Source organism: Flavimobilis soli (assembly GCF_002564025.1).
Taxonomy (GTDB): Bacteria; Actinomycetota; Actinomycetes; order Actinomycetales; family Cellulomonadaceae; genus Flavimobilis; species Flavimobilis soli.
The window spans coordinates 2,567,826-2,625,496 of the sequence record NZ_PDJH01000001.1 but is presented as its reverse complement, the minus strand read 5'-3'; the positions used below and the strand labels follow the sequence as shown (position 1 = coordinate 2,625,496).

The 57,671-nt window shown below is 72.5% G+C and carries 47 protein-coding genes (1 of these 47 only partly in view); 19 read left to right on the top strand and 28 right to left on the bottom strand.

All coding sequences use genetic code 11. From position 1 onward, the window contains the following. Positions 1–6 precede the first annotated feature (6 nt). From ATL41_RS11825 to ATL41_RS13635, 6 genes are read left to right on the top strand one after another with little or no spacing between them, the layout of a single operon-like run. Positions 7–975, top strand: a complete 969-nt coding sequence (locus tag ATL41_RS11825; protein WP_098458649.1) for a DUF7847 domain-containing protein — start codon at positions 7–9, stop codon at positions 973–975. A gap of 45 nt (positions 976–1,020) precedes the next feature. Continuing rightward, on the top strand, positions 1,021–1,692 hold the full coding sequence (locus tag ATL41_RS11820; protein WP_245854813.1) for a DUF4129 domain-containing protein: 672 nt from the start codon (positions 1,021–1,023) through the stop codon (positions 1,690–1,692). Beyond that, positions 1,689–2,951 (top strand): DUF4350 domain-containing protein, encoded by a 1,263-nt coding sequence (locus ATL41_RS11815; protein ID WP_098458647.1) that lies wholly within the window; start codon positions 1,689–1,691, stop codon positions 2,949–2,951. The genes ATL41_RS11820 and ATL41_RS11815 overlap by 4 nt, the downstream gene beginning before the upstream one ends. Further along, positions 2,948–4,033 (top strand): AAA family ATPase, encoded by a 1,086-nt coding sequence (locus ATL41_RS11810; protein ID WP_425432676.1) that lies wholly within the window; start codon positions 2,948–2,950, stop codon positions 4,031–4,033. Before ATL41_RS11815 ends, ATL41_RS11810 begins: the two co-directional genes overlap by 4 nt. A gap of 40 nt (positions 4,034–4,073) precedes the next feature. After that, entirely contained in the window at positions 4,074–5,366 is a 1,293-nt protein-coding gene (locus ATL41_RS11805; RefSeq protein ID WP_098458646.1) for a DUF58 domain-containing protein, read from the top strand. Positions 5,367–5,410: 44 nt separating this feature from the next. After that, complete coding sequence (locus ATL41_RS13635) at positions 5,411–5,533, top strand: hypothetical protein (protein WP_281253879.1); 123 nt, start codon at positions 5,411–5,413, stop codon at positions 5,531–5,533. Between the two features lie 19 nt (positions 5,534–5,552). Here ATL41_RS13635 and ATL41_RS11800 read toward each other — a convergent pair whose 3' ends face one another. Then, positions 5,553–6,539 (bottom strand): stage II sporulation protein M, encoded by a 987-nt coding sequence (locus tag ATL41_RS11800; protein WP_098458645.1) that lies wholly within the window; start codon positions 6,537–6,539, stop codon positions 5,553–5,555. A 68-nt stretch (positions 6,540–6,607) separates the two neighbouring features. On the opposite strand from ATL41_RS11800, the gene ATL41_RS11795 reads away from it, so the two are divergent. Continuing rightward, positions 6,608–7,423 carry an RDD family protein gene (locus ATL41_RS11795; RefSeq protein ID WP_098458644.1) on the top strand — a complete coding sequence of 272 codons (816 nt, stop codon included), beginning with the start codon at positions 6,608–6,610 and terminating at the stop codon, positions 7,421–7,423. Positions 7,424–7,552: 129 nt separating this feature from the next. Here the strand turns inward: ATL41_RS11795 and ahcY are convergent, their stop codons facing one another. Continuing rightward, a complete protein-coding gene (gene ahcY / locus ATL41_RS11790; RefSeq protein WP_098458643.1) occupies positions 7,553–9,040 on the bottom strand; it encodes an adenosylhomocysteinase in 1,488 nt (495 codons plus the stop codon). A 253-nt stretch (positions 9,041–9,293) separates the two neighbouring features. On the opposite strand from ahcY, the gene ATL41_RS11785 reads away from it, so the two are divergent. From ATL41_RS11785 to ATL41_RS11775, 3 genes are all read left to right on the top strand, one after another. Further along, positions 9,294–11,240, top strand: coding sequence for a SpoIID/LytB domain-containing protein (locus ATL41_RS11785; protein WP_098458642.1), 1,947 nt, complete (start codon positions 9,294–9,296; stop codon positions 11,238–11,240). A gap of 96 nt (positions 11,241–11,336) precedes the next feature. Continuing rightward, the gene (locus tag ATL41_RS11780; protein ID WP_098458641.1) at positions 11,337–12,755 is read left to right on the top strand and encodes a polysaccharide pyruvyl transferase family protein; all 1,419 of its coding nucleotides are present in this window, start codon (positions 11,337–11,339) and stop codon (positions 12,753–12,755) included. Positions 12,756–12,844: 89 nt separating this feature from the next. Next, a complete protein-coding gene (locus tag ATL41_RS11775; RefSeq protein ID WP_098458640.1) occupies positions 12,845–14,485 on the top strand; it encodes an endonuclease/exonuclease/phosphatase family protein in 1,641 nt (546 codons plus the stop codon). Between the two features lie 80 nt (positions 14,486–14,565). Here ATL41_RS11775 and ATL41_RS11770 read toward each other — a convergent pair whose 3' ends face one another. Next, a complete protein-coding gene (locus ATL41_RS11770; RefSeq protein WP_098458639.1) occupies positions 14,566–15,843 on the bottom strand; it encodes a polysaccharide pyruvyl transferase family protein in 1,278 nt (425 codons plus the stop codon). 161 nt (positions 15,844–16,004) lie between these two features. Here ATL41_RS11770 and ATL41_RS11765 point away from each other — a divergent pair, with 161 nt between their 5' ends. The 3 genes from ATL41_RS11765 (at position 16,005) to ATL41_RS11755 (ending at position 21,151) form a co-directional block, all read left to right on the top strand. Beyond that, positions 16,005–17,867: a hypothetical protein gene (locus ATL41_RS11765; protein ID WP_098458638.1), complete on the top strand. Its 1,863-nt coding sequence runs from the start codon at positions 16,005–16,007 to the stop codon at positions 17,865–17,867. An 88-nt stretch (positions 17,868–17,955) separates the two neighbouring features. Further along, complete coding sequence (locus tag ATL41_RS11760) at positions 17,956–19,401, top strand: bifunctional cytidylyltransferase/SDR family oxidoreductase (protein ID WP_245854811.1); 1,446 nt, start codon at positions 17,956–17,958, stop codon at positions 19,399–19,401. 10 nt (positions 19,402–19,411) lie between these two features. Continuing rightward, a complete protein-coding gene (locus tag ATL41_RS11755; protein WP_098458636.1) occupies positions 19,412–21,151 on the top strand; it encodes a CDP-glycerol glycerophosphotransferase family protein in 1,740 nt (579 codons plus the stop codon). 93 nt (positions 21,152–21,244) lie between these two features. Here ATL41_RS11755 and ATL41_RS11750 read toward each other — a convergent pair whose 3' ends face one another. The 8 genes from ATL41_RS11750 to ATL41_RS11715 form a co-directional block, all read right to left on the bottom strand. Then, complete coding sequence (locus ATL41_RS11750) at positions 21,245–22,954, bottom strand: CDP-glycerol glycerophosphotransferase family protein (RefSeq protein ID WP_098458635.1); 1,710 nt, start codon at positions 22,952–22,954, stop codon at positions 21,245–21,247. After that, on the bottom strand, positions 22,947–23,831 hold the full coding sequence (locus ATL41_RS11745; RefSeq protein WP_425432675.1) for an ABC transporter ATP-binding protein: 885 nt from the start codon (positions 23,829–23,831) through the stop codon (positions 22,947–22,949). Before ATL41_RS11745 ends, ATL41_RS11750 begins: the two co-directional genes overlap by 8 nt. Then, entirely contained in the window at positions 23,824–24,747 is a 924-nt protein-coding gene (locus tag ATL41_RS11740) for an ABC transporter permease (RefSeq protein WP_098459085.1), read from the bottom strand. Before ATL41_RS11740 ends, ATL41_RS11745 begins: the two co-directional genes overlap by 8 nt. A gap of 92 nt (positions 24,748–24,839) precedes the next feature. Further along, positions 24,840–27,119 carry a glycosyltransferase family 2 protein gene (locus ATL41_RS11735; RefSeq protein ID WP_169924562.1) on the bottom strand — a complete coding sequence of 760 codons (2,280 nt, stop codon included), beginning with the start codon at positions 27,117–27,119 and terminating at the stop codon, positions 24,840–24,842. Between the two features lie 71 nt (positions 27,120–27,190). Beyond that, positions 27,191–28,441, bottom strand: a complete 1,251-nt coding sequence (locus ATL41_RS11730; RefSeq protein WP_098458632.1) for a CDP-glycerol glycerophosphotransferase family protein — start codon at positions 28,439–28,441, stop codon at positions 27,191–27,193. Beyond that, entirely contained in the window at positions 28,438–29,592 is a 1,155-nt protein-coding gene (gene glf / locus ATL41_RS11725) for a UDP-galactopyranose mutase (RefSeq protein ID WP_098458631.1), read from the bottom strand. Before glf ends, ATL41_RS11730 begins: the two co-directional genes overlap by 4 nt. Continuing rightward, a complete protein-coding gene (locus ATL41_RS11720) occupies positions 29,589–30,443 on the bottom strand; it encodes a glycosyltransferase (RefSeq protein ID WP_098458630.1) in 855 nt (284 codons plus the stop codon). Before ATL41_RS11720 ends, glf begins: the two co-directional genes overlap by 4 nt. Continuing rightward, positions 30,440–31,408, bottom strand: coding sequence for a glycosyltransferase (locus ATL41_RS11715; protein WP_245854809.1), 969 nt, complete (start codon positions 31,406–31,408; stop codon positions 30,440–30,442). Before ATL41_RS11715 ends, ATL41_RS11720 begins: the two co-directional genes overlap by 4 nt. 117 nt (positions 31,409–31,525) lie before the next feature. Here ATL41_RS11715 and ATL41_RS11710 point away from each other — a divergent pair, with 117 nt between their 5' ends. After that, positions 31,526–32,566 (top strand): acyltransferase family protein, encoded by a 1,041-nt coding sequence (locus ATL41_RS11710; protein ID WP_098458628.1) that lies wholly within the window; start codon positions 31,526–31,528, stop codon positions 32,564–32,566. On the opposite strand, the gene ATL41_RS11705 is transcribed toward ATL41_RS11710, so the two are convergent. From ATL41_RS11705 to ATL41_RS11675, 7 genes are all read right to left on the bottom strand, one after another. Then, positions 32,560–33,858 carry a CHAP domain-containing protein gene (locus ATL41_RS11705; RefSeq protein WP_098458627.1) on the bottom strand — a complete coding sequence of 433 codons (1,299 nt, stop codon included), beginning with the start codon at positions 33,856–33,858 and terminating at the stop codon, positions 32,560–32,562. The genes ATL41_RS11710 and ATL41_RS11705 overlap by 7 nt on opposite strands. Before the next feature lie 38 nt (positions 33,859–33,896). Beyond that, positions 33,897–35,186: a CHAP domain-containing protein gene (locus tag ATL41_RS11700; protein ID WP_143556622.1), complete on the bottom strand. Its 1,290-nt coding sequence runs from the start codon at positions 35,184–35,186 to the stop codon at positions 33,897–33,899. Between the two features lie 115 nt (positions 35,187–35,301). Then, positions 35,302–36,225 carry a cation diffusion facilitator family transporter gene (locus ATL41_RS11695; protein WP_098458625.1) on the bottom strand — a complete coding sequence of 308 codons (924 nt, stop codon included), beginning with the start codon at positions 36,223–36,225 and terminating at the stop codon, positions 35,302–35,304. Positions 36,226–36,348: 123 nt separating this feature from the next. Continuing rightward, positions 36,349–36,558 carry a Trm112 family protein gene (locus ATL41_RS11690; RefSeq protein WP_098458624.1) on the bottom strand — a complete coding sequence of 70 codons (210 nt, stop codon included), beginning with the start codon at positions 36,556–36,558 and terminating at the stop codon, positions 36,349–36,351. An 11-nt stretch (positions 36,559–36,569) separates the two neighbouring features. Further along, entirely contained in the window at positions 36,570–38,024 is a 1,455-nt protein-coding gene (locus tag ATL41_RS11685) for a phosphohexomutase domain-containing protein (protein WP_098458623.1), read from the bottom strand. Between the two features lie 49 nt (positions 38,025–38,073). After that, the gene (locus tag ATL41_RS11680) at positions 38,074–38,292 is read right to left on the bottom strand and encodes a hypothetical protein (RefSeq protein ID WP_098458622.1); all 219 of its coding nucleotides are present in this window, start codon (positions 38,290–38,292) and stop codon (positions 38,074–38,076) included. 124 nt (positions 38,293–38,416) lie between these two features. Next, entirely contained in the window at positions 38,417–38,794 is a 378-nt protein-coding gene (locus ATL41_RS11675) for a DUF3499 domain-containing protein (RefSeq protein WP_098458621.1), read from the bottom strand. An 81-nt stretch (positions 38,795–38,875) separates the two neighbouring features. On the opposite strand from ATL41_RS11675, the gene ATL41_RS11670 reads away from it, so the two are divergent. Then, positions 38,876–39,388 (top strand): metallopeptidase family protein, encoded by a 513-nt coding sequence (locus ATL41_RS11670; RefSeq protein WP_098458620.1) that lies wholly within the window; start codon positions 38,876–38,878, stop codon positions 39,386–39,388. 8 nt (positions 39,389–39,396) lie between these two features. On the opposite strand, the gene ATL41_RS13215 is transcribed toward ATL41_RS11670, so the two are convergent. The 3 genes from ATL41_RS13215 to ATL41_RS11655 are packed head-to-tail and all read right to left on the bottom strand — an operon-like array spanning position 39,397 to position 44,919. Beyond that, a complete protein-coding gene (locus ATL41_RS13215; RefSeq protein ID WP_098458619.1) occupies positions 39,397–41,199 on the bottom strand; it encodes a DUF5719 family protein in 1,803 nt (600 codons plus the stop codon). Beyond that, complete coding sequence (locus ATL41_RS11660; RefSeq protein ID WP_098458618.1) at positions 41,196–44,543, bottom strand: glycosyltransferase; 3,348 nt, start codon at positions 44,541–44,543, stop codon at positions 41,196–41,198. The genes ATL41_RS13215 and ATL41_RS11660 overlap by 4 nt, the downstream gene beginning before the upstream one ends. A 49-nt stretch (positions 44,544–44,592) precedes the next feature. Then, complete coding sequence (locus ATL41_RS11655; protein WP_281253877.1) at positions 44,593–44,919, bottom strand: WhiB family transcriptional regulator; 327 nt, start codon at positions 44,917–44,919, stop codon at positions 44,593–44,595. 108 nt (positions 44,920–45,027) lie between these two features. Between ATL41_RS11655 and ATL41_RS11650 the strand changes: the two genes are divergently transcribed. Then, positions 45,028–45,795 (top strand): TIGR03089 family protein, encoded by a 768-nt coding sequence (locus ATL41_RS11650; RefSeq protein ID WP_098458617.1) that lies wholly within the window; start codon positions 45,028–45,030, stop codon positions 45,793–45,795. 97 nt (positions 45,796–45,892) lie between these two features. Here ATL41_RS11650 and ATL41_RS11645 read toward each other — a convergent pair whose 3' ends face one another. From ATL41_RS11645 to ATL41_RS11630, 4 genes are all read right to left on the bottom strand, one after another. Continuing rightward, positions 45,893–47,971, bottom strand: coding sequence for a DUF6541 family protein (locus ATL41_RS11645; RefSeq protein ID WP_098458616.1), 2,079 nt, complete (start codon positions 47,969–47,971; stop codon positions 45,893–45,895). Then, positions 47,968–49,269, bottom strand: coding sequence for a nucleotide sugar dehydrogenase (locus ATL41_RS11640; RefSeq protein WP_098458615.1), 1,302 nt, complete (start codon positions 49,267–49,269; stop codon positions 47,968–47,970). Before ATL41_RS11640 ends, ATL41_RS11645 begins: the two co-directional genes overlap by 4 nt. Before the next feature lie 83 nt (positions 49,270–49,352). Next, the gene (locus ATL41_RS11635) at positions 49,353–50,522 is read right to left on the bottom strand and encodes a glycosyltransferase (RefSeq protein ID WP_098458614.1); all 1,170 of its coding nucleotides are present in this window, start codon (positions 50,520–50,522) and stop codon (positions 49,353–49,355) included. Further along, positions 50,519–51,676 (bottom strand): glycosyltransferase, encoded by a 1,158-nt coding sequence (locus ATL41_RS11630; RefSeq protein WP_098458613.1) that lies wholly within the window; start codon positions 51,674–51,676, stop codon positions 50,519–50,521. Before ATL41_RS11630 ends, ATL41_RS11635 begins: the two co-directional genes overlap by 4 nt. Positions 51,677–51,747: 71 nt before the next feature. Here ATL41_RS11630 and wecB point away from each other — a divergent pair, with 71 nt between their 5' ends. After that, entirely contained in the window at positions 51,748–52,839 is a 1,092-nt protein-coding gene (wecB, locus tag ATL41_RS11625; protein WP_098459083.1) for a non-hydrolyzing UDP-N-acetylglucosamine 2-epimerase, read from the top strand. Positions 52,840–52,868: 29 nt separating this feature from the next. On the opposite strand, the gene ATL41_RS11620 is transcribed toward wecB, so the two are convergent. After that, positions 52,869–54,131, bottom strand: coding sequence for a HipA domain-containing protein (locus tag ATL41_RS11620; RefSeq protein ID WP_098458612.1), 1,263 nt, complete (start codon positions 54,129–54,131; stop codon positions 52,869–52,871). Then, on the bottom strand, positions 54,128–54,367 hold the full coding sequence (locus ATL41_RS11615) for a helix-turn-helix transcriptional regulator (RefSeq protein ID WP_245854807.1): 240 nt from the start codon (positions 54,365–54,367) through the stop codon (positions 54,128–54,130). Before ATL41_RS11615 ends, ATL41_RS11620 begins: the two co-directional genes overlap by 4 nt. Positions 54,368–54,457: 90 nt before the next feature. On the opposite strand from ATL41_RS11615, the gene rocD reads away from it, so the two are divergent. Both rocD and ATL41_RS11605 read left to right on the top strand, forming a co-directional pair. Continuing rightward, positions 54,458–55,708, top strand: a complete 1,251-nt coding sequence (gene rocD / locus ATL41_RS11610) for an ornithine--oxo-acid transaminase (RefSeq protein WP_098458611.1) — start codon at positions 54,458–54,460, stop codon at positions 55,706–55,708. Positions 55,709–55,865: 157 nt separating this feature from the next. Beyond that, the gene (locus tag ATL41_RS11605; RefSeq protein WP_098458610.1) at positions 55,866–56,717 is read left to right on the top strand and encodes a hypothetical protein; all 852 of its coding nucleotides are present in this window, start codon (positions 55,866–55,868) and stop codon (positions 56,715–56,717) included. 71 nt (positions 56,718–56,788) lie between these two features. Here ATL41_RS11605 and ATL41_RS11600 read toward each other — a convergent pair whose 3' ends face one another. Beyond that, positions 56,789–57,671, bottom strand: the 3' portion of a protein-coding gene (locus tag ATL41_RS11600; protein WP_098458609.1) for a glycosyltransferase. It continues 254 nt past the right edge of the window; 883 of the gene's 1,137 nt are visible here — the last part of the coding sequence; its start codon lies beyond the right edge, outside the window — the gene reads right to left on this strand; its stop codon occupies positions 56,789–56,791.

The following is a 57,671-nucleotide window of genomic DNA, read 5'->3' as shown; positions in this document are numbered from 1 at the left end:
GCCTACGTGGGACACACGACCGCTGCGCGCCCCGGCATCGTCCCGCTGCGCCCCCTGCGCGTGGGCGAGTTCCTGGACGGCTCCTTCGGCGCCCTGCGCTCCAACCCGCGCGTCATGCTCGGCCTGACCGCGATCGTCATGACCGTCATCATGACGATCGCCGTCCTCGTCCAGCTCGGCGCGGCGAAGTACCTGCCCGGCGTCGTGGACGCCGTCTTCGGGACCACCACGGCGGCCGACCCCGAGGTCGCGCTCGTCGCGGGCGACGAAGAGGCACAGCTCCTCTTCCAGTTCTCGTCGGTGATCCTCCTGGCGCTTGCCTCGCCCATCGTCACAGGCATGCTCACGTTCTCCGTGAGCCGCTCGGTGCTGGGGCAGCGCACGACCGTCGCCGAGGTATGGAAGGCGTGCCGCGCTCGGGTCGGCTGGCTCCTCGTCCTGGCCCTCCTCGTCGGCCTCGGCGCGACGCTCATCGTCGCGGCCGGTGGCGCAGGTATCGTCGGGGCCTTCCTCGTCGGCGCGAACGTCTCCGTCGGGCTCGGCGTCCTGACCGGGATCCTCGTCGGACTCGCCGCCCTCGTCGGCCTTGCGTGGTTCACCGTCCGGACCCTGCTCGCCGCTCCCGCCCTCGTCCTCGAGAAGCTCGGGCCGATCGCCGCCCTCAAGCGCGGCTGGCTGCTGAGCCGCGGAGCGTTCTGGCGGCTGCTGGGCCTGTACATCCTGACCAACCTCATCATCCAGGTCGTCACGAGCGTGCTCGCGATCCCCCTGTCGGTCGCACTCGCCTTCGCCATGTTCTCGTCGTCGATCCTGGTCTACTCGATCGTGAGCGGCGTCATGTACACGATCGTCTACACGGTCACGATCGCCTTCCTCGCGTCAGTCATCTCGCTGCTCTACATCGACGTGCGGATGCGCCGCGAAGGCCTCGACGTCGAGCTCACCGCGGCCGCCGCCCGCCTCCAGGACGGGTGACGGATGGACCTGGGCAGCCTGCGGAGCCCCGCGGCGGACCTATTCGTGAGCGTGCCCGTCGACCCTGACCGGGAGACGGCGCGGCGGATGCTCGTCGAGGAGCTCGGCAAGCCCGCGTACCGCGACTCGAAGGGCATCCTCCAGCGCGTCATCGAGTGGATCGGCAAGCGCCTCGCGGACCTCGCGTCGCTCGGCGGCGACCTGAGCGCGACGTGGATCGCGATCACCGTCATGGCCGTCGTGCTCCTCATCGCCGCGATCGCCCTCGTCGTCGCGGGGCCCGTGCGCCGTCGGCGTGCAGCCCAGACCGTCGGCGGCGTCCTCGCCCGCGACGACGTCCGGACCGCCGCGCAGATCCGCGCAAGCTCCGACGCCGCGACAGCGAACGGTGACCTCGCCCTCGCCACCGTCGAACGCTTCCGCGCGATCGTGCGCTCCCTCGAGGAGCGCGCGCTCCTCGACGAGGTCCCGAGCCGCACGGCCGAGGAGGCCGCAGCCGACGCAGGCGCGTTCTTCCCGACCCACGCCACGGCGATCCTCGACGCGGCTCGACTGTTCGACGCCGTGCTCTACGGGCACCGGCCGGTCGACGCCCCAGGGCTCGCGCGCGTCGTCGCGCTCGACAGCGCCCTCGCGCAGACTCGCCCGCTCCGCTCGCACGACGACGCACCTGGCGCCCCGCTCGTCAGCCTCGGCCGGACGGGGGCGCAGCCGTGACCGCCCCGTTCCCCGCACCTCCCGGGGCACCCCTCGGGGCGCCCGTCGTCGACGCCGTCCCGCTCGACGCTTCCGTGGACGGCCCGCGTCCGGGCGACGGCCGCCGGGCCTGGCGCGACCGCCTCACCCGCGCGCGCTGGCCGCTCGCGGTCGCGGCGACCCTCGTCGTCGGCAGCCTCGTCTTCCTGCTCGTCACGCCGTCGACGTCGTCGACGCCGTACGCCCCCGACAACCCCAAGCCGGACGGCGCGATGGCCGTGGCCGAGGTCCTCCGGAGCGAGGGCGTGCGCGTCTCTCACGTCCGCACGACGACCGACCTGGAGCGCCGCGCCCGTCCGGGTGCGACCGTCCTCGTCCTCGACGACCACCTCATGACGACCGAGGCGCGCGACGTCCTGCTCGCCTCGGGCGCCGACCTCGTCCTCGCCGACCCGCAGAGCACGCTCGTCACGAGTGCGAGCGGCGGCGCGATCGCACGGCACCCGCAGTCGGCACCGCCCACGGTCCTCACCGCGGGGTGCACGGACCCGGACGCCGCGACGGCAGAGTCGATCCTCGCCGGGGGCCGCGGCTTCACGGGCGACGCGTCGTCGACGCTCTGCTTCCCGACGGGGAGCACGACGGACGCGGGCGAGCCGCTGTTCGCGGTCGCCTCGACCACGACCGCCGCAGGCGCGCGCGTGACTGCACTCGCCTCCCGTGACCTCGTCACGAACGCCGCGATCCTCGACGAGGGCAACGCCGCGCTCGCGCTGCGCGTGCTCGGCCGGACCGGTTCGCTCGTCTGGTACCAGCCCATCGAGGTCCTCGCCGAGGAGGAGGGCGACGGCGGCGTGTCCCTCCTCGACCTCCTGCCCGGACCTGCGGAGCAGATGCTCTGGCTCGCCGGTGGCGTCATGGTCGTCGCGATCGTCTGGCGCGGCCGCCGCCTCGGCCCCGTCGTTGCCGAGCCGCTGCCCGTCGTCGTGCGGGCGGGCGAGGCGACGCGCGGCCGCGCACGTCTCTACCGGCGCGGCCGCGCCCACGGTCACGCGGCTGCCGCGCTGCGCGCCGCCACCGCCGACCGCCTCGCCCGGCGCACAGGGCTGCCCAGGTCGGCGTCAGGACCGCAGGTCGTCGACGCCGTCTGCCGCGCCACCGGCCGCCGCGCCGCCGAGATCGGCGAGCTCCTCTACGGCCCCCCGCCCGCCGACGACGCGGCGCTCGTCCGACTGACCCAGATGCTTGACCAGCTCGAGAGTGAGGTTGACCGCACGTGACCGACCAGCCCATCCCCGCCACGCCCGACCACCCGTCCGAGGGCGCGGCGCCCGCGGCTCCCCCGGCACCCCCCGCCCCCGCGGCTCCCCCGGTGCCGGCAACCCACGCAGCCTTCGCGCCGCAGTCCGAGGACGACCGCCTGCGCGCCGCCCTCGCGTCGGTCCGCTCGGAGGTCGCCAAGGCGGTCGTCGGTCAGGACGCCGCCGTCACGAGCCTGCTCATCGCGCTGCTCTGCCGCGGCCACGTCCTGCTCGAGGGTGTTCCCGGCGTCGCGAAGACGCTGCTCGTGCGGACGCTGTCCGCCGCGCTCGACCTCGACACCGCGCGCGTCCAGTTCACGCCCGACCTCATGCCCGGAGACGTGACGGGCTCGCTCGTGTACGACGCGCGGACCGCGGAGTTCTCGTTCCGCGAGGGCCCCGTCTTCACGAACCTCATGCTCGCCGACGAGATCAACCGCACGCCCCCGAAGACCCAGGCGTCGCTCCTCGAGGCGATGGAGGAGCGTCAAGTCTCGGTCGACGGCACGCCCCGTCCGCTGCCCGAGCCGTTCCTCGTGATCGCGACGCAGAACCCCGTCGAGTACGAGGGCACCTACCCGCTGCCCGAGGCCCAGCTCGACCGCTTCCTCCTCAAGGTGGTCCTCCCGCTGCCCGAGCGCGACCAGGAGATCGAGGTGCTGCGCCGGCACGCGACGGGCTTCAGCCCGCGCGACCTCGCGGGCGCTGGCGTGACCGCGGTCGCGGACCGCGGCGTGCTCGACGCCGCTCGGGACCGTGTCGCGAGCGTCCAGGTCGCGCCCGAGGTGCTCGGCTACGCCGTCGACCTGTGCCGCGCGACGCGCATGTCGCCGTCCCTCTCGCTCGGCGTCTCCCCGCGTGGTGCGACGGCGCTGCTCGCGACGTCCCGCGCGTGGGCGTGGCTCTCGGGCCGCGACTACGTGACGCCCGACGACGTCAAGGCGCTCGCCCACCCGACGCTGCGCCACCGTGTCCAGGTCCGGCCCGAGGCCGAGCTCGAGGGCGTCACCGCCGAGACCGTGCTCTCGACGGTCCTCGCGAACGTCCCGGTGCCGCGATGACCGCGTCGCCCCTGCCTGCTCGCACCCGTCAGGAGGCTTCGTGGTCGTGACGGGCCGCGCGGTCGCGCTGGCCGCGCTCGGAGCGATCGCCGTGCTGCTGCGTCCGGAGGGCTCGACCGTCCTCACGTGGCTGCTCGCGGTCGTCGTGCTGTGCGTCCTGGACGCGTTGCTCGCCGTGCCGACGCCGCGCCTCTCGGTGCAGCGCTCGGTGCCCGACGCCGTGCGTCTCGACGAGCAGGCGACGTGCACCGTCACGGTCACGAACGGCGCGGGGCGCAAGGCGCGCGGCCGTCTGCGCGACGCCTGGCAGCCGTCTGCCGGGGCCGTCGAGCCCGTGCACTCCTTCAGCCTGCCTGCGGGCGAGTCGGCGCGGCTGCGCACGGTCCTCGTGCCGACGCGACGGGGCGACCGTCACGCCGCCGGGGTGACGGTCCGGTCGATCGGCCCGCTCGGGCTCGCGGGGCGGCAGTCCACCCGGGACGTCGAGGCGCGCCTGCGCGTCCTGCCGCCGTTCCGCTCCCGGCGCCACCTGCCGTCCCGCCTCGCACGGCTGCGCGAGATGGACGGCCGTGCGGCCGTCCAGGTGCGCGGGGAGGGCACCGAGTTCGACTCGCTGCGCGAGTACGTGATCGGCGACGACGTCCGCTCGATCGACTGGCGCGCGACGGCGCGACGCAGCGAGGTGGTCGTGCGCACGTGGCGGCCCGAGCGTGACCGTCGCGTCATGATCGTCGTCGACTCGGGCCGTACGTCGGCAGCGCGTGTCGGCGAGGAGCCGCGCCTCGACGCGAGCATCGAGGCGACCCTCCTGCTGGCCGCCCTCGCGTCCCGCGGGGGCGACCGCGTCGAGGTCATGGCGTTCGACCGCCGCGTCCGCGCTCGCGTCGCAGGCGCACAAGGGCCGCGGCTGATGCCCGCGCTCGCCGACGCCCTCGCGCCTGTCGAGCCCGAGCTGCTCGAGACCGACTGGCCGGCGCTCGTGGCCGCGATCCGGCAGCGTCTGTCGCACCGCGCGCTCGTCGTCCTGCTGACGACGACGGACCCTGCGCCGGTCGAGTCCGGCCTCCTGCCCGTCCTGGGCCGCCTCGCCCAGGACCACGTCGTCGTCGTCGCGTCAGTGCGGGACCCGGAGCTCGAGGAGCTTCGCACCGACCGCACCGACTCCGCCGCGCTGTTCGACGCCGCGGCCGTCGAGCGCACCGAGCTCGAGCGCACCGCCGCGTCCGTCGTCCTGCGGCGCCACGGTGCCGAGGTGCTCCACGAGGTGCCCGAGTCCCTCGCGCCCGCTCTTGCCGACCTCTACCTGACGCTCAAGGCTGCCGGCCGCCTCTGACGGCCCCGGCGCACGAGCCGGTCGGCCCCTGGCAGACTGTGGGCATGATGCGCAGGTACTCCAGCCCCGCTGCCCGGCAGCGCCACCAGCGCCGCGTCGCGCTGATCGTCGCGGTCTCCATGCTCGCCGCCGTCGCTCTCCCGGCGTTCGGGATGCTCTTCCTCTGACCCGCCGACGGCGCTGCCGTCAGGCGTATGGCAGGGCCGCCCCGGCGTGGTCCTCCGTGAGGTCGCCGGTCTCGCCACCAGCGACCGCCCGGCGGCCGAAGACCGTCACGTAGGTCCAGAACGCGGCGAGCGCCAGCGCGCCGATGAGGATCTTGAGCCACCAGTAGAGCCCCGACCCGGTCACGAAGCCCTCGATGACCCCGGAGACGCCGAGCACCACGACGAGCGACACCGCCACCGTGAAGAGCGCACGCCCCTCTTGGGCGAGCGCGAGGCTGCGCGGCCTGCGCCCCGGCGACACGAGCGTCCAGAACAGCCTCAGGCCAGCAGCCCCGGCGACGAAGACGGCGGTGAGCTCGAGGAGGCCGTGCGGCAGGATCAGCGAGAAGAAGATGTCGAGGCGGCCCGCCTCGGCCATCATGCCGCCCGTCGCACCGACCTGGACCGCGTTGGCGAACAGGACGTATGCGGGCCAGAGCCCGGAGATGCCGAACGCGACGCACTGCGCGGCGATCCAGGCGTTGTTGGTCCACACGCGGCCGGCGAACCCGAGCCCCGGGTCGTAGTAGGCGGCGAACTGCTCCTCGACGTAGTGAGCGCGCTCGGAGGGCGTGCCGAGGATCGCGAGCACGCTCGGGTCGTTGACCGCGGTGATCCCGGCGACGACGCCGATGATCACGCACGCCGCCGTGACCGCGTGGGTCCACCAGCGGATCCGGTAGAGGGCCGCCGGGGCGGAGACGAGCGCGAAGCGCTTGACGTCCGACCAGGCGGGCTCGTGCGCTCCGGCGATCCGGGCGCGGGCGCGCGAGACGAGCGTCGAGAGCTTCGAGATGAGTGCCGGGTCGGGTGCAGCGGAGCGCACCATCGACAGGTGCGTCGCGGTCAGCTGGTAGAGCCGGGCGAGCTCGTCCGCCTCCGCGCCGTCGAGCACGCGTCGTCGCGTGAGCTCGGCCAGGCGGTCCCACTCCGGGGCGTGCGTCTCGCTGAAGGCGTCCAGGTCCACGGGCGGTACCCTATCGAGAGCGCGTCGCTGCGGGGCGGCGACGTCCGGAGAGACCAGCGGGGGAGCACGTGCGCGAGGGCATCATCATCGGCGAGGGCGTCGTCGTCGACGCACGGCCCGCGTCGTTCGCGACGCGAGCCGTCGGCTTCGCGATCGACCTGATCGCGCTCGGGCTGCTGACGTTCGCAGGAGTCGTCGTGCTGGGGCAGGTGGACACCCTGTCGGACTACGCCCTGGCGATCATCGGGATCGTGAGCGTCGTCCTGCTGCTCGTCGTGATCCCCACGGCGGTCGAGACGCTCAGCCGGGGCGCCTCCCTCGGCAAGCTCGTCATGGGGATCCGCATCGTGCGGGACGACGGCGGCCCGGTTCGTCTGCGCCACGCCCTCGTCCGGTCGCTCGTCGGCCTCGGGGAGATCTGGCTCACGGGTGGTTCGGTCGCGCTGATCGTGTCGCTCGCCCACCCGTCCGGGAAGCGGGTCGGTGACCTGCTCGCTGGGACCCACGCGGTGCGGACGCGCGGCGGTGCCGTCGACAACGCGACGGTCGCGATGCCGCCGGAGCTCGCCGGATGGGCGGCGCAGGCCGACATCCGTCGGCTGCCGGACGGTCTCGCGCTCGCAGTGCGCCAGTTCCTCGGACGGGCACCGCGCCTCGCGGCGCAGTCCCGGGCGCGGCTCGGGATGTCACTCGCCGCGGAGGTCGAAGAGCTCGTCGCGCCGGGCCCGCCCTCGGGGACCCACCCGGAGGCGTTCCTCATGGCCGTGCTCGCCGCTCGTCGGGACCGCGAGTGGGCTGCCGCGCAGCGGGCGCGTGCGCTCGCGCGCGAGCAGGAGGAGATGATCCACCGCCTGCCGTACGGCGTGCCAGACCCCCTGAGCTGACGCCCGGCCCTGGAGCGCCTCGCCGGGCGCATCGGTGCAGCTCGACACGAGCGCGAGACGACCGAAGCCCGGACCCCTGAGGGTCCGGGCTTCGCGTGTGCAGGCTCGCGCCGGAGGCGAGCGCTCGCGTCAGTAGCGGTAGTGCTCCGGCTTGTACGGGCCCTCGACCTTGACACCGAGGTAGTCCGCCTGCGCCGGGCTCAGCTCGGTGAGCCGGACGCCGAGCGCATCGAGGTGGAGGCGCGCGACCTTCTCGTCGAGGACCTTCGGCAGGCGGAAGACGTCGGTCGCGTACGCGTCCGGGCCCCCGGCCTTCGTGTAGAGCTCGATCTGCCCGATGACCTGGTTGGTGAACGAGTTGCTCATGACGAACGACGGGTGGCCGGTCGCGTTGCCGAGGTTGAGCAGGCGGCCCTCGGACAGCACGATGATCGAGCGGCCGTCGGGGAAGGTCCACTCGTGGACCTGTGGCTTGATCTCGGTGCGGGTGATGCCGGGGATCCGCGCGAGGCCGGCCATGTCGATCTCGTTGTCGAAGTGACCGATGTTGCCGACGATCGCCTTGTCCTTCATCGCGGCCATGTGGTCGGCCGTGATGACACCGAAGTTGCCGGTCGTCGTGATGAAGAAGTCGGCCTCGTCGAGGACGTCCTCGATGCGTGCGACCTGGAAGCCGTCCATCGCGGCCTGGAGCGCGCAGATCGGGTCGACCTCGGAGACGATGACGCGCGCGCCCTGGCCACGGAACGCCTCGGCGGCGCCCTTGCCGACGTCGCCGTAGCCGGCGACGAACGCGACCTTGCCGCCGATGAGGACGTCGGTCGCGCGGTTGATGCCGTCGGGCAGCGAGTGGCGGATCCCGTACTTGTTGTCGAACTTCGACTTGGTGACGGAGTCGTTGACGTTGATCGCGGGGAAGAGCAGCTCGCCCTTCTCGGCGAGGTGGTAGAGGCGGTGCACGCCCGTCGTCGTCTCCTCGGTCACGCCGAGGATCGCGGGCGCGATGCGGGTCCAGCGCTGCGGGTCCGTCGCGAGCGAGCGGCGCAGGACGGCGCGCACGACGTTCATCTCGTGGGAGTGGTCGAGGTCGCCCTCGGCGGTGTCGGCGGGCACGGCGCCCGCTGCCTCGTACTCGACGCCCAGGTGGACGAGCATCGTCGCGTCGCCGCCGTCGTCGAGGATCATGTTGGGGCCCTGCACCCCGCCGTCCTCGGTGGGCCAGAGCATGATCTGCTCGGTGCAGTCCCAGTACTCCTCGAGGCTCTCGCCCTTCCAGGCGAACACGGGGACGCCCGCAGGGGCGTCCGGGGTGCCGTCGCGGCCTACGGCGATCGCGGCGGCGGCCTCATCCTGGGTCGAGAAGATGTTGCACGACGCCCAGCGCACCTCGGCGCCCAGGTCGACGAGGGTCTCGATGAGGACGGCCGTCTGCACCGTCATGTGGAGCGAGCCGGCGATGCGGGCACCCGCGAGCGGCTGGCTCGGGCCGTACTCGGCGCGCAGCGCCATGAGGCCGGGCATCTCGTGCTCGGCGAGGCGGATCTGGTGGCGCCCCGCCTCGGCGAGCGCGAGCGAGCGCACCTTGTAGCGGCCAGGAACCTCGTCGAACGTGGACATGCTTCTCCCAGTGGTGGACCGGACGGGTGGTCCAAGGCTATCGCGCGCCCCTGACGCGGTCGCAGCGCGTCCGGGACCCGCGTCTGCGCGCCGCGTCCGCGGGGAGGCACGACGTCGTGCCGGACCGCGGCCCACGGGCCGCGAGGGTGTTCCGTCCCGTTTGACCGCGATGCCCGCCCACGTGGCTGCTGAGGCACGAGTGAATGTGAGCCGCGCTCTTTTATCAGGGCCGTTCGTTCTGCACACTGTCTCCATGCGTCCCGCTCCCCCGTCGTCCGCCGCACGCCACCGCCCGGGCTCCCGGCTCTCGCTCGCCGTCGCGCTCGTCGCCCTGCTCGGCACCGTCGGGGTCGTCGGCGCGCCCGCCCCCACGGCCGACGCCGCCGCCAAGGTGACCCTCACCGCGAGCCAGAGCGCGACGAAGGTCGACCGGGGCGGCAAGGTCACGCTCAAGGTCGCCTACCGCCAGGGCAAGAAGCCCGTCACCTGCTGCTCCGTGCGCCTCCAGGCGAGGACGACGGGCGGCTGGAAGACGGTCCGCACGGTCAAGCCCAAGAACGGGAAGGCGAGCGTCGTCGTCACGCCCAAGGTCACGACGCGGTACCGCTTCGTCACGCTCACCGGCAACACCCGCTCGGCGACCAAGAAGGTCACCGTGCGCTCGTCGATCGCCGTGAAGGCGTCGAAGCCGACGATCGCGCCAGGCGCCGCGAGCACGATCACCGCGACCTACCGCGCCCAGGGCCGCCTCGTCGCGAAGGGCACCGTCCAGCTCCAGCACAAGACGTCGTCCGGCTGGGTCACGCTCTCGCGCACGGCCGTGGCGTCCGGCAAGGCGAAGTTCACCGTCAAGCCCGCAGCGACGACGTCGTACCGCGTCACGACGACCGGGCTCGGGGTGCGCAGCAAGACCGTCAAGGTCGCCGTCTCAGCGCCGACGACCGACGCGCCGAAGAGCAACGGCCAGCCGCCGAAGAACAACGCCCCCGACGACACGACGACGACGAGCAACCCGCCCCAGAACACGCCGAAGACCCCGCCCGCGTCGTTCACCGTCAAGGGCTCCGGCTACGGGCACGGCATCGGCATGTCGCAGTACGGCGCCTACCGGATGGCCCAGGAGGGCAAGACCGCCGCCCAGATCCTCAGCCACTACTACACGGGCGCGAAGGTCACGACGGCCACGACCCCCGAGGACGTCGCGGTCCAGGTCTTCGGCGCGTCCGACGCCGCGACCACGACCTTCTCGGTCAACGCTGGCTCCTGGCGCCTGCGAAGCGGCGAGGGCACGACCCTCGTGACCGGCGACAAGTCCTCGAAGGTCACGCTCAAGGTTGTCGGCGGCAACCCCGTCGCTGTCGTCGGCGGGACCACGTATCCGAGCGCGAGCTGGACCGGCGACCGCTCCGTCCTGCGCCTGCACTGGACCGGAACCCGGTACTACTCCTCGACCGGCACCAAGGCTGTCGCGAGCCTGTCCGGCACGCACGGCACCTACCGGCACGGCCGGATGACCGTGCGTGTCATCAACGGCCACCTCAACGTCGTCAACGAGCTCCGGCTCAACACCGAGTACCTCTACGGCCTCGGGGAGATGCCGTCCTCCTGGGACTCCGCCGCTCTCCAGGCGCAGGCCATCGCGGGCCGCAACTACGCGACCGCCGCCGCGACCGCGAAGCGCAAGGCGACGTGCGACTGCCACCTCTGGGACGACACCCGCTCGCAGAACTTCACCGGATGGAAGAAGGAGAGTGAGGGCACGAACGCCGTCTGGGGCAAGAAATGGGTCGCTGCCGTCGACGCGACCGTCACGTCATCGACGTCCGCCCAGCTCCTCCTCGCCTCCGGCAGCCTCGTCAACGCCTACTACTACTCCTCGAGCGGCGGCCGCACCGCCAACAGCGAGGACGTCTGGTCGTCGAAGGTCGGCTACCTGCGCTCCGTGGACGACCGCTACTCCCTCACCGACGACAACCCGATGCGCGCGTGGACGCGCTCCCTCACCCAGGCCAAGGCGCAGTCGATCTTCGGCGTCAAGGACATCGTGCGGGTCGACGTCACCGCGACCTACTCGAGCGGCCAGATGAAGACGCTCACCGCGACGACCACGAACGGCACGAAGGTCTCCGTCACCAAGAAGGCTGACCAGCTCCGCTCGCTCCTCGGCCTCCCCGCCTCCTGGGTCACGTCGATCGCCTGATCCTGCTGGCCCTGGGGCCTTCGTCACGTTCACCCCGGCGTGTCACCCGGGTTAAGGTGTCGGCGTCCCCCACAGCCCCGTCGCCGAGGAGCCCGCGTGCCCAGGATTCTGCTCAGAGCAGGCAAGGACCCCTTCGAGGTCCTGTCGCCCGAGGTCGCCCGCGGCGCGTTCCCCAAGGGGGTGTGGGGCAAGAACGTCGGCAACCTGGTCTTCGGCGACTCGATGCACAAGCTCCTGTCGGTGCCCGGCACCGAGGTCGTCCCGAACGCGTTCCTCAGCGAGCGCCCCGGCGTCACGCCGTGGTACGTCGACCAGATCAACGAGCAGTTCGACCACTTCGTCATCCCGCTGGCCAACGCGTTCCGCACCTCGTTCATGGGGAACCTCGAACGCCTGACCGAGGTCATCGAGGGGCTCAAGATCCCCGTCACCGTCGTCGGGGTCGGCGTCGCCGGCGGACCGCGCAGCCTCAAGAACCCGCTCCCCCGCCTGAAGGACGACGAGCGGCCCATGGTCGCCCGCTTCCTGACCGCCGTCCTCGACCGCTCCGCGTCGATCGGCGTGCGCGGCGAGCACACGCAGACGTTCCTCGCCTCCCTCGGCTTCGGCGACGAGCACGTCGACGTGATCGGCTGCCCGTCGCTCTTCCAGCTCGGCCCGGGCCACTCCGTGCACAAGCGCGCTGAGGCGATCTCGCCCGACTCGCACTTCACGATGAACATCAGCCCGTACGTCAAGCGCATGGCCGAGGCGTCGGTGCGGCACGCCGAGAAGTACCCGCACATGATCTACGTCCCCCAGGACACCGCGACGCTCGACCTGATGATGTACGGCACGCCGCACCCAGACGCGGGCGACCCGCAGATGCCCGTGCACATCGACCACCCGCTGTACGTCGAGGACCGCATGCGGTTCTTCACCGACTCGTCGACGTGGTTCGGCTTCCTCGCGACGCAGGACTTCTCGTTCGGCACCCGGATCCACGGCAACATCGCGGCGCTCGTCGCCGGAACCCCCGCGCACGTGATCGCGCACGACTCGCGCACGCTCGAGCTCGCCCAGTACCACGAGATCCCGCACACGACCGTGCCTGACCTGGCCGAGGGCTTCGACGCCGCCGAGCTGTACGAGGCGACGGACCTCACGGCGTTCAACGCGGGGCACGCCGCGCGGTTCGACAAGTTCGCGGCGTTCCTGCGCAAGAACGGCATCGCGCACGTGTTCGAGGAGGGCAAGGCGAACCCCGAGTACGAGACGCGCCTCTCGGCTCTGCCGTTCCCCGACCCCGTGCACACGCTCTCGACGACCGACCCGGTCGCACGCGCCGAGGCGTACGAGCGCATCGCGACCGTCGAGTCGTTCGCGCACCACCACGACTGGATCAAGAAGTTCTCCCCGCGCGTGGACTTCCCTGTGACCCCGCCCCGCCTCCCGGCGTCGACCCCGGCACGTCGCTCGGTGCGGCGGTTCGCGGCACGCGTCCTCAACAAGGCGGCCCGCGTGATCGGGGGCTGAGACGGAGCGAGAGTTCTCTCACAGAACCTCCCGGCAGCACCGATGGGCCACCTAGAGTTGAGCCGTCCCGAGCCGATTGGTCCTGATTCATGACGTTTCGTCCCACCCTGAACCGCGCGCTGCGTCCTGCTGTCGCAGTCGGCGCATCGCTCTCCCTCCTCGTCGGCGGCGCCCTCGTCGCCGCCCCTGCGGTATCCGCCGCACCCGTCGCACAGGCAGCCGCCAAGGTCGCCACGAAGAAGCCCGCCGCGCCGACGCTCCGCGTCGTCCCGGGCGCCAAGCAGGCGACCGCGACGTGGTCCAAGGTCGCCGGCGCGAAGAAGTACGTCGTGCAGTACTCGACGACGAAGAGCTTCAAGAAGAAGAAGACAAAGTCCGTCACCACGCGCACGACCACGGCGACGATCAAGAAGCTCAAGCTGCGCACGGACTACTGGGTCCGCGTCACGGCTACGACCTCCGCCGGCAAGGTCACCTCGAAGAAGGTCAAGGTCCGCGCGACCACCGCGCCCGTCGGGCGCACCTCCATCACGGTCAAGCCGGCCGGCCCGAACCAGGTCAAGGTCAGCTGGAAGCCCCTCAAGAAGGGCACCAAGATCACGATCGTCGGCTCGTACGACAACGACGCGCTCAAGAAGTCCGCTACCCGCTTCTCGGTGTCGGGGATCAAGGCCACCGAGACTTCGCGCGTCGTCACCGTCCCGGCCTCGTTCCGCAAGTACGTCGGCGCGACGACCGCGAACCCCGTGTACATCCAGGCGAACATGTTCAACGGCACACGCAAGAGCACCTCGCCGATCGCCTACTCCGTCGTCGGACGCCCCGCCGCCCCGGCCTCGAACGCCCCGACGCTGACGTTCGCGACCTACAACGTCGGCAGCATCGCCGCGACGAAGGAGCGCTCGGCACGCACGTGGGAGAAGCGCCGCACCGCGGTCGCCCGTGCGATCACGACGGCGGCGCCTGATGTCATCACCGTCCAGGAGACGACGACGGCCAAGAGCGCCGAGGGCGTCCGCCAGTACGACGACCTCGTGGGCCGCCTCCCCTCCCGGTACCGCCTCGTCTACACGGCGGACACGATCGGCACCGCCAAGGGCGCTGCGACCAAGGGCGACCACGTCATCGTCAACACCGACCGCGTCGCGGTCGTGAAGTCCGGCGTACAGTCGCTCTCCGCGCTGCTGCCCGCAAACCAGCGCAACGACAAGGACCGCTTCTTCGGCTGGGCCCGTCTGAAGGACCGCAAGACGGGGAAGACGTTCTCCGTCGTGTCGATCCACCTCCAGAACGGCGCGAGCTCGGCCGCTCAGAAGCATCGCCTCGACGCGATCAAGGCCATCGAGTCGTTCGCCGCGAAGAAGATCGTGGGTTCCGCGTCCGAGCCGCTCGTCTTCGCGGGAGACTTCAACTCCGACGTCGCGCGCTACCCGTCCGGTCCGCCGACGTACCTCTCCACGCGTGGCTTCGTCGACGCGGCCGCCGCGCCCACGACGCGCGGCATGGAGTGGGCGACGACGAACAACCAGAACGCGACCAAGGACGGCGGCTATCCGACAAGTCCCGCGAAGTACAAGTACTCCGCTACTCGGATCGACTACATCCTGGTGAAGAACGGCAAGGGCTCGACGACGTTCACCAACCAGGTCATCCTCACCGGCGGCAAGTTCGACGAGCGCTACCGCGGCTCGGACCACAACCTCCAGGTGGCGAAGCTGCGCCTCTCCTGAGGCCCGCTCCTACGACGAGAGCCCTCGTCCTCACGGTCAGACCGTCAGGACGAGGGCTCTCGTCGTAGGGCGTCGTACCGTCAGCGGCCCACGCGGCGCAGCACCTTGTCGATCGGGGTGATCGTCGGACGGACCGCCCGGACCTTTCGCCCCTTCTCGATCGTCTCGTCAAATGCCGCGCCGTTGTCCTGGCCCTCGTCGAAGACGGTCTCGAGCCCGTTGCGGTGCAGGAAGTCGAGGTAGGTCGCGAAGCGCTCGGGCATGAGCTCGTTGAACCGCGTGTAGTCCGTGCGGCCGTAGAGCTCCTCGGCGAGCGGGGGCTCGGAGAGGTCGCTCATGAGCGTGTACGGGATCCCGTGGTACTCGGCGAGCTCACGGGTGCGGCTGTCGTGCGCCAGCAGGTGCGCCGGCGTCCCGCCGATGATCCCCGCGATGTTGCCGTGCAGACGGTTGCCGAACACGAAGTCGTAGCGGGCGAGGTCCTCGATCCAGCCCCACGGGTTCGGGTAGAAGAACAGACGCTTCGTGCGGTAGAGCACGTGGCCCGTGTGGATCGGGGTCGCGGGGTCCCAGTGGTCGGTCGACCGCCCCTCGGAGCCGTTGATGATCATGCGGGCCGAGCGCGCGTCCTGCGACGGGCTCGTGAGCCGCTTGTACGCGGCGGCGTTGCGCTCGACGATCGGGCCGATCCCGCCAACGCGGTAGTCGACGTTCATGGAGATGCGCGAGCGTGAGGTCAGGCCGGGCATGTCCGTGCGGACGCGCAGCCCCGGGCCCCACGTGAAGATCGAGGGGCAGCCGATCACGTCGACGCGCGACGCGTCGACACCGAGCGACACGAGGTAGCGCTTCGTGAGCTCCCCGCGCACACCGATCGACTCCGACTTGTCGAGGACGGCGTCAGCAAAGGCGCGGACCGTGCGGTCGTGCTTCGCGAGCGCCGCCGCCGACGGGAGCTTGTCGCTCCCCGTACGTCCCATGCGGAAGCTCTCGTTCTCCGCCGCGTCCGCCGTCGTCTGGGCACCGACGCCGACGACCGTGACCGGCATGTCCAGCTGCTGGACGATGCGCGTCATCCGGGCGAGGCCTTCGGAGAACGGGAACCGGAAGGCGTTCGACATGGGCATGACGTAGCGGTCGAAGCGCCTGTTGATCCGCTCGACCCATTCGGTCGGGTCCTCGAGCGTGTGCGCGTCGAACCCGCCGGGGACGACACGGGTGCCCGACGTGCTCAGGGCACGGAAGACCGCGTTCGCGTAGAGGAGGTTGCCGGAGTTCCCGCCCATGCGGCGCGAGGCCTGCACGGGCGGATAGATCTTGCGCGGGTCTTGTGCAGAACGCACGAGGATGCGGGCCATGGAGCAGGTCCACCTTCTGAAGTGTCTGGGACGTCGCGCTACGGGCGGTACCGTCGTAGCGTTCGAACGCTACCACCGGCACCCTGCGACCGTCGGGCCTATCCACCCGCTCCGTCAGTGACCCGCCGCACGTCCACCTCGTCCGGAGGCTCTCCCCGCTCATGCTGTCTCGCATCGCCGCGCTCAGGTCCGCCGCGCCCGAGTCCCTCGTCGCGCTCGGCCTCATGATCGCCTCGCTCCTCGCTGCAGCCGTCGCCGCCCTCCTTGGAACCTCCCTGGCGCCCTGGCTCCTCCTGGTGTCCCTGCTCGCCGAGGTCACCATGCGCGCGACGCGGTCCGGCAAGCTCGTCAGCGCATCCCTCGCCCGCGCCGCGCTCGGCGCGACGACGCTCTACACCCTGCGGACGGCCCTCCTGCTGGTGTGGTGCGCCGTCTCGGACCACGACGTGCTCGTACCCGCCGCGCTGATCGCCGTGGCCGTCCTCGTGCTGCGCCTGGCCGGGACCCGGCTGGCCCGGGTAGTCCGCCGTCGCAACACCCCCGCGATCGCCGTGCGCAACCTCGACGTCCCCGCGGCCGCCCCTGCGCCGGTCAGGTGGCCGTCCGCAGGACGCTGGAAGGTGCTGTGCGAGGCCCTCGTGATCATCGCCGTCGTGCTGCTGCCCGCGCAGCCGTGGTGGGCGGCGCTCGTCGCCGTCGGAGCCGCGGCGTTCGCAACGCTCCGCAGCGTCCTCGCGGTCCTCGACCTCCGGGCGATCGGCGGCTCTCGCACCTCGCAGTCGCTCCTGCCGCAGGTGCGCGCCGCGATCGATGCCCGAGCCCCGCGCACCGCGCTCTACTTCTCGGGCGACGTGGCGTCGGTGTACCAGGCGAACATGTGGCTCGAGACGCTCGAGCGGACGGCCCCCGACGCCGTCGTCATCATGCGCGAGCGCAACGTGTTCGCGGCGCTCGGGCCGACGTCGCTCCCCGTCGTGTGCGTCCCGGACGCGACGACGCTCATGAACCTCGGCCTGCCCACGCTGCGGGTCGCGCTCTACCCGACCAACGTCGGCAAGAACATCCACCTCCTGCGTGAGCCGCACATCAAGTCAGTCTTCATCGGCCACGGCGACAGCGACAAGAGCGCCTCGTTCAACCCCTACTCGCGCGTGTACGACGAGATCTGGGTCGCCGGCCCCGCCGGCCGCGAGCGGTACCGCCGGGCGATGATCGGGATCGACGACGCCCGCGTCCGCGAGGTCGGCCGACCGCAGGTCGCGGACCTGGCCGCCGCCCCGCCGCGCGAGGCCGCCGTGCCCACCCTCCTGTACGCCCCGACGTGGGAGGGCTGGAACGAGGACCAGAACTACTGCTCGCTCGAGACGGTCGGCCTCCCGCTCGTACGCCGCGTCGTCGAGTCCGGCCTGCCCGTTCGCGTCATCTACCGGCCGCACCCGTTCACCGGGCGTCGCCTGGCCTCGGTCGCCGCAGCGAACCGCGAGATCGTCCGGCTCCTCGGCGACGCCGTCCCAGCTCCCCCGGCCCTCGACACGACGCCCGGTCTCTCGGCCGTCGCCGTCGCCGACGCGCTCCGTGCACGTGACGAGGCCTGGTTCGCCGGCCTGGACGCGCGCACGCACGTCGCCCTGCAGCGCTCCTGGGGCGTGAGCATGAGCGCGTGCATGGCTGAGGCGACCATGCTGCTCACCGACGTCTCGAGCGTCCTGTCCGACTTCCTCGCGACCGACCGGCCGTACGCGGTCGCCGATCCGCGCGGCGTCGGCCGGGAGCGCTTCGTCGAGGAGTTCCCGTCCGCCGCAGGCGGCGCCGTCGTCACCACCGCGGCGGACGTCGAGGCGCTCCTCGACGCGCTCGCCCGCGGCGTCGACGAGCTCGCTGGCGTTCGCGCCGCCCTGCGCGGCCAGCTCCTCGGCGACCACCCGGAGGATGCGCACGCCACCTTCCGGCAGGCGATCGCCGACCTCGCAGCGCGTGCCGACGACCGCGCCCGCGCCGTCGCCCGCGCGGCGGGGACGCTCTGACCGGCCCGCCGGTCAGCCAACCGATAGGATCGACCAGGCCTGTGGGCACACCCGCAGCCGTCGACGCAACACGACGAAGGAGCACCAGGTGCGGACCGTAGGAGTCATCCTTGCCGGTGGAGTCGGGACCCGGCTCGGCTTGAAGGTTCCCAAGCAGATGGTCAAGATCGCCGGGAAGACGATCCTCGAGCACACCGTCACCGCGCTCAACGACAGTCCTGTCGTCGACGAGGTGATCGTCATGATCACCCCGGGCTGGTCCGAGCACGTCGCGACGCTCCTGGGCAGCAAGTTCGACAAGCTGACCCGCATCCTCGAGGGTGGCTCGACGCGCAACGAGACGACGCGCCGCGTCCTCGACGCCCTCCCCGACGACGAGTGCAAGGTCATCCTGCACGACGCCGTCCGGCCGCTCCTCGACGAGCGGATCATCGAGGAGTGCGTGCACGCGCTCGACGGCTTCGGGGCCGTCGACGTCGTCATCCCCTCCGCAGACACGATCGTCGAGGTCAACTCCGACGAGATCATCACCTCCATCCCCGACCGAGCGCTCCTGCGCCGTGGCCAGACCCCGCAGGCGTTCAAGCTCTCCGTGCTGCGCGACGCGTACGCGAAGGCCGTCGAGGACCCGTACTTCGCCGCCACAGACGACTGCGGCGTCGTCCTCAAGTACCTTCCCGACGTCCCGATCAAGACCGTCTCGGGGTCGGAGCACAACCTCAAGGTCACGCACCCCGTCGACCTCTTCATCGCGGACAAGCTGTTCCAGCTCGCATCGCAGGGACCGCACCACCTCGACGCTTCGAAGCGCGCCGAGCTGCTGCGCGACAAGGTCGTCGTCGTGCTCGGCGGTTCCTACGGCATCGGCGCGGAGATCGCCCGCATCGCCGAGGACGCGGGCGCGACCGTCGTCGCGCACGGGCGTTCCACGACCGGCCTGCACGTGCAGGACCCGGTCGCGATCGCCGAGGCCTTCCGCAAGACGGCCGAGGAGCACGGCTCGATCGACGCCGTCATCCTCACCGCCGGGGTGCTGCGCGTCGGCCGTCTCAACGAGACGAGCGAGGAGCAGATCGACGAGACGATCGGCGTGAACTACCTCGCGCCCGTCAACGTCGCCAAGGCCGCCTTCCCGTACCTGCAGAAGTCGAAGGGGCACCTTCTCTACTTCACGTCGTCGTCCTACACCCGCGGCCGCGAGAACTACGCGCTGTACTCCTCGACGAAGGCCGCGGTCGTGAACCTCACGCAGGCGCTCTCGGAGGAGTGGGCCGGCGACGGCATCAAGGTCAACGTCATCAACCCGGAGCGCACCGCCACGCCGATGCGCACCCAGGCCTTCGGCCAGGAGCCGGAGGGCACGCTGCTCTCCGCCGTCGCCGTCGCGGAGACGTCGCTCGACGTCATCGTCTCGGACGCGACCGGTCTCGTCATCGACGTCCGTCGCGAGGGCCAGCCTGCTGACACCGGCGGCGCGATCGCCTCGGCGCTCGACGCTACCGAGCGCGAGCTCTCCGAGCTCGCGACCGACTGACCGCAAGGCGATGTGGATCGCAGACGACGAGGAACGTAGCTGGGGTGACCGGCTCACGACCGGCCGTCGTCATGTCCTGACGCTCGGGGTCCGCGCCGTCGGCACCTCGCTCGTGCTCGGAGCCGTCCTGCTCGCGGCGGCGCGCTGGCCCGACGCGAGCTGGGTGCCGGCGGCGGCGGCCGTCGGTCTCCTCCTCCCGCTCGTGCTCCTGCGTCGGCTCGTCGTCGCGATGCTCCGGGGCGGCGACCGCGACGTCGGCAACGAGGGCTCGGCGACCGGCACGTTCATCGCCACCCGGCTGATCGCGGTCGCGGTCGCGGCGGTCGTCGCGTCTCACCACGGCTGGGACGTCGCCACCGCCCTCACGCTGGCCGCGCTCCTCGTTGCTCTATTGCTAGAACCTCCGGTCCGCGTCGCCGTCGACCGCGCCGTCCCGTACGCGCTCAACCTCGACGACGGTCAGGGGCGGATCCGCAACTGGCCGGCGGCCGACCCGTCGTGGGCGTTCACGGTGACGACCCTCGCCCTCGCCGCGACGCACGTCGACCTGCTCGACGGGGAGGTCGGCCTCCTCTCGTACGTCGCCGCGGGGGCCGCACTCGCCACGGTGAGCCTGGTCGGCGTCGACGCGGCGCTGCGCATCCGCCGTCGCGGCGTCTTCGAGGCCCGCATCCCGGCGATGCTCGCAGCGCTGGGCCCCCGGTTCGTCCTGCACTGGGAAGGTCCTGTGGGCACCGGTTACCAGGTGCATACGTGGCTGCCGTACCTCGACAGGGTCGGCGTCCCGTACGTGATCGTCCTGCGCAACGCGCAGAACTTCCGCGACGTCGCCGGCGCGACCGCTCCCGTGATCGTCCTCCCTGCCCTCGCCCACCTCGACAAGCTGCTCGTCCCGGCGCTCACGACCGCGGTCTACGTGAACACCGCGACGTCGAACCAGCACCTCGTGCGCTATGCGCACCTGCGTCACGTCCAGCTCAACCACGGCGACAGCGACAAGATCCCGAGCCACAACCCGGCGTTCCGGCTCTACGACCGCAACTTCGTCGCCGGGCAGGCCGCGGTCGATCGCTTCGCCAACGCGGGCATCACCGTCCAGGACGACTTCTTCCGCATCGTCGGCCGTCCCCAGGTCGAGGACGTCGCCGAGGCGCGCGCCGACCGCGAGGGGCGCCGTCCCGTCGTCCTCTACGCGCCGACGTGGCTCGGGTTCCACGCGGACTCGCACTACTCGTCGCTGCGGCACGGCGTCTCGATCGTGCAGCAGCTCCTCGACGCCGACTGCGACGTCGTCTTCCGACCGCACCCTTACGCCCGCAACGACCGCAACCTCGCGCGCGCGGTCGACGACGTCGTCGCGCTGCTCGCCGCGGACACCGCGCGCTCCGGGCGCGAGCACCGCACCGGCGACGCCGTCGAGAGCTGCCCGATCTCCGAGTGCTTCAACATGTCGGACGCCATGGTCGCCGACGTCTCGAGCGTGATAGGCGAGTACCTCTTCTCGGGCAAGCCGTACGCGATCACCGACATGTCGGCCGACGACGGTGCCGCCGAGGTGTTCCCGGCCGCCGAAGGCGGCTACCTCGTCAAGCCTGCGCAGGACGGCGCGGTGCGGCACGCGCTCGAGGTGATGCTCGGTGAAGACCCGCACCGAGCCCGCCGGGAGGAGCTTCGCGTCTACTACCTCGGCGACCTGCCGCGCGAGGGCTACGCGGACACGTTCGTGGCGGCTCTGCGCGCCGAGCTCTGAGCTACGGGGTCCAGGACGCCTTCTCAAGCTCCGTCGTCGTGGGGCGCCTGGGCCTGCGTCGGCAGTCCCCCGGCCGAGGTCGAGCGGGGGCCCTTACTTCGGTTGGAGCTGGGCGCGCGCGGCGTCGATGAAGACCTGCTCGTACTCGCGCCCGGGGAAGCTGCCGAGGTAGTGCTCGCGCACTCGCTCACGCTCGGGGGCGAGGGGATCGTCGCCGAGCATGAGGCGGACCTGCTCCTCAAGGTTGGTCATCTTCTCGTCGATCACGTACGCGGCGGTCGAGATGGGGTTGTCAGCCGCGAACTGCTCGAGCGTCGCCCGGACCGCGACGAGAGCGAACGGCTTCCCGGAGTACAGGAAGTCGGGCACGACGCTCGAGACGTCCGAGACCAGCGCGTCCGACATGTTGAAGCACTCGACGAGGCTGAGCTCGCGCTCGGCTCGCTCACGCAGCACGTGCTGGCGCCCCGTCGCCGCGGCGTCGGCCTCGAGCATCGCGTAGATGCGGTCACGTGCGGCAGCGAGCTGCGGGGACTTCTGCGTGTGCGGGTGCGGGCGGAAGACGACCGTGCAGCCCGCCGCGAGCAGCGCGGCGACGATCTCGGGGCCGTGCGGCAGCGAAGAGTAGTTCGAGTCCGCCATGAACCCGGCCCACGTCGGGGCGTAGAGCACCGTGGCTGGCCCGTCGTGCTCACGCGGCCCCTGGACGTCGGCGACCTGCGGGCGACCGACGATCTCGAAGAAGTCGTCACGGACCGCGATCTTGTTGGCGGCGAACCGCTCGACGGCGGCCTGGCCGGCGACGAAGTTGACGTCGTACATGCGCATGACGGGGTTGAAGCTCGGCGCCTTGTCGCTGTCGCCGTGGTTGAGCTGGACATGACGCAGGTGCGGGTACCGGACGAAGTGCGCGTTCCTGATCGAGTTGTTGACGTAGAACGCGGTCGTCAGGCTCGGTACGACGACGTCGTCGAGGTCGTTCATCGCGGGGCACACGACGACCGGCGCCGACGTGAACCGAGCGACGTCGGCAAGGTTGCGGTGGTGCCTCAGGATCACGACGAACGGCTCGCCGAGGCGCTCGAGGTAGGGCAGCCACATGCCGATCTGGTACCCGGTCTCGGGCTCGGCCTCCCAGTAGAGGACGAAGCGCGGCGCGTACGCCGTCAGCTCTCGCGTCAAGGTCGCGCTGAACCGGCGCTTGGCTGTGCGCTCTTGGAGAGCATCACGCACCTGCAGCACGGACGGGACGAAGGCGAGCGCGGCGGGGACCAGGCCCCACCAGGGTGAGGGCGCGAGCGCCACGAGGAACGCTCCCGCGACGAGTCCGAGAGTGTTCGCGACCGAGACCCACGCTGGCGAGAAGCTCGGGCCGGGACGACTCGTGCTCCACGAGGCGTTCCAGGAGCGCGGGACCCAGACACCGAGGATCTTGCGCACCAGGCCCTCGAGGATCACCAGTCCCATGAAGGCTGCACCGACGACGACAGCGCCCACCGAGCCGGTGTCCCCCGCAAGCGCCACCAGGCTCAGCGCGACGAGGCTCCTCGAGAGCTGGTAGGCCCCGAGAGGCTGAGTCGCCCGGATGCCCCACCCCGGCCCGGACACTGCGAAGGCTCGCGGTACGCCAGCGAACATCATCCCTCCGACAAGGGATGCCGAAGCGACGGCGAGCGCCCACCCGTCGTGCCCCGTCAGGGCGAGGGCGCCGGCGGTGAACGCGAGGAGGTTGAGGACGATCGCGCGGCCACCTGCGTTGACGAAGGCCTCCCACGCGGCTGTGGCTCGGGTCTGCTCAGGCAACGTTCCTCTTCCTTGCGGCGCGGATGCGAGCGCGCTCCGCGCGCAGCGCCCGGACGTACGTGCGGTACTCGGCGGCGACCTCGTCGGCGGGGCCGTCCATCCGGACCACGCCCTTGTCGATCCAGATCACCCGTTCGCACATCGCCTGGATGGACGCGAGCGAGTGGCTGACGACGAACACGGTGCCAGCGCCCTGGCGGATCTCCTCGACGCGGACGCGGCTGCGCTCACGGAAGCCGGCGTCACCGGTGGCGAGCGCCTCGTCGATCATGAGGACGTCAGGGACCGCTGCCGTCGAGATCGCGAAGCGGAGGCGGGCGGCCATGCCAGCGGAGTAGGTCGTCATGGGCAGGTGCACGAAGTCGCCGATGTCAGCGAACTCGACGATCTCGTCGAAGCGCTCCTCGACCTGCTGCTTCGTGAGCCCGAGGGCGAGACCGCCGATCATGATGTTGCGCGCGCCCGAGAGCTTCTTCATGAGGACGGCGCTCACGCCGAGGAGCGACGGCGTACCCGAGATGTACACCGATCCCTCGCTCGGCGGGATGAGGCCGGCGAGCGCCTGTAGGAGCGTCGACTTGCCAGACCCGTTGGTACCGATGATCCCGATCGACTCACCGTGACGGGCGACGAAAGAGACTCCGCGCACGGCCTTGACCTCGGTCGCGGCGCCCGTGCCGCGGAGAACTCTCCGTACCCCGCGCTGGAGCTTGTTGCCGCGCCGGACGGTCTTCGGCTTCCCGCGGGTACCGACGACGCGATAGGTCACGTGCAGGTTGTCGACGATGACGGACGGGGTCCCGAGGGCTGCTGGCGCCTGCGGCGCGTCGGGAAGATCCTCTGCGTCGACCTCGACGTCGAACTCTTCTTCAGTCACGTCCATACCTCGCCTCGCCTCGCCAGAAGTGCAGGAACCCGATGACGAACGCGGCCAAGGCCCAGGCTGCGCCCAGGATCCAGTACGTCCCGTCCAGCGGGTAGCTCGTCTCCACGAGCATCGCCTGCCGCGACAGGTTCAGGTACACGGCGACAGGTTGGTAGCTCATGATCGCGGACAGGATCTCCGACTGGACGTAGTGGTCGATGCTGAAGATGACGCCCGACGCGTACATCCCCAGCCGCAGCACGAACGGCAGCGTGTTGAGGATGTCGGGCGACCCAGCTCCCCAGCGGGCGAGCACCAGGCCTGCCCCCGTGCTGAACACGTAGAGCAGCGCGGTCGCAGGGATGATCAGGAGCCAGCGCCAGCTGGGGGTGCCGTCGGTGTGCGCCATGAACCGGTCGGACACCCAGACGAAACCCGCCATGACCCCCATCGCGGGTGCGAGCGTCGCAAGCTCTGAGAGGACGGAGGAGACGGGCAGGACGGCGCGCGGGAAGTGCAGGGAGCGCACGAGCGACATGTTCTTCGGGATCGACTTCGCGGACACGGTCACCGAGTCGCTGAAGAAGCGGTACATGAACGTCCCGACGACGATGAAGCCGACGACGTTGTCCATGCCGCGCTGGGTGTTGAGCAGGATGCCGAAGATGAGCACGTAGACGGTCGCGTTCATCACCGGGTTGAGGACGTTCCACAGCTGACCGAGATAGGTGCCCTGGTTCTCCGACTCGGAGCGCGCCCGTGCGAGGACGGCGATGAAGGACCTGCGCGCCCACAGCGAGCGGACGTAGTCCACCAGCGGCGGGCGCACGCCCATCTGCTTCAGCCCGTACTTCTCGGCGGCCTCGGACGGGGAGAGGTCCTCCCAGTCCGAGGGCTCGCCCGAGCCGGTCGTCACTACGTCAGTCATCTGTCATCACACACTTCTCGCTATCGGGCGGCTGTGCCGCCCTGCGTCGGCAACCTGCCGGTCGCGCTCCTGCACGCGCATTCCCCCCGAGCTCACCCGGCCCCCTCGGCCTTCGGTGCCTCGACCGTGAAAGTCACGCTGGACCGCACTCGCAGCACCCGCAGACCCCAGTCTGCCGTGCCGTGGCGGTCCTCGACGGGCTCGGCGCGCCACGGCGCGAGCCGCACGGGAACCACGGCCCCGTCCTGGTCGAAGACGTGGACGTCGTACCGCCCGGCGGGCAGCGGGACTGCAGCGTGGGCGCCCCCGCCATTCTCCACCGGTACGCGGACCTCGAGCGCCCCGGGGGAAGGCACGGACACGTGGACGTGCGACTCGTGCCCCTCTCCCTCGAGACGCACCGTCCAGCGTGCTCCGCGCGGGGCGAGGACGGCGACGCCGCCCAGGACGAGCGTGCTGCCATCAAGGTCGATCGCGTCGACCTCGAAGCACCGGTCCTGGAGGACGAGCTTGACGTTGCCGCGCTTCGACGGGCGCAGCACCGCGACGTCGTGGGCGGCAGGGACGACCGGGGCCTCCACAGGCCACGCGACCGGCCCTGCTGGCGTGCCGTCGTCCGCGACGAAGCGGACCTCGATGTCCTTCGGTCCCGTGTCGGGGCGAGCGAACGCGGCTGGCGCAGGCGCCTCGACGTAGCGGGTCCCGCCGGGCGCCTCGACCGGTTCGCTCACGATCGTGGTCCCTGTCGCCAGGTCGGTGAATGCGAGCGGCCGCGCCGTGCCAGCCGTGGGGAACGCGACGCGGCAGGGAGCCTGCTCGATCCGTACGGGGACGACGCGGCGCTGTGTCACCTCGAGCGCGATCCCGTCGTGGGGGTGGCTGACGAGGGTGAACCTGCGGTCGTGGGCGTTGACCGAGGACGGGAGGGCGTCGTCGTGGCGATTGACGAGGTGCGCCCGCGCCGTGCGCTCGAGGCCTCCCTGCGCGACGTCGGCCTCGACCCGCCAGATGCCCTCGCCCGGCACCTCGGCCAGGTCGACGGTCGCGACGAAGCCGGAACGGCGGAAGTCGCACGACGCGGAGCGGGCGTGAAGGTTCGCCTCGGGCGCCTCGACCGCCTCGTGGGCGAGCGGGAGCACCGCGCCGGAGCCGTCCTGGACGAGCCGGAGCGTGAGCGCGGTCGGGTAGACGACGGTGTCGAAGTTCGCGAGGTAGGCCCACCCGCGAAGCTCGAAGGCCGTGCCACGGCGCACGATCTGCGACACGCGGACGACGGGACGTGCCTGGCTCGGCGAGATCGCCGCGTCCTCGAGGTCGATCGGGAGGAGCTCACGAGCGAGCCGGTCGAGGTCGGCCTGCGGAAGACCGCCCGGGGTCGGCAGGATCGGGACGGTCGAGATGCCGAACCCCATCGTCTCGACGTACGAGCGGTAGCTCGCGCGCGAGTCGAGGAGCACCTTGAGGATGAGCCGGTGCTGGATGCGGACGGCGCTCCAGCCCTCCGGGCCCAGGTCGTCGAGGTAGCGCTCGGCGACCGCCGCGACAGCGTCGAGGTAGGCGTCGTCGGGAGCCTTGGACTCTTCAGACAGGATCCGTGGGATGTCGTTGCGCAGCAGCTGCTGACGCCGAGCCCGCGCGAGGTCCTCGCGGCCGAGGCTCTCCGCGAGCGCGATCGCGTCGTCCCAGGCCGCGACCTGGTGCGCCAGGTCCGTCGGGTCGAGCACGTGCTGCGTGATGGACCCGCCCTCCTCGCGTGCCCGCCACTTCACGAAGCGCTGCGGGAGGACGTCGAACGAGGAGGCGAGCGCGTACACCTTCATGGCGACGACCTGGTCCTCGTAGAAGCGCCCCAGGGGGAACGCGACGCGGTGCTTGTCCCAGAACTCGCGGCGGAAGACCTTGTTGACGGCGATGACGCTCACGAGCAGGTCCGGGGAGGCCGTGCTGTCCGTCGCGTCCCGCCGATGCTCGTGGGCGTCGACGATCCAGTTGCCGGGCGGAACGAAGCGCCCTCCGACGAACCGCTCGTAGCCGCAGACGGCGAAGTCCGAGCCCGTCTCCTCGAGCCTTCGGACCATCGTCCGGTACATCGCCGGGTCCATGAAGTCGTCCGAGTCGAAGAACGCGAGGTACTCCCCGCGCGCCTGCCGGGCGCCGGCGTTGCGCGCGGCGCTCAGTCCCTGGTTGGCCTGGCGGTGGTAGCGGATGTTCGCGTGCTCGCGGGCGTAGCGGCGTGCGATCTCGCTCGATCCGTCGGTCGAGCCGTCGTCGACGAGGACGACCTCGAGCTTCTTCTGCGTCTGCGCGAGCAGGCTGTCGAGGCACTCGGCGAGATACGGGGCGACGTTGTACACGGGGATGACGACGGACACGAGACCGTCCTCACCTCGGCGTCCGCGCGCGCGACCCCGCGCAGCGCGGACCAACCGCCCGAGCGCGCCCGTCACTCGTTCGCTCCCCCAGCGACGTCCGTCCGGCCGTCGGCCGCCACGCTGACGAGCACCCGGCACTCAGCGACGAAGTTGCGCGTCGCGCCACCGTGCTCGGTCGTCAGGAAGTAGTGGTCGCGGAGCGCTCGCATCCGGTCATCGTACCCAGCGTCCGCGAGCAGGGACCGTACCCGGCCGGGCAGCCCCGCTGCTTCGGAGGCGGTGAGCCGCTCGGCCCCGCGCGTCAGCGAGTCGCCGGCCGTCGCGGGCGCGGCGTCGGTCTCGGTGACGACGAGCGGACGCCCCGTGGGGAGCCAGCTGAGCGCGACGCCCGAGACGTCGCACACCAGTAGGTCGGCGGCGGCGAAGGCCTCGTGGAGGTCAGGACCCGTGTCGACGCGGTGCGCGCCGGGCGCGTCCGTCACCATCGCGCGGATCTCCGCGTCGGCGGCGGCGTACTCCCCCGACGTGACGCCGGTGAGCGGGTGCGGGCGGTAGATGACGTCGAAGGAGCCGTCGTCGAGCAGCGCGCGCACGAGCGCCCGGCCGTGGGAGACGACCGAGCTGTAGGCGACGGACGGCTGAGCGCCCTCCCACGTCGGCGCGTACAGGACGGTCGTGCGCCCGCTCTCGGGCCGTGGCGGAAGCGTGAGCAGCCCGCTGGAGTCGAGCTGCGGCTGGCCGATGACGACGCACCGCGCCTCGGCGTCGTACCGCGGCACGTGCAGCGCGAGGCGGTCGACCGCGGCCTGTCCGGCGACGAAGCAGAAGTCGTAGGCCTTGACCTGGTTGGACGCGCTCACGCCCTTGTCGCTGTCGCCGTGACCGAGGTAGACGTGCGTCAGCGACGTGAACCGGAGGTTCTCGAAGTTCCGCGGCGAGTGGTTGACGTACAGCGCGAGCCGGAGGTTGCCGCGCGACAGGAGGTCGTCCATGCGGCCGTAGCGGGCGACCGTGATGACATCGAGCGTCGACTCCTCGCGGAGACGCTGCGCGGTGCGCGAGTCCTGGCACACGACGACGGTGCGCTCCTCGGCGTCGAGCGCCTCGAACGCGCGCAGCCAGGGGCGGATCTGGTACAGGCTCTCCTGGGTGTCCGGGAAGAACACCATGACCGAGTGCGGGAGCGTGACGCCGGCGAGCCGGTCGTCGTCGCCCAGCCGGTCTGGGATAGTGACAGGGAAGAACCGGGAGCGGCGGGCCTTGCCCATCGCCCAGCGCTGCAGGGCACGGACGTGCCGCGACCCGAAGACGGGCTTGCTCACCGGGCCACCCCCGAGGTCGTGAGGTGCTGGTCGACCATGACCAGCGCCGAGCCGATCGCCATGTGCATGTCGAGATACTTGTACGTGCCGAGGCGACCGCCGAAGAAGACCTGGTCCTCGCCGCGCATCAGCTCCCGGTACGCGAGGAGCCGCTCGCGGTCAGAGGCGGTGTTGACCGGGTAGTACGGCTCGTCGTCGCGGCCCGCAAAGCGGGAGAACTCGCGCATGATCACGGTCTTGTCCTGCGGGTAGTCGCGCTCGGGGTGGAAGTGCCGGAACTCGTGGATGCGCGTGTACGGCACGTCCGCGTCGGCGTAGTTCATGACCGAGGTGCCCTGGAAGTCGCCGACCGGGAGCACCTCCTCCTCGAAGTCGAGGGTGCGCCACGACAGGTCGCCCTCGGCGTAGTCGAAGTACCGGTCGACGGGGCCCGTGTAGACGACGGGGACCTGGCCGACGACGGCGCTCTTCGACAGCTCGTGCGAGCCGTCGAAGAAGTCGGTGGCGAGGCGGACGTCGATGCGCGGGTGGTCGGCCATCCGCTCGAGCCACGCCGTGTACCCGCCGGTCGGCAGGCCCTCGTACGTGTCGTTGAAGTAGCGGTTGTCGTACGTGAAGCGCACCGGGAGGCGGGCGATCACGGACGCCGGCAGCTCGGTCGGGTCCGTCTGCCACTGCTTGGCGGTGTAGCTGCGGATGAACGCCTCGTAGAGCGGCCGTCCGATGAGGGACACGCCCTTCTCGTCGAGGTTCTGCGGCTCGCGACCGCCGAGCTCGGCGGCCTGCTCCGCGATCAGCTCGCGCGCGGCCTGCGGACCCATCGCCGAGCGGAAGAACTGGTTGACCGTGCCGAGGTTGATCGGCATCGGGTACACCTCGCCGCGGTGCGTCGTGTACACGTGGTGCACGTAGTCGGTGAACGTCGTGAACCGGTTGACGTACTCCCACACGCGCTCGTTCGACGTGTGGAAGAGGTGCGCGCCGTAGCGGTGCACCTCGATGCCCGTCGTCGGCTCGATCTCCGAGTAGGCGTTGCCGCCGATGTGCGAGCGCCGGTCGATCACGACGACGTCGCGCCCCTCGGACGCCATCCGCTCCGCGACGGTGAGGCCGAACAGCCCCGCTCCGACGACTACCAGGTCTGCCTTCATCGTCCGCTCCTCCGGCTCGCGCCCTTGCGGACGACGAGCGCCCGGTATCCCGCCCGCCGCACGGGCTCGGGTACCAGCCGGTACCCGCCGCGCACAACGACGTTCCTGACGAACTGCAGCCTTGTCGTGAAGCCCTCGGTGCGCATCGCGCGCTGCAGGGCGATCTCGGAGGCCAGGAGCGCGCGCCCCCCGCGGCGCGCGTAGGCCCCCGCGCCGACGCGGTACTTCACGAGCGGCTCGGCCAGGTTGGCGACCTTCGCGCCGCCCGCGATCATCCGCGAGAACAGGAGGTAGTCCTCCATGAGGTGCAGGTCCTGGTAGCCGCCGGCCGCCCGCACCGCGGCCCGCCGGTAGACGACGGTCGGATGGTTGAACGGGTCGGCGATGCGTGCGTAGCGCGCGATCGCGTCCGGCTCCGTGGGCAGGACGCGGGTCTCGCCGAGCACGTCCTCGTCCTCCTCGAACTCGACGAGGGCCGAGCCGACGAGGTCGGCGCCCGCCTCGATGACGGGGAGCTGGCGCTCGAAACGGTCGGGCAGGGAGACGTCGTCGGCGTCGGCGCGAGCGACGACCTCGTGCCGGCAGACGGCGAGGCCCGCCTCGAGCGCGCGCGCGAGGCCGACGTTCTCCGGGAGCCGCAGCACGTTGACGGGCACGACGTCGGACGCCTCGATCCGCGCGATCTCCGCGGCGATCTCCTCACCGACGGGACCGTCCTGCACGAGCACGACCTCGTCGGGGCGACGCGTCTGCTCGACCGTCGCCGACTCGAACGCGCGCCGGAGGAAGGCGGCGTGGTCGCCGCGGTAGACCGGGAGGAGCAGCGAGAACGGAAGGTGGGGGGCGCTCATCGCGCCGACCGGTCGAGGGCGCGCACGTCGTCCGTGACGCTCAGCCCAGCCATGACCGTCGTGGTGTCGCGCGGGCGGCGGCGCACGCCGTCGAGCAGGCCGCGGCGCGCCGCGTCCCAGAGGGTCGCGCGGTCCTGCGAACCGCGGAACGTCCGGTACCAGCGACGCAGGGTCGCGCCCGTGTAGAGGACGCGCTCCGGGCCTGTGAGCGCGGTCGACCGCGTGAGCATCCAGATCTTGTTGCGGACCTCGAAGTAGAAGCGCGCGCCCGGGTCGGCGTCGGTCGCGCCGAAGGTCTTGGTGCGGTGCTCGACGACGCTCGCGGGCACGTGCAGGCCCGTCCCGTCCTTGAGGATCCGGCACGAGTACTCGAAGTCGTCGTTCCAGATGAAGTAGTCGGCGACGGGCAGACCGTGCGTCCGGACGGCGTCGGCGCTCACGAGCATCGAGACGAACGACGTCGACCGCACGGGGACCGCGCCGACCGCGCGGGCTGCGGCGCGCTGCCGCGCCGAGGCGCGCGGGCGCGGGCGCGGGGTGTTCATGGGGTGGTCGCGGCCGTCCGTCCATACGACGCGGCTGCCTGCGACGTCGACGGGGCCGTCGTGGTCGCGCCACGCGGCGAGCAGCTCGCGCAGCGCGCTCGGCGTCGGGATCGTGTCGTCGTCCATGAGCCACACGCCGTCGGCGTCCATCGAGGCGACCGCGTGGGCGAGGCCGGCCGCGAAGCCGCCTGCGCCGCCCTCGTTCCGGTCGAGCGTGATGACCGTCGGGTTCGCGGGGTGGTCCTGCGCGACCTGCTCCGTGTCGTCGGTCGACGCGTTGTTGATCACGAGGATCCCGTCGAGCGGGCGGTCCTGCGCCTGAAGGGCGTCGAGCGCCGCGATCAGCAGGTCGCGCCGGTTGTAGGCGACGAGCACCGCGACGATCCGGCCTTCCGGCCTCGTGATTCGGGATTCAGCCACGGTCAGCAGGATACCGGCACACCCCTCGACCAGCCCCATCCGCCGGGCCGCTTCACGAGGTCGTCACGCCCCGCCCCCCATCGCGCCGCACGGGTAGGACCTTGTTAGCGTCGGTCCGTGACCTCCCCGGAACCGACACCGCCCCAGCGCGACCCCTACCTCGACAACGTCCGCGCGATCCTCATCACGCTCGTCGTGGTCGGGCACGCACTCGAGCCGATCGACTCCACGACGGCGCACGCCGTGACCGTGTGGATCTACTCGTTCCACATGCCGGCGTTCATCTTCGTGTGCGGGATGCTGGCCCGGACGTATCGAGGCGCGCCGCGCCAGGCCGCGAGGATCGTCACGACGCTCCTGCTCCCGTACGTCCTCTTCCAGATCATCCACCGGGTGCTGCGAACGGTGACTCTCGACGCAGAGTTCAGCGTCGACCTGCTGACGCCGACGTGGTCCTTGTGGTTCCTGCTCGCGCTCGCGATGTGGCGGCTGCTCGTCCCCGTCTTCCAGTCGCTGCGTTTCCCGCTCGTGACGACGCTCGCCATCTCGATCCTCGCTCCCTTGATCGTCGCGCTCGACTCGAAGCTGACGATCGCCCGGCTCCTGTCGTTCGCGCCGTTCTTCGTCGCGGGCCTGGTCCTACGCCCGGGCGCTCTGGACTTCTTGCGCACCCGCCTGGCGAGGGGCATGGCATGGGCGGTCCTCGCGGGCGGTCTGGCGGTCGTGAGTCTCGCGGGACCCCTGGCGCGGCTCAGCTTCTTCCTCTTCAACGCCAGCTACGCGGAGCGCGACCTGTCCGCTCCCGTGGGCATGGCGGTCCGCTGCGCCGCCCTCATCATGGGAGCCGCCGGGACGGCCGCGATCCTCGCCCTGACGCCCCGTGGACGCCGCGCATGGACCGCCATCGGCGAACGCACCATGTACGTCTATCTCTTGCACACGTTCCCGCTGTGGGGCGTGCGCTACCACGGTTGGGGCGAGTCCTGGACGACCCCGTGGCACACCGCCGCGATCGTCGCCGCCTCGATCGCGATCACCGTCGTCCTGGCCTCCCGGCCCATGGTGTGGCTGACGCGCTGGCTCGTCGAGCCCCCGCTGGCGGGCTTGCTGGTGAGGCGGGACGTCGACCGTGTGCCCGTGCCGGAGTCCCGTCAGTAGGACGGGTACGCGTAGTACAGCGCGCGGCTGCGCGGCCACGTCCGCTCGAGGACGCCACGGTACCCCGCGGGCAGCGGCCCGACGGTGTTCCCGTCGACGACGGTGATCGTGCTGGCGGAGACGGAGATGACGAGCCCGACGTGCGTCGGCGTGCCCGCCGGCGGGACGGTGTTGAAGAACACGAGCGCGCCGACCTTCGGCGTCTTGCCGGTCTTCATCGTCTTGCCGACCTGGGACCGGAACTTCTGGAAGCTGTTGGCCTTGGGGATCGTCGAGCCGTTCCCCGACGCGGCCGAGGCCCACGACTGGAAGAAGCTGCACCACGCGCGGGTCGAGCCCATCCACGAGTTGTACTTCGTGTGCTGGACGCCGGGTGTGGCATAGCGGTACCGGAAGCCGACCTGCGAGCGGGCGGCGGCGATGACCTCGCCCTTGCTGCCGGTGACGGGCGTCCACGACGCCTTCGACTTCCAGGAGCTCGAGTAGATCGTGCCGCGGGAGAATCGCTGGACGCAGCCGCTCTCGATCAGACCGCACTTGGCGTCGACGACCGGGACACCGAGCTTGCCCGTGGGACCGCCGGCGGCGAGGTACTTCTTGAGGATCTTGCCCGTCACGAGCCAGGTCCTGGTGGAGCCGCTCTTCGTGACGGACACGAGGAGGCCCTTGGCGAACCGCTGGTGCTTGATCGTCGTCGCGCCCTTGACCTTGGTCGCCTTGCGCTGCTTCGCCGAGAGGACCTTCACCTTCGTCGTCGCCTTGCCGAGGCGGGCTGACCCGATCATCTGTGCGCGCTGGGTCAGGTTGCGCTTACCCGTGCTGAAGGCGACCTTGCGGGTGGCGCTGGTCGCGGCTGGCGAGGCTCCCTTCGCCGTCACGCGTGCGCGGTACTCGTAGACCGCCGTCGGCCGGACGGTGCCCCTGAACTTGCCGTTGGAGCGCGTCTTCGTGGTCGTGTACGACTTCCAGGAGCCGCCCGCCTTGCGCCGCTCGATCACGACCTTGCGCCCCGACTTCGGGGATGCTGTCACACGCCCGGCGAACCAGATCCGTTCACCCTTGCGCACCTTGGTGTCGCTCACGTTGAAGGTCACCTTCGTCGCCTTCTTGGCGGCGAGCGGGGCCGCGGGGACCGCCTGTGCCGTCGCGAGCGAGGAGACGACGGTCGTGACGGTCGAGGCGACGGCCGTGGGGGCCGCAGGCTGCGGTGCGGCGGAGGCAGGGGCGGCGACGGCGACGGTGCACGCAGCGGCGAGCAGGGCCTGACGGGCTCGGGTCCTCAGGGTCAGCATGGTCTCGCAATCGTGTCTCGGTCGAGCGGGTGGCTGGCTCAGTAGTTCGGGTAGGCGTAGAAGACGGCGCTGCGCGCCGGGATCGTCCGCGTGATCACGCCGCGGTTGCCCCAGCCGGAGCCCATGTTGCCCTCGACGATCGTGATGTTCTTGCCGGACCGGGCGACCACGATCGCCACGTGGTTGTCACCGACGGGCGGGCGCGTGTCGAGGAAGGCGAGGGCGCCGACCTTGGGGCTCTTGCCGGTCTTCATCGTGCGGCGCACCTCGGCGCGGAACTTCGCGAAGCTCTTCTCCTGGGGGACGGAGCTCCGGTGACCGCTCGCGGCGAACGACCACGACACGAAGAACGAGCACCACGGCTTCGAGGAGCCCATCCACCTGTTGAACTTGGTCGACTGGACCTCGGGGTTCGGGGTGCGCTTCTTGTAGCCGAGCTGAGAGCGAGCCGCAGCGAACACCTCGCCACGCGCCCCGAGGGTTCTCGTGCCCGTCGCCTTCGCCTTGGCCGACGACGAGTAGAGGACACCGCGCGAGAACCGCTGGACGCAACCGTCCGCCGGCAGACCGCACCGGGCGTCGCCGACGGGCACGCCATACGTACCCTTCGGACCGCCGGCGGCCTTGTACGCCTTGAGGATCTTGCCGCTCACGAGCCACGTGCGGACCGTCTTCTTGCCCTTGCTGCGGGTCGTGGTCTCGACGAGCAGGCCCTTCGCGACCGACCGGTACCGGGCGGCGGCCAGACCGTCGAGGCGGGTCGCGCTGCGCTGCTTCTTGGTGAGCGTGACGGCCTTGCCCTTGTACGCGCCCGCCCGGGCAGCGAGCGAGGCCTTCCGGTTCGCGAGGGTGCGGTCGCCTGAGGTCGTCGCGACGGTCCGCGCCGCGCTCGCAGCCGCTGCCCCGCTGGTCGTCGCGCCGACGCGTGCCCGGACCTCGACCTTGCTCGTGACGCGCAGCGACGTCGAGAACTTCCCGTTCCCCTTGGTCCGGACCTCCCCGACGGAGGTCCAGGTGCCGCCAGGCTTGCGCGTCTGGATGGTGACCTTGCGCTTCGCCGCGACCTTGCCGCCGACCTTGACCTTGCCCGCGACCCAGACCGCCTCGTTCTTGCGGACCTTGCCGTGGCTCACCGAGAGGGTGACGGTCGACGCGGCGCGTGCCGCGAGCACGGTCGGCGCCGCGGTCGCGACGGCGGCCGGCGCCGCGCTCGCGGAGGGCGCGACGGCGAGCGTGCCGACCGCCATGACGGCGGCGACCCCCAGGGCGCCGAGCCTCCGTGCACGACGTCGGGCGGTCAGGTTGCGAGGCTGTGCGAGGGCTTCCATGCAAGCCCCATCGACCGGTGGACCGACGGGTGGAGCGCTCGGGCGCGGGGAGAAGGCCATGCCTCCACCATGAGCCGCCGGGCGGGCATCGGCAACGCGAGATCCGGCGTCGCCGTCACACTCCGACGGACCTGCGCAGGTCAGGCTCCAGATAGATCGTCGCCTCGATCCCGGGCAGCGCGTGCCGGACACGGATCTCGGCGGCGTCGATCGCCTGTGCGACCTCAGCCGCCGTCTCGGCGGCGTCGACCTCGATCTTCGCGGCCACGAGGATCTCCTCCGGGCCGAGGTGCATCGTGCGCAGGTGGATGACCGACACGACCCCCTCGCCGACGAGCGCCGTGCGCACCGAGGCGACGTGCTCGGGCGAGGCAGCCTCGCCGATCAGGAGCGACTTGATCTCGAGGGCGAGCACGACCGCGATGACGATGAGCAGCACCCCGATGGACGCGGTGCCTGCGGCGTCCCACAGCCCGTTGCCCGTCACGAGGGTCATGCTGACGCCGCCGAGCGCGAGGACGAGGCCGACGAGCGCACCGAAGTCCTCGAGAAGGACGACCGGCAGCTCGGGCGCCTTCGCGGTGCGGATGAACTGCCACCACGAGCGCGAGCCGCGCAGCGGGTCGGCCTCGTGGACGGCCGTCCGGAAGGAGAAGCCCTCCATGGCGATCGCCGCGACGAGGACGACGACCGGCACCCAGTGCCACGACTCGATCGGGTGCGGGTCGTGCCACTTGTGGTACGCCTCGTAGAGAGCGAACAGGCCGCCGAGCGAGAACAGGATGATCGAGACGAGGAAGGCGTACAGGTAGCGAGCCCGACCGTAACCGAAGGGGTGCTCAGGGGTCGCCTCGCGGCGGGCGCGCTTGCCGCCCACGAGGAGGAGCAGCTGGTTGCCCGAGTCGGCGAGCGAGTGCACGGACTCGGCGAGCATCGACGACGAGTGCGTGAGCAGGTACGCCACGAACTTCGTCACGGCGATCCCCAGGTTGGCGGCCAGCGCCGCCAGGATCGCCTTGTTTCCTCCACCGTGCGCCACGGCGCCTCCCCGACTGTCTCCTCCGGTCGCCCGGCTGCTGCTCGGGCGCGGATCAGTGTAGGGCTGTGATGACGCTGCGCGCGCGTCGGTTCCGCCGCCCGCATCCTGCGGGCGGCGTACGGCTCACAGCGGGCGGGCGTCGTCCTCGAGCAGGACCGGGATGCCATCGCGCACGGGGTAGGCGAGCGGCCGCTCGGGGTCCGTCGAGTGCAGCTCGGGCTCGCCGCCCGGTCCGACGCCGTCGACGAGCGTCGCGCCGGTGACGGGGCAGCGAAGGATGTCGCGCACCCAGGGCTCGACGGAGAGCGGTGCGGGGGTGTTGGGCTGGTTCATGGTTCCTCCGGTCAGTCCTGCGCGCGCAGGAGCGTCAGCACGTCGTCGCGCACCTTGGTCAGCATGTCCTCGTCGGCCGCCTCGACCACGAACCGGAGCACGGGCTCGGTGTTCGCAGGCCTGAGGTTGAACCACCACTGCGGCATCGAGCCCCAGTGGGAGACGGTGAGGCCGTCGAGCTCGTCGACCTCGACGTCGCCTGCGCCGCGCTGGTGCACGTACGCCTCGACGACGCGCTCGGTCGCCCGCGCCATCTCCTCGGGCGTCATCGGCAGGTCGGTCGCGTCGGCGCTGTACGGCTCGTACATCTCGGCGAGCGCGGACATCGGGTGCGGCTGGCTGCCGAGCGCGGCGAGCACGTGCAGGGCGGCGAGCATGCCCGTGTCGGCGAAGAAGAAGTCGCGGAAGTAGTAGTGCGCGGAGTGCTCCCCGCCGAACACCGCGTCGTGGGCGGCCATCTCGGCCTTGACGTACGAGTGGCCGACGCGCGTGCGGACGGCGGTCGCGCCCGTGGCGGACACGAGGTCGGGGACGACGCGCGAGGTCACGAGGTCGTGGATGACGGTCGCCGCCCGGCGCCCGGTGCTCTCGCGCGCGACGAGCCGCAGCCCGATGAGAGCGGTCAGCGCGGACGCGCTCACGGGGACGCCGTTCTCGTCGACGACGATCACGCGGTCCGCGTCGGCGTCGAACGCGAGGCCGACGTCGGCGCCCTCCGCGACGACCTCGTCGCTCAGCGCGGCGAGACCACCCTCGCCGGACGGGTCGTTCACGGGGCGGGCGGGGTCGCCGTCGTGCTCGAGGCGCAGCGGCAGCACCTTGATCGGCAGCCGCGGCAGGTCGGCGGCGCGACCGAGCACGGCCGGGACCGTCAGGCCTGCCATGCCGTGCCCGGCGTCGACGACGACCCGCAGCGGCCGCACGTGCTCGAGGTCGACGAGCTCACGCAGGAAGGTCGCGTACGCAGCGAGGTTGCTGCCCCGCGTGACCGCGCCCGGGAGGTCTGCTGCCGGCGCGGGGGCGCCGGCGAGCACGGCCTCGGCGGCTGCCTGGACCTCCTCGAGCCCGCTCCCCTTGCCGACGGGACGTGCGCCCGCGCGGCACAGCTTGAAGCCGTTGAGGTCGAGGGCTTCCCGGCTCGCGGTGACCATCGTGCCGGGGACGCCCTGCACGCCGGACGCGTGATACAGCATGTCCGTCGAGCACGGGCCGATGATCTCGACGTCGATCCCTGCCGCCGTGAGCGCCGCCGCGTACGCGTCGGCGAGCTCGGGGCCCGAGCGACGCATGTCGTGCCCGACGACGACGCGCGGCTTCTCGCCTGCAGGGGCCTCGGGGAGGACGACGGTCTGGGCGAACGCCGCGCCGAGCGCGGCGGCGACGGAGGCGTCGAGCTGTCCGGGTACGTGGCCGCGGACGTCGTACGCGGTGACGACGGAGGCGAGGTCTCTGGGCGCGCTGCTCACCCGACAACCCTAGCCGCAGCGGGGCGCGTCACGGTCGGGCGGCTGACGTTCAGGACTTGCGGCCCGAGCGCGCGTGGACGAACTCGTCGGGGACCGGGTCTCCCTCGGTGTCGACCCAGCCGCGCGACTCGCAGTCGTGGCAGGACACGAACACGACCTCGGTGCCGTCCGTGAGGCGGAGCGAGACGCGGGTCAGGTCGCGCGAGCCGCACGACGTGCAGCCCTTCGTCCCGGCGGGGACGGGTGCCGCCTGGCTCAGCGAGCCCAACGGCGTGGCGTCCGGGGTCCTGGTGGAGCGCCGACGACCGCGCGCGGCGCTCGCGGGCGTGGCAGGCCCGCTCGTGGCAGGCCGTCGTTCCGGTGTGCCGCGCGCCATGGTCCTCCCGCCCTGCTCAGCCTTCTCCGCGCAGGACGCGCAGGTGCCCCTTGCGGGCGACCTCGCCGACCTGGACCGGCTCGGGCAGCGCGGCGTGCCGGCCGCGCGGCGACGGGGGTGTGGAACGGCCGGCCTCGCGGACGGCGTCAGCGAGCGCGAGCAGGTCGTCGGGCGAAGGCCCCGCCTCGACGAACTCGGCCTCGAGCCGCACGACCTCCCAGCCGCGCGGGGCCGTCAGGCGCTCGGCGTGCTCGCCGCACAGGTCGTAGCTGTGGGGCTCCGCGTTCGTCGCGAGCGGGCCGAGGACGGCGGTCGAGTCGGAGTACACGTACGTCAGCGTCGCCACGGCGGGGCGCAGGCACGCGGTTCGGGAACACTGACGGACGCTTCTCACAATGGTCGATGGTACGTCGTCCCGTCACCCCGGCGGACCTCCCACGCCGCGACGCACGCACGCGACACCTATCCTGGAACCATGCCGGACAGACGCCGCCGCACGCCTCGTGCCCCCGAGGGCGACCTCCCGGCCGCGTACAGCTCAGGGTGGCCCACCCTCCCCGCCCCTGCGGCAGGCGTGCGCCGTCGCGACCGTCGGGGCCGCGGCTTGCGCGGCCCCCTCATCCCGGCGCATCTTCCGGCGGCGCGCACGCGCGCCGAGCGTTTCGACGAGATCGTCCTCGCGACGGTCGAGCGGCTCGAGCGATCGTGGGCGAAGCAGCTCGCTGGGACGGAGTTCGCGGTCGAGGACGTGCCTCCGTCGGACCCGGCGCCGTGGGAGCACCGTCGCGGGGTGCCGATGGGCCGCTACTTCCCCGCGGACGGGCCGCTCGCTCACCGGATCGTCGTGTACCGCCGCCCGGTCGAGGAGCGCGCGGTGGACCGTGACGAGATCGCGGAGATCGTCCGGACGGTCGTCGTCGAGCAGGTCGCGCACATGCTCGGGCGCAGCCCTGAGGAGATCGACCCGGGCTTCGTCGAGGGTCCCTGAGCCCCGGCTCAGTCGAGCCCGGAGCGCAGTCCTTCACGGAGCGTGATCTGTGTCCCCGCGCTGCGCAGCGGCGAGGGTCCGAGTGCGGCGACGAGACCGTCGACCGTGCCGTCCTGGGCGTCTGCAGAGAGCCGCACCGACCACACGAGCCGGGTCGCCGCACCGGCGGCGGGCGTCCCGGCGGCGTCGACCTCACGCACGACGACCGCGGCGACGGACGCGCCCGGCACGGTCGCCGCGAGCGGGAGCGCTCGCGTGGTGCCGGCGGCCAGCTCGACGACCTGGTCGTACACCACGGCGCCGGCACGGTCGAGCGCGACGACCTGCGCACGCACCCCGGCGGCGGCGCTCGCGCCCTCCGGGGCGACGGGCGGGGTCGTCGCGTCGAGGCCGGCGACGAGGGCGCCCGGGACCGAGTCGACCGACCCGGGGACGGCGCCGAGCACGACGGTCGCACGCGTCCCTTGCGGGAGCGCCGCCGCGGACTGCGCCGCCGTCGTCGCAGGGTCCTGGGAGACGACGGTCGCGACGTCGGAACCGTCCGTCCCGGCGGTCGACGTCGTCGCGGCTGCGACGACCGGGGCGTCGGCCTCGACGAGGACGTCGTAGGCGCCCGCGGGCAGGCCTGCGAGGCTCACGTCCGTGACGGCGCCGGCTTCGAGGACGGCGTCGTCAGCGCCCGGGAGCAGGACGCGGCCCGAGGGCCCGTAGATCGCGAGCCGCGCGGTTGCTGCCCGCTCGGGCGCGAGCAGCCGGACGACCGGGCCGTCCGTGCCGACGGCGGTCGCGGGCGTCACGACTCCCGCGAGGACCTGGCGCGTGGACGGCTCGGCGCCCGCGCCGACGAGGTCGACGCCGAGCGGCCGGACGCCGTCGAGCGCGGAGACCTGCAGGTAGGAGGTCACGAGGGCGCCCGACGCGCGGACGTGGACCGCGACGCGGCGCTGCCCGGCCGCGACACCCTCGAGGAGGGTCGTCGTCGTGCCGCCCGCGGGAACCGGGAGGACGGCGGGCCCGGCGAGGTCCACGCGTCCCGCGGGTCCGTAGACCTCGACCTCGACCGTGGCGGGGGTTCGCGAGGGGTTCTGGACGACGAGGCGCGTGCTCGAGCCGACCTCGGTGCTGCCAGCGACGAGCCAGTGGTCGATCGCGGGCGACTGACAGGCCGTCGCGGCGAGCCCGCGGAGGTCGCCCGCTGCGGTGGCGGACGACGCCGTCGCGGCCGTGTGCACGGTGCCGTCGGCGGCGGGGACGGACCAGAGCGCGGTGCCGCTCGCGACAGCGGCGCCGAGGACGGCACCTCCCGCCCCCGCGGCGACGGGCGCCTCGACGGTCGCCTCGTCGAGGGTGCGCAGGACCGGGTCGGCGACCTTCGTCGGCGGCAGGACGGCCCCCGTGACGAGCGAGGTGGTACCGACGGGCGACGGGTCGAAGGCGGGGTCGCCCTCGGCGTCCGTCGCGACGAGCTGGGTGGGACCCGCGCACACGACGGGGGTCGTCGCGGGGACGAGCTCGACCGTCGTCGCGGGGGCGGCGGTCGTCGCCTCGGGCTCGAGGAGATCGGCGCCGTAGGCGACACCGACGGTCAGGCCGACGACGAGCACGCCCGTGAGGCCGCGCAGGAGCGCGGCGCCGGCCGAGCGGCGCGGCTCTTCCGCGTCGGGCGCAGGCTCGGTCTCGGTCTCGATATCGGCCTCGGTCTCGATCTCCTCGTTCCCGATCTCGGTCTCGGTCTCGGGAGCCTCGCCAGCGGCGCCGGCGGGCTCGAGAGGCTGGTCCGGCTCGACGTCGCCGCGACCGTCGTTCGTCATCGGGTCGTCACCTTCCTCCGGACGGGGATGAGCAGCAGCACGTACACGACCGCGAAGCCGACGATCGTCGCGCGCCACCACCCGCTGCCGACCGACTCGAACTGCACCACGACCCTGCCGGTCGCGTCAGCGGGCAGCTCGAAGGCCTGCTCCCAGCGCTCCCCCTCGACCGCGGTCAGCTCACGCCCGTCGAGGGTCGCGCGCCAGCCCGGGTCGGCGGTCTCGGCGAGGACGAGCAGGCGACGGCCGGGCGGGGCGGTCCATGTCCCCGCCGCGGCCGGCTGGTCGAGGGACGAGAGGGCGACGTCGAGCGACGTGCCGTCCGAGGGCACCACGAGCGCCGCGCCACGTTCGTCGACGACGCGGGCCCACGACACGACCGCCGGCGTGCCCTCCGCAGAGGGGAGGCCCGAGACGACGCGCCAGATGGTGCCGTACTCACCCTCGGCGACCTGCTCGAGAGCCGCGGACGTCCCGAGGTTGGCGACGAGCTCCTCGCGCTGCGCGGGCGTTCCTGCTGGCGACACGACGACCGCCGCGACGCCGAGGTCGGCGAGCTGCTCGGACTCTTCGCCCGAGACGCCCACGAGCGCGGCGACGGCCCCGCCGAGCGGACCCGCGGCGTCGTCGGTGTGCAGGCCGCGCTCGGTGAGCACGACCGACGACTCGGTCAGGAGCGGACCGTTGCCGCGCAGCAGCTGGTAGGTGATCTCGTCGCCGGCGTCGAGCACGAGCACGCGACCGGCGCGCGGCTCTTCCTGCATCTGACGGCCGACGGCGGGCACGACGTCGCGCTGGAGGACGCGCAGCCCGTGGCCCGACGAGGCGGTGAGGTCGGTCGAGAGCCCGGCGTGCGCGATCGTCGCGCCCGCCGCGGCGAGGATCGCAGCGACACCGAGGCCGAGGCTGAGCTGGCGCCACCCGAACGAGTGCTGCGCGGCACGCGCGGTCACGCCGTCGAGCCCGACGAGCGCGGCCCCGCCCAGGGCGAGGAGGACGAGGGACACCGCTCCCCCGGTCCACGTGCGGACGCCGCCCTCGGCCCCCTGCCCGACGACGAGCAGCGCGGCCGCGGCTGCGGCGGCGAGGGCGAGGGCTGCGACGAGCCACGCGCCGCGCACGGCGCGCGCCCGCAGCCCGGGCCGCGTGAGCGCGGACACGGCGGCGAGCACGACGAGCGCGCCGACGGTGAACGGGAGCGCAGCGTCGAGCCACGCGACGCCGGTCCAGCGCGGGAACCACTCCTCCGCCGGCACCGGCCACCCGAGCAGCTGCTGCCACGCTGGTGCGGTCGCGTGGGGCACAGCGACGCCCGGGTCGGTCAGCAGGACGCGCCAGTGCGCGCCGGGGCCCGAGCGCAGGAGCTCGGCGACGAGGGGCGCGAGCACGAGGAGCACGGGCGCGGCGACGAGGGCGAGGTTGCGGCGGTAGCCGCGCCGGCCGCGGTGGCGCGGCAGAAGGACGGCAAGGACGAGCAGCGAGGCGAGGATCGGCGCGGTGAGGTGCGGCGCGCCACCGACCGCCGCTGCAGCGGCGAGGCCGCCGAGCGCGGCAGCCGGGAGCGAGCCCGCCGGCGACAGCACCGCGTCGGGGCCTGCGGCTGCGGGCGCGAGCGGTGCACGGGCGCCGAGGCCGACGCCCTTGAGCGCGCCCCAGGCGAGCCACGGCAGCGCGACGTGCGCGAGCACCGCGCCGACGCGTCCGTCCACGAGGCTGACGGCGAGGCTCGGGGCCGCGACCCAGACGAGAGCGGCGACGGTACGCAGGACGAGCGACTTGGTGGCGGTGCCGGCCGCGAACCAGGCACCGGTCCCCGCGAGCACGGGTGCGAGCAGCAGCAGGAGGTTGACGACGACCTGGAGGTCCCCGCCGAGCAGGTGCGCGAGGGCGGTTGCGGGTAGGAGGGTCGTCATCAGCGGGTCGGACGCGCCCGGCGCACCGGTGCCGGCGCGGAGCCATCCGTCGGCGACGTCGTTCCACAGCTCCTGCAGCGACACGCCCGCGGGCAGGAGGTTGGCGGAGACGAGGCGGCCGCCGTCGGCGAGCGGGCCGATCGCGTCTCCGAGCCACCACACGGTCACGGCGGTGAGCAGCAGGACGGTCCCGACGAGGCCTGCGGTGCGGCGGGCGCGGTCGCGGCGCCGCTCGGCGCGCGCGAACGGGTCTGCGGCCAGCGCGGCGCGTCGGCGCGCGGCCTGCGAGAGGCGGCGGTCGCGGCGCTCCGCGGCGACCTCCCGCCACGTCGCACGCAGCGGCGTGATCGCGCGACGCGGCAGCGCGGCGGTGCGGCGCGCGCGGCGACGCGACCTGGCGAGGGCGACCGGTCGCAGGACGGCTCCGATCGCCGCGGTGATCTCGGCGCGCGCCCTGCGGGGCCGCTTGGCAGCGAGCTGGGCCATCGCGAGGAACGGCGCGGCGAGCAGGATCGCGAGCATGTGCAGCGGGACGGCTGCGGGCGAGGCGCCGGCGAGGCGGTAGTGGAGCGCGGAGCGGCGGCGGGCACCGACGGTGCGCTCGGGCTCGGGGACGTGGTCGGGGTCGCGGTCCCGGCGGTCGGTGAGGCTCGCGCGGGCGTGCCGCACGGCTGCCTGCGGGACGACGATGACGCGGTGACCTGCGAGGCGGGCGCGGCGGCAGATCTCGAGACCGTCACCGTACTTCCCGTACGCCGGGTCCGTGCCGCCGAGGGCGCGCCACGCGTCGAGGCGGAAGAGGGCTCCGGCGAGCCCGACGGCGAGGACGTCCTCGGCGCCGTCGTGCTGGCCCTGGTCGACCTCGCCCTCCTCGATGCCGGTCATCCGGACACCTGTGGGCGAGGTGGTCAGGCCGACCTCGAGCAGGCGGGACGGATCGTCGAGGTCGCGTTGCTTGGCACCCGCGACGACGACGGAGGGCTTGTTCTCGACCACGCGGACGAGCGCCTCGAGCGCGCCCGGCTCGGGCGGGGAGTCGTCGTGGAGCAGCCAGAGCCAGCCGTCCCGTTCGAGCTCGGGTGCTGCGGCGGGCTCGGCGGGCCGGGCCCGCTGCGAGCGTCGACCTGTGTCGGGGACCTGCTCGCCGGTGAGGTGGGCGATCGCTGCGTTGACGGCCTCCCCGAACGTGTGGGCGTCGGGGGCGTGGAGCGTGGTCACGGCGACGTCGGGGCCGAGCTGCTCGGGGACCTGGGCGCGGTCCTTCTCGCGGGGCGTGACGTCGACGACGACGACCCGGCTCGGGGCGAGCGTAGACGCCCCGACGGCGGCGAGCGTCGTCGGGAGGAAGGGGGTGGTCCCGCGGGTCACGACGACGGCCGTGACGTCGAGGCTCGGGACGCTGGGCGCGGAGTGCGGGGTGGGTCGGTTCATCCTGAGGTCATCCTGCGCCCTGCTGCGTCAAGCAGCGTGGACGTGCAGGTCACACGACCTGGCGCTTGAGCTTGCGGCGCTCACGCTCGGAGAGACCGCCCCAGATGCCGAAGCGCTCGTCGTTCTCGAGGGCGTAGGAGAGGCACTCGGCGCGGACCTCGCACCCGGTGCAGACCTTCTTGGCCTCGCGGGTCGAGCCGCCCTTCTCGGGGAAGAACGCCTCGGGGTCGGTCTGAGCGCACAGGGCGCGCTCCTGCCAGCCCATCACCGCCTCGTCGGCGTCCTCGCCGAAGAGCGGGAGGACGGCGCCGGCAGGTTCCGGGCGACGCGATGCGTCAGAGGGGAAAGGCCCCTCGTCATCGAGCAGGTTCCACATGGGTGCGCCCCTCACCGTTCGCCTAGTTGCACTAGGGAAATTACACGCGTGTCATCCACCGAAGTCAAGCCGGTGTGTGTTAGCGGAACCCTCTCGTAGGCTCGGACCATGACCCCCACGACGCCCGCCGACGTGCTCGCCCTCCTCCAGCGTGACCCGGGCCGACCCCGCCTGACCTGGTACGGCGACGGCCCCGAACGGATCGAGCTCTCCGGGGCCGTCCTCGCCAACTGGGTCGCGAAGACGACGAACCTGCTCGTCGAGGAGCTCGACGCCGCCGCTGGCGAGACCGTCGTCCTCGACCTGCCCGCGCACTGGCGCACGCTCGTCTGGGCGCTCGCGACGTGGGGCACGGGCGCGACGGCCCGCCTCTCCCCGGCCGGTGCCCCGCTGCCGGGCACGACGGCGCACGCCCGCGCGATCGTCACGACCCGTCCCTCCGCATGGCTCGACCCGGGCGCGGTGCCGGCTGGGACCGACGTCGTCGCGGTCGCGCTCCCCGGCCTCGCGCGCTCGTTCGGCGAGCCGCTCCCGCCCGGCGTCCTCGACGCCGCCGCGGACACGATGACGTACGGCGACGTGGTCGGCTACGTGCCGCCGGCCGACCCGGGCGCCGACGCGCTCGTGGTCGACGGCGAGCCCGCCGTCACGCACGCGGACCTCGTCGCGTGGGCGGTCGAGGGGAGCGCCGCGCCCGCGGGGGCGCGAGCCCTGCTGCGTGCGGACGCGGGCACCGTCGCGACACTGCGTACCGCGCTCGGCGTGTGGGCGCAGGACGGCTCTGTCGTCCTGCTGGGACGCGAGGCGTCCGAGCGGCACTCAGACGAAGCCTCGCTCGCGCGGCTCGTCGCGAGCGAGCGCATCACGGTGCCGTAGCACTCGGGGTAGCGCCCAGGGGGCGCCGCTCCGCTCGCTCGGTGCCGGGCGAGCGGCGCGAGGCGCCCGAGGACGCCCGGAGCCGCGCACGGGTCCGTCAGCAGCCGGTGATGCGGTAGAGCGTCGTGGTCCCGGCTGTGTCGACCACCTCGACACCCGACTCGGGCGCACGCAGCAGCCCCACGGCGTCGACGTCGACCTTCGCGCCGTCCTCGACACCTGCGGTGTCGAGGTAGAAGTGCGTGACGCCCAGCCGCTCGACGGCCGCGCACACCTCGGGGTCGAGGTCGGCGAAGCGCTCGCGCAGCAGCCGCTGGTCGGAACTGAGGTTCTGCACCGCGAGCTGCGGGAACACCGCGCGCCGGTGCGCCACCGAGTACGAGAAGGCGGCGCCGTTGCGCGGGTCGCCGAGCACGACGGCGTCAGCAGGCGTCGTCTGCGGCATACGGCGCAGGAGCTCGACCTCCTCGGCGCGCAGCATGGTGCCCCACACGATCTTCTCGGGGACGTAGGCCTGCTCGAAGCGGCCGGTCCGTGCGGGCACGAACCAACCGGCGGTCACGACGACCGACACACCCACGAGCGCGCACGCGACGGAGGCCAGCGACCGACCCCGCAGCCGCGCTGCTGCCGCGCGGTCCGAGCGCGACGCGCGCCCGCGCAGCCAGCGGGCGCACGCGAGAGCCCCGACGGCGGCGAGCGGCGCCGCGACGACCGGCAGGACCGCGGCGATGCGCGCCGCCTGCGTGTACCAGAAGCCGGTGAGCAGCCGCAGGAGGTTCTCCGGACCGGACGCGAGCGCGGTGAGCGTCACGACGAGCACGTACGCGACGACGAGCCAGCTGCTCGACTGCCCGACGACGTCGGCGGCCTCGGGCGAGTCCGGCGCGCCCGTGCGCGCGCGGCGCAGCGACGCCCGCACGACCACGACCGCGCCGACGAGCGTCAGCACGGCGACGGGCAGGTTGCCGACCCCGTGCCAGGCGAGCGGCTGCCCGAGGACCGTGTGCAGGACGGCGACCGGGAACGGGGTGTCGACGTTGCGCTCGTACGCGAGGACGTTGCGCACCACGGGGTTGGCGAGCAGCACCGCGCCGCCCGCGACGAGCACCACCACGGCGACGGACGTGCCGACGGCGACGCGGCGTCGTCGGGCAGGGTCGCCCGTGCGCCAGCGGCGCGCGAGACCGCGCGCGAGCAGCGTGACGAGTCCCGGGCCGAGCAGGAGGAGCGCGGAGAACAGCGCGGAGGCGTGCGCGAGCGCGACCCCGGCGAGCGCGGTCAGGAGCACGACGGCGGTCGGCACGAGGCGCCCGGGCGCCGTCAGCGGCGCGACGCCGGGGTGGCCCCGCAGCGCGGCGACCATGAGCGCGAGGACGCCGGGGATGAGCGCGATGCCCGTGCCGAACGGCCACTGGGCGAGCGTCGAGAGGATGACGACCGGGAACGCGCTGAAGGCGGAGCCGAGCACGACGACGAGCGCGGTGCCCCGCGGGTCACCGCCGAGCAGGGTGCGGCCGAGCGCCGCGATGCCGAGCAGCCACACGACGACGCCGAAGACGAACGTCGACGCGTTGGCCGCCGCCGCGACGCTCGCGAAGCCCGGCGCGAGCGCGACGATGCCGTGCCACGCGGCCGGGTAGTACACGGTCGGCGACACGTCGCCGTACAGGGGCGCCATCGCGCCGAGCGTCGACGCGTTGCCGGTGTCGAGGATCGCCTGGACGCCGCTGACGTGGTAGACGCCGTCCCAGTGCTGCATGAGCGCGTCGGGGGCGACCATGCCGCGCGCGATCGGCAGGGCGAGGAGGAGCGCGGAGAGGGCGAACGCTCCCGCGACCCAGGCGAGCCCGCGACGGTCGAGCCGCAGGTCGGGGTCGCACAACCCGTCGGGTGCCGAGCCGCGGACGCGGCGCGTGCGGCGTCCCCAGAGCCCGAGGAGGGCGGCCGCGCCGGCCGCCGCGGCGAGCAGGACGAGGACGGGCGGCCACGACCAGGCGATACCGAGCTTGTCGAGCACGATCGCCGCGGTCCCGTAGAGCGCGACGGACACGGCCGCCCCGCCGCCGAGCGCGAGGATGCCGCGCACGCCGGCGGCGCGCAGCACGAGCGCGCCGGGCACGACGACCGCGACGGCCATGGTCAGGAGCCCAGGGAGGAGCTCCCACCAGCTCATGCAGGCGTCCCCGTGCCGACGACGACGCGCGGGACGCCCTGCCACAGGGACGCGTCGGTCACGCGGCGGCCGTCGACCAGGAGGCGCACGCCGGGCAGGTCGGCCGGGGCGAGCTGGGCGTAGGCGCGGTGGTCGGCCTGGACGATCGCGACGTCGGCCGCGTCACCGAGGTGGAACGGGGTGAGCCCGGTCTTCGCCAGCTCGTCGTCGGTGAACATCGGGTCGTGGACGACCGCCGTGGCGCCGCGCGACTCGAGCGCCGCGACGACCGGGAAGACGCCCGAGAAGGCCGTCTCCTTGACGCCGCCGCGGTAGGACGCGCCGAGCACGGCGACCGTGAGGCCGTCGAGCGAGCCGAGCAGCTCCTCCGCACGAGCGACGACGCGCGCCGGGTTGGCGGCGTTGACGGCGCGCGCCTCGCGGACGACGGACGCGTCCGGGTCGACCGACAGGTACAGGCGCGGGTAGACCGGGATGCAGTGACCGCCGACGGCGATGCCCGGGCGGTGCAGGTGCGAGTACGGCTGGGAGTTGCAGGCCTCGATCACCTGGTAGATGTCGATGCCGACCTTCTCCGCGAACGCGCCGAACTGGTTGGCCAGCGCGATGTTGACGTCGCGGTACGTCGTCTCGGCGAGCTTCGCCATCTCCGCGGCCTCCGCGGAGCCGAGGTCCCACACGCCGTTCGGCCGCGCCAGGTCGTCGCGCTCGTCGAAGGTGAGGACGGCCTCGTAGAACGAGGTCGCGAGAGCCGCACCCTCGGCGCTGAGCCCGCCGACCAGCTTGGGGTACTTGCGCAGGTCCGCGAACACGCGGCCCGTGAGCACCCGCTCCGGGGAGAAGACGACGTGGAAGTCGCGGCCCTCGACGAGGCCCGACGTCTCCTCGAGCATCGGCTTCCAGCGGCCGCGCGTCGTGCCGACCGGCAGGGTCGTCTCGTACGAGACGAGCGTGCCCGGCGTGAGGTGCTCGCCGAGCGCACGGGTCGCGGCGTCCATCCACGCGAAGTCCGGCTCGGCCGTCTCCTCGTCGACGAACAGCGGCACCACGAGCACGACGGCGTCAGCGCCCGGGACCGCGTCGCCGTAGTCGGTGGTCGCGCGCAAACGGCCCGCGGCGACGTTCGCGGCGAGCTTCTCGGCGAGGTCCGTCTCGCCGGGGAACGGCTCCGTGCCCGCGTTGACGAGCTCGACCGTGCGCGCGTTGACGTCGACCCCGACGACGTCGTGCCCGGCGTCGGCGAACTGCACGGCGAGCGGCAGGCCGATCTTGCCGAGGGCGAGGACTGCGATGCGCATGGAGCTCCTAGAGGAAGTACGTGTCGGGGTGGGGCGTCGACCGGGTCGCCGCTTTCCGCCCCTGAGCATACGACCGCGCGCCGTCACAGACGCGTGGTGAGGACCGACGCCGTCATGAGTCGCAACGGCGCCTCCCGGGCGAGGAGGGCGCGCAGGTCGCGTGTGCGCAGGGTCGCGAGCGTGCCGTGCCGGCGACGTCGGGCGGACAGCCGCACGAGCTCGGCGCCGCGTCGCGCGACGTCGCCCTCCCCCGCCGGTGCGGGGGCGCGCAGAGCGTCGAGGAGGTCGCGCTCGGCGACCGACAGGACGCGCTCGTAGCCGGGCGCGAAGCCCGCGAGCGCGACGGCGCCCGCGCGCAGGCTCGCGAGGTCCCGGGCCGTCCAGGTGTGGTCCTCGCTGCGGTTGTGCACGGCCGCGAAGAGGTTGATGCGCGTGAGCTTGGTCGCGACGGCGCGGCGGGCCGCGCGCGGGAGGTCCGCGAGCGCGGGGCGCGCGACGGCGTCGTGCACGCACGCGAGCTCGACGGCGACGGGCTTCGTCGCGAAGGTGACGCGGTCTGCGGCGTCGGCGCCGATGACGTAGGCGGGGCCACGACGGTCGTACGCGACGACGTCGGCTCCCGACCACAGGCCGAGGCCGAACCACGTGTCCTCGCCGACGGTCATGCCGGACGCCATCGTGAGGCCGAGCCGCTCGACGGTCTCGCGGCGCAGCAGCCCGAGCGGAGCGCTGCGGTAGGCGAGGCGGTCGCGCACGAGGTCGAGCCGACGGGAGCGCAAGGGCCGCGCGGGCGGCGTCGGTACAGCAGGCCCGGGGCCCGGAGGTGCGCCCGGCGCGCCGAGAGCGCCGTGACGCAGCCTCGGGACGACCACGTCCGCGCCCGTCTGGCGCTGCAGTCGCACCCACGAGTCGATCGCGCCTGGCTCGAGGACGTCATCGGACCCGAGGAGCGCGACGAACGGCGCCTGCGCACAGTCGAGGCCATGGTTGAACGGACCCGCAGGGCTGCGGACGCCGTCGGAGAAGCAGACGAGCCACATGCTGTGCGGGCCACCGTCGAGAGAGCGCCGGACGTCCCGCACGCGCTCCTCGACGAGGCCCGGCTCGAGGTCGTGGCACACGACCGTCACGCGGACCGGCACCGTCCCCGTGACGGCGGACGCGACAGCGCGCTCGACCGGCCGGAGCTCCGAGTGGACGGCGACGACGACGTCGACGACCGGCTGCTCCCCGCCGAGCGTGCCAGGGCTCATCCGCGCCTGCGCCCGACGATGCCGTGCTCGCGGGCTGCCGTGACGATCGCGTCGCGGTAGGCACGCTCGTACCCGGCGACGACCGACTGGGGGGAGAAAGCACGCCCGATCGAGGCGGCGATCTTCGCGGCGGACGTTCCCTGCGTGTCCTCGTCGACGCGCAGCACGGCGTCGGCCCACTCGGACGGCGAGCGTCCCTCGACGAACGTGCCGACCTCGCCGCGGACGTACTCGCGCTGGGCGCCCTCGGCGCCGACGACGACGGGACGGCCGTGCGCGAGCGCCTCGGCGATCGCGACGCCGAACGTCTCGGAGCGGGTCGGCAGGACGAACACGTCGGCCGCCCCGAGCTGCGCGAAGACCTTCTCGGGCTCGACCTGTCCGGTGATCGTGAGGTGGTCGCGGACGCGGAGCCGGTCGGCGGCCGCGAGCGCGTCGCCGTGCAGCGGGCCGTCGCCGACCCACGTGAGCGAGGCGTTGACGCCGCGGCGGCGCAGCTCGCCGAGCGTCTCGACCATGAGGACGGGGTCCTTGCCGGGGACCATCGCACCGACGGACACGAGCCGCAGCGGCGCGCCCTCGGCGGTCGTGCCGGCACGGACGCGGCGCGGCGGGACGACGTCGGGCGTCGCGGCGATGCACGGCACCACGCTCGTGGGGCGGTCGCCGCGCAGGTCGCGGATCGGCGCGGTCGCCATCTTGGAGACGGCCGTGACGACGTCGGGCTTGCGCAGGACGGGCAGCAGGAACGGGGTCGCGAGGCGCATGACGAGCGGGAGGTCGACGCGCGTGGTGACGCCGTGCCAGTGCTCGGTGTGCACCCACGGCACCTGCGGGCGGTCGTGGCGCAGGAACGGCAGGAGGGTCGAGAAGGCCATCGTGTGCAGGACGTCGGCGCCGTCTGCCCGATCGAGGATCGCGGCGCGAGCCGCGGCGTGCTGGCGCACGTCCTTGGGCTCCATGACGACGCGCTCGACCGGGACGCCGCCGAGCTCGGTCTGCGTCGGTGCGCCGTGGGCGAGCCGGGGTGCGACGAGGTGCAGGACTCTCACGTCGTTGTTCTCGGAGAGCGCCGCGACGTCCTTGGCGACGAACGAGCCGGTCGCGGGCGATCCCGGGGTGGGGAACCAGGTCGTGGCCACGAGGATCTTCACAGGACCAAGGCTAGCCGTTGGCAGGGGTTGCCCGGCTCGTGGCGCGCGCCGCCCTCGGTAGGGTGAGCGGCGTGAAGATCCTGTCCGTCGTCGGCGCCCGTCCCCAGTTCGTCAAGCTCGCACCGATCGCGCACGCCGCTGCGGCGGCCGGCGTCGAGCACGTCATCGTGCACACGGGGCAGCACTACGACCCGATGCTCTCCGACGTGTTCTTCGAGGACCTGGGCATCCCCGCACCGGACGTGCACCTGGGCGTGGGCTCGGGCGGGCACGGCGCGCAGACGGGCGCGATCCTCGCCGGCATGGACGACGTGCTGATCGAGCACCGCCCGGACTGGGTGCTCGTGTACGGCGACACGAACTCGACGATCGCGGGCGCGCTGTCGGCGGTGAAGCTGCACGTGCCCGTCGCGCACCTCGAGGCCGGCCTGCGCTCGTTCAACCGGGCGATGCCCGAGGAGCACAACCGCGTCATGACGGACCACGCCGCGGACCTGTGCCTCGCGCCGACCGAGGTCGCGATGAAGCACCTCGCGGACGAGGGACTCGCGGCCCGGTCGGTGCTCGTCGGGGACGTCATGACGGACGTCCTGTACGCGACGCGGGACAAAGCCCTGGCCGACGGCGGCACGGACGGCGGTCCGGCTCTCCTCGCCGAGGCGGGCCTCACCGCGGGCGGGTACTACGTCGCGACGATCCACCGCGCGGAGAACACCGACGACGTCGCTCGCCTCGGCGGGATCCTCGACGCGCTGCGCAGCCTCGACAGGCCCGTGCTGCTGCTCGCGCACCCGCGCCTCGTCGCGAAGGCCGCGGACGCGGGGCTCGCCCTCGAGGGTGGCTCGCTGCGCACGCACGCTCCCCTGGCCTACCCCGACCTCGTCGCGGCGGTGTCCGCGAGCGCGGGCGTCGTCACCGACTCGGGCGGCCTCCAGAAGGAGGCGTTCCTGCTGCGCGTGCCGTGCACGACGCTGCGCACGGAGACCGAGTGGGTCGAGACGCTCGAGCTCGGCTGGAACGTCCTGGTGACGGACCCGACGGGCGAGGCCGGCTCCGCAGCGGTGCGCGACGCCGTCGTGCGCCCGCGCCCCGCGGACACGGATGCGACGCCGTACGGCGACGGGCACGCAGCCGGCCGCGTGATCCAGGCGCTGCTGGCCTGACGACCGCTGCGCGCGCGTCTCTCGCTGGGTCAGCCCCGGTCGGGGAGACCGTCGAGCCCGGCCTTCAGCCGCGGCCGGACGTCGGCGACCTGCCCGTCCCAGTCGTCCTCGATCTCGTCGAGCGCCGCGACGAAGGCGCGCGGTGCGAGCTCTCGCACCTCGGCCACACGGTCGAGAACGGTCTCGGCGGCGACGCCGACATCGTCGGAGAACCGCATCCAGTGCTCGCGGCCGATGCGGGCCGCGTCGGCGCAACCGCCGACACTCATGGCGACAGGGCGTGCGTCACCCTGGTGCGGCGCGTAGGCGAGGGCTGTTGCGACGTCGTACAGGGGCGCCAGCCGGACCGAGTCACCGTCGAGAAGGACCGAGTAGTTTCGTGCGTGCGCGTCGGGGGCTGCGACGACCGTGTTGAGCACGACGGCATCGACGAAGCTCGCGACGTTCGCCCGCGCCTCTCGGGCCGTCTCTGCGGCGTCGCGCAGGAAGCGTGCGACGGCCGCCGCCGCCGGTCCGCCGAGCTCTTCGTACTTCTCGCGGACACCGAGCGCCTGGCAGACGTCCTCCGCGTGCGTGCGCACGAGGCGCCCGTCGGCGCCGCGGGCTCGGTCGAAGCGCTCGATGACGATGGCCCGCTCCGACGCGAAGTCGGTGAAGGCGGTCGTCGCGACGTCGCACCCGAGCATCGCGGCCGCGCGCATCGTGACGTGCTCGACCAGGGCCTGGGACTTCGCGCCACGGACGCCCGGCTTGACGATGTGGGTCGTCGGCTCGTCCCCGTGTGCCCAGAACCATCGACCGTCCTCGTGTCGCAGCGCGAGCTTGTCCTGCATGCCGCCGAGCGACCAGTGCTCGCCGGGCATGGTCCACGACGAGTCGTTGCCCGAACGCATCGAGGCGAGCCGCCCCTCGATGTCGGAGCTTGTGGCCGGGAGCAGATCGCCATCCGCGCGGGGGCCGTCCAGCGTGTCGGCGTCGCAGAACTGCACAGCTCCGGCGCAGTCGCGACCGATCGCGCCGAGGGCATCGAGGGGGTCGTTCGGGTCGACGCCGTACGTCGCTCGCAGGGCCTCGATCGCGGCGGGACTCTCGGGGAGCAGTCCTCTGAGGTACGTCTCGACCACGTCGCCGGTGAAGGCGCCTCGCTCGCGGGGCAAGGAGAGCGACAGCGGTGTGGTGCCTGGTCGGGTGCCAGCGTCCGTGTAGGTGAGGCGAAGACGTCCGCGGATCCGTTCGACGTCGGCGACGTGCTCGCCGGCGAGCGTGACGGCGAGGCGGCTCGGGGCTGTCACAGCGTTCCCTCGTCCCGGATGACGAGGCTCGCGTCGAGGGTCTCCAGCAGGCGCATCAGGCGTCCGACCTCGAGCCCCTCGGTCCGGCCGTTCTCGAGTGCGACGAGCCACTGGCGCGAGACGTCAGCCCTGCGCGCCAGCTCGGCCTGCGTGTATCCGCGGCGTTTGCGAAGGCCCGTCACGGCGGTGCCGAGACGAGTGACGGAGCGAGCGTTCAGGTAGGTCGGATCGGACATGATGTCATCGTATGGCGACATGAGCCCAGTGTCTACGTACGGCGACATGGGACCGATGTCGCCGTACACGGGCATGGTGGCTGGCGAGACATGGTCAGCCCTAGAGTCGAGGCACGGGGCGCGACGGCGCGCCTCGGTGAGGAGGCTGACGTGTCCGCGCTCGCACGCAACTACGCTCCGCTGCCCGTCACGCTCACGAGCGGCGAGGGCAGCTGGGTCACGGACGTCGCGGGACGTCGCTATCTCGACCTGCTCGCTGGCTACTCCGCGCTGAACTTCGGGCACCGGCACCCGGCGCTCGTCGAGGCGGCGCACGCGCAGCTCGACCGGATCACGCTGACGTCGCGGGCGTTCGACCACGACCTGCTCGAGCCGTTCGCCGAGGCCGTCACGTCGCTCACGGGCACCGAGATGCTCCTGCCGATGAACACGGGCGCGGAGGCGGTCGAGACGGCGATCAAGGCGGCACGGAAGTGGGGCTACGAGGTGCGCGGCGTCGCGCCCGAGCGGGCGACGATCATCGTCGCCGACGGCGCGTTCCACGGCCGGACCACGACGATCGTGTCGTTCTCGACGGCCCCGGACGCGCGCGACGGCTTCGGTCCGTACACGCCGGGCTTCGTCGTCGTGCCGTACGGCGACGCCGACGCGGTCGCGGACGCGATCGACGACACGACGGTCGCGGTGCTCGTCGAGCCTGTGCAGGGCGAGTCGGGCGTGATCGTGCCGCCAGACGACTACCTGCCCCGTCTGCGCGCGTCGTGTGACGACGCGGGCGTGCTGCTCGTGCTCGACGAGGTGCAGTCCGGGCTGGGACGGACGGGGACCACGCTCGCCCAGGACCTCGCGGGCGTGCGCGCGGACCTGACGACGCTCGGCAAGGCGCTCGGCGGCGGGATCGTGCCGGTGAGTGCGGTCGTCGGCCGTGAGGAGGTGCTCGCTGTGCTCACACCCGGGACGCACGGGTCGACGTTCGGCGGGAACCCGCTCGCGTGCGCCGTCGCTATAGCAGTCGCGGAGCTGTTGAGCCCGGGCGACCTCCAGGAGCGCGCGACGGTGCTGGGCGGGCAGATGCGCGAGCGTCTCGACGCGCTCGTCGACGAGGGCCTGCTCGACGGCGTGCGTTCGGTCGGGCTGTGGGCGGGCCTCGACGTGCACGGCACGCACGGGCCCAACGGTGGGCGCGCGCTCTGCGAGGAGATGGCCCGTCGCGGTGTGCTCGCCAAGGAGACCCACGGCGCGACAATCCGCCTCGCTCCCCCGCTCACCATCCGCACCGGCGACCTGCACCACGGCCTCGACGTGCTCGGCGACGCGCTCCGAGCGCTCGCGACCCGGTAGTCAGACCGTACGCGCGACTTAGTGGTGCATCCGCTCTGACAGCCGAGCGGCGTCTTCTTGGTCCGTGCGGGCACGCGACGGACGAAACCTCCATACCGTGGGGACACCGGCCGCTCCGAGGTCGGGCAGCCCGCCGACCCGACGCCAGGAGACTCCCGTGCACGCGCCTTCTCGACCCACCAAGACCGCGCTCGGGCGCGGTCTGCTGCTCCTCGGCGTCGCGCTCGCGACTGCCAGCGGCTGCGCCGCCGGCGGATCCGAGAATCCGCCCGCAGCGGCGACCAGCACGACACCGTCCGCTGGCGGCCCCGGAGGCTCCACCGAGCCCGCGACACCGAGCGAGCCTGCGGCCCCCGCCGCCCCGGCCCTCCCTGCGTCGTGCGCGGCGATCGAGCTCGTCGAAGGTTCCCGCATCACCGGGGACGACCTGGGCCGCTGCCTCCAGGACTTCGAGCGCACGGCGCGCACCGGCAGCAGCCTCGTGCGGCTCACACCGGACGACCCGGGCGTCGAGACGCAGTGGCTCCACGCGGACGACGGGACGTACGCCCTCCTGACGGGCCGCGACGGTGGCGACCGCGTCGTCGTCACCCCCGACGGCGGCGCGAGCGAGGACGACGGCCGCTGGGTGCGCGCGGACGCAGGCGGCTCGCCCGACGAACAGCTGGCGTCCAGCCACGTCGAAGCGCTGCGGCCTCAGGTGCAGCCCGACTTCCAGGCAGCGCTCGTGCGACTCTCCGACACGTGGCTCGTCGAAGGACGCGAGGAGGTCACGGTGCTCGACGGCACCAAGCGCTCGCTGTGGCGCGTCGCGTCCGCGAAGCCCGTCGAGCTCGTCGCAGGCATGCCAGCCGACGTCAGCCTCTACATGGACGTCCCGGGCGCGACCGAGGTCATGGTCTCGACCGGAGGTGGCAACACGTCCGAACGTCTCTACGGAGCCTGGGGCGCACCAGTCGACGCGACGGCGGTCGAGAAGGCGGTCGCCCAGGCGCTCGACGCCGACTGAGGCATGATCCTCGGCGAAACCTGTGGTGATCGCGCGCAACCTAGCCCTCGCGCGGCGCGCAGACGAGGGCGCTACGGGCGCAGCGCCTCGATCGCTTCGCGCCAGATCTCGACCTGGCTCTCCGAGGACAGCTCGCGCGCGCTCGCGTGCGACGCGGCCTTCCAGCCCTCGACCTGCTCGGCGGTCAGGGTGTCGAGCACCGCGGTCAGCGCGGCGGGTGTGAAGTCCGCGGTCACCGCACCGACGCCGTGCGCGCGCACGACGCGCGCCATCTCCGGGCTCGGACCCACGACCACGCCGAGGCGCGCTTGGACGTAGTCGAAGATCTTGTTGGGCAGCGCGTTCGCGTTGTTGAAGCTCACGGGCGGCAGCAGGTGCAGCCCGACGTCGAACCCGTTGAGCGTCCGCACGAGCTCGGCGTACGGCAGCGGGTCGTGGATCCGCACGCGCGGCTCGCCCGCCGCGCGCTCGCGCAGCTCCGCGAGGTAGCCGGGGTCGTTCGGGACGAGGAACAGGTCGAGGGTGACGTCGGCGGTCGAGGCAGCGACGGCGTCGACCAAGATCTCGAGGCTGCGGTTGCGCAGCGCGACCCCGGAATGGACCAGCCGCACGGGCGAGCCCACCGGCCCGGGCGCGAGGTCCTGGTACGGCGACGCGTTCGTCACGACACCCGCGCGGAACCCGAAACGCCGCTCGTACTCGTCCGCGATGCCCTGCGCGACCGTCGTCACCGACGCGCAGCGCGTGACGAAGCGGCGGCACAGCCAGCGCATGTAGGGCGCGACGAACCAGCGCCAACGGCGCAGCTCGGTGTTCTGCTTCGGGGCGTACTCGTGCAGGTCGGCGTGCACGCCCCAGCGCGGCTCGGTCGACAGGGCGAGCGGGACGGCGTCGACGTCGTCGGCGAGGACGATGTCGAACGTGCGGCCAGCGAGCAGGTCTCGCGCCTGCGCG

Excerpts from the sequence above, each read along its gene's own strand:
- ATL41_RS11785 (WP_098458642.1), top strand. The coding sequence starts at position 9,294 with ATGCGTCCCGCTCCCCCGTCGTCCGCCGCACGCCACCGCCCGGGCTCC.
- ATL41_RS11640 (WP_098458615.1), bottom strand. The coding sequence starts at position 49,269 with ATGCGCATCGCAGTCCTCGCCCTCGGCAAGATCGGCCTGCCGCTCGCC.
- ATL41_RS11650 (WP_098458617.1), top strand. The coding sequence starts at position 45,028 with ATGACCCCCACGACGCCCGCCGACGTGCTCGCCCTCCTCCAGCGTGAC.
- ATL41_RS11655 (WP_281253877.1), bottom strand. The coding sequence starts at position 44,919 with ATGTGGAACCTGCTCGATGACGAGGGGCCTTTCCCCTCTGACGCATCG.
- ATL41_RS11775 (WP_098458640.1), top strand. The coding sequence starts at position 12,845 with ATGACGTTTCGTCCCACCCTGAACCGCGCGCTGCGTCCTGCTGTCGCA.
- ATL41_RS11740 (WP_098459085.1), bottom strand. The coding sequence starts at position 24,747 with ATGACTGACGTAGTGACGACCGGCTCGGGCGAGCCCTCGGACTGGGAG.
- ATL41_RS11670 (WP_098458620.1), top strand. The coding sequence starts at position 38,876 with ATGCCGGACAGACGCCGCCGCACGCCTCGTGCCCCCGAGGGCGACCTC.
- ATL41_RS13215 (WP_098458619.1), bottom strand. The coding sequence starts at position 41,199 with ATGACGAACGACGGTCGCGGCGACGTCGAGCCGGACCAGCCTCTCGAG.
- ATL41_RS11660 (WP_098458618.1), bottom strand. The coding sequence starts at position 44,543 with ATGAACCGACCCACCCCGCACTCCGCGCCCAGCGTCCCGAGCCTCGAC.
- ATL41_RS11720 (WP_098458630.1), bottom strand. The coding sequence starts at position 30,443 with ATGAGCGCCCCCCACCTTCCGTTCTCGCTGCTCCTCCCGGTCTACCGC.
- rocD (WP_098458611.1), top strand. The coding sequence starts at position 54,458 with ATGGTCAGCCCTAGAGTCGAGGCACGGGGCGCGACGGCGCGCCTCGGT.
- ATL41_RS11755 (WP_098458636.1), top strand. The coding sequence starts at position 19,412 with ATGTGGATCGCAGACGACGAGGAACGTAGCTGGGGTGACCGGCTCACG.
- ATL41_RS11705 (WP_098458627.1), bottom strand. The coding sequence starts at position 33,858 with ATGCTGACCCTGAGGACCCGAGCCCGTCAGGCCCTGCTCGCCGCTGCG.
- ATL41_RS11690 (WP_098458624.1), bottom strand. The coding sequence starts at position 36,558 with ATGAACCAGCCCAACACCCCCGCACCGCTCTCCGTCGAGCCCTGGGTG.
- ATL41_RS11770 (WP_098458639.1), bottom strand. The coding sequence starts at position 15,843 with ATGGCCCGCATCCTCGTGCGTTCTGCACAAGACCCGCGCAAGATCTAT.
- glf (WP_098458631.1), bottom strand. The coding sequence starts at position 29,592 with ATGAAGGCAGACCTGGTAGTCGTCGGAGCGGGGCTGTTCGGCCTCACC.
- ATL41_RS11635 (WP_098458614.1), bottom strand. The coding sequence starts at position 50,522 with ATGAGCCCTGGCACGCTCGGCGGGGAGCAGCCGGTCGTCGACGTCGTC.
- ATL41_RS13635 (WP_281253879.1), top strand. The coding sequence starts at position 5,411 with ATGATGCGCAGGTACTCCAGCCCCGCTGCCCGGCAGCGCCACCAGCGC.
- ATL41_RS11615 (WP_245854807.1), bottom strand. The coding sequence starts at position 54,367 with ATGTCCGATCCGACCTACCTGAACGCTCGCTCCGTCACTCGTCTCGGC.
- ATL41_RS11700 (WP_143556622.1), bottom strand. The coding sequence starts at position 35,186 with ATGGAAGCCCTCGCACAGCCTCGCAACCTGACCGCCCGACGTCGTGCA.
- ATL41_RS11765 (WP_098458638.1), top strand. The coding sequence starts at position 16,005 with ATGCTGTCTCGCATCGCCGCGCTCAGGTCCGCCGCGCCCGAGTCCCTC.
- ahcY (WP_098458643.1), bottom strand. The coding sequence starts at position 9,040 with ATGTCCACGTTCGACGAGGTTCCTGGCCGCTACAAGGTGCGCTCGCTC.
- ATL41_RS11645 (WP_098458616.1), bottom strand. The coding sequence starts at position 47,971 with ATGAGCTGGTGGGAGCTCCTCCCTGGGCTCCTGACCATGGCCGTCGCG.